Origin of the sequence: Pseudoxanthomonas helianthi (genome assembly GCF_017939625.1) — a bacterium.
GTDB classification, from domain to species: domain Bacteria; phylum Pseudomonadota; class Gammaproteobacteria; order Xanthomonadales; family Xanthomonadaceae; genus Pseudoxanthomonas_A; species Pseudoxanthomonas_A helianthi.
The window spans coordinates 1,164,778-1,219,375 of record NZ_JAGKTC010000001.1 but is presented as its reverse complement, the minus strand read 5'-3'; the positions used below and the strand labels follow the sequence as shown (position 1 = coordinate 1,219,375).

The 54,598-nt window shown below is 66.2% G+C and carries 58 protein-coding genes and 1 tRNA gene (1 of these 59 cut by a window edge); 26 read left to right on the top strand and 33 right to left on the bottom strand.

From position 1 onward, the window contains the following. The 8 genes from cpaB to J5837_RS05535 all read left to right on the top strand — a co-directional run. Window positions 1–760 carry the 3' portion of a Flp pilus assembly protein CpaB gene (gene cpaB / locus J5837_RS05570; protein WP_210535706.1) on the top strand. The gene continues 47 nt to the left of window position 1, outside the view, so the window shows 760 of its 807 coding nt (coding positions 48–807); the start codon falls outside the window, past its left edge; it ends in the stop codon at window positions 758–760. A gap of 64 nt (window positions 761–824) precedes the next feature. After that, window positions 825–2,330: a pilus assembly protein N-terminal domain-containing protein gene (locus J5837_RS05565; protein ID WP_342345507.1), complete on the top strand. Its 1,506-nt coding sequence runs from the start codon at window positions 825–827 to the stop codon at window positions 2,328–2,330. 59 nt (window positions 2,331–2,389) lie between these two features. Next, window positions 2,390–4,069 (top strand): TadA family conjugal transfer-associated ATPase, encoded by a 1,680-nt coding sequence (locus J5837_RS05560; RefSeq protein WP_244755635.1) that lies wholly within the window; start codon window positions 2,390–2,392, stop codon window positions 4,067–4,069. Further along, a complete protein-coding gene (locus J5837_RS05555) occupies window positions 4,069–4,917 on the top strand; it encodes a type II secretion system F family protein (protein ID WP_210535704.1) in 849 nt (282 codons plus the stop codon). Before J5837_RS05560 ends, J5837_RS05555 begins: the two co-directional genes overlap by 1 nt. Beyond that, window positions 4,914–5,804 carry a type II secretion system F family protein gene (locus tag J5837_RS05550; RefSeq protein WP_210535703.1) on the top strand — a complete coding sequence of 297 codons (891 nt, stop codon included), beginning with the start codon at window positions 4,914–4,916 and terminating at the stop codon, window positions 5,802–5,804. The genes J5837_RS05555 and J5837_RS05550 overlap by 4 nt, the downstream gene beginning before the upstream one ends. After that, a complete protein-coding gene (locus tag J5837_RS05545) occupies window positions 5,801–6,154 on the top strand; it encodes a DUF192 domain-containing protein (protein ID WP_210535702.1) in 354 nt (117 codons plus the stop codon). The genes J5837_RS05550 and J5837_RS05545 overlap by 4 nt, the downstream gene beginning before the upstream one ends. 26 nt (window positions 6,155–6,180) lie before the next feature. After that, window positions 6,181–6,849 (top strand): TadE/TadG family type IV pilus assembly protein, encoded by a 669-nt coding sequence (locus J5837_RS05540; RefSeq protein WP_210535701.1) that lies wholly within the window; start codon window positions 6,181–6,183, stop codon window positions 6,847–6,849. A gap of 98 nt (window positions 6,850–6,947) precedes the next feature. Continuing rightward, a complete protein-coding gene (locus tag J5837_RS05535; RefSeq protein ID WP_244755633.1) occupies window positions 6,948–7,463 on the top strand; it encodes a hypothetical protein in 516 nt (171 codons plus the stop codon). Between the two features lie 27 nt (window positions 7,464–7,490). Here J5837_RS05535 and J5837_RS05530 read toward each other — a convergent pair whose 3' ends face one another. After that, complete coding sequence (locus J5837_RS05530) at window positions 7,491–8,291, bottom strand: ferredoxin--NADP reductase (protein ID WP_425504829.1); 801 nt, start codon at window positions 8,289–8,291, stop codon at window positions 7,491–7,493. Between the two features lie 57 nt (window positions 8,292–8,348). On the opposite strand from J5837_RS05530, the gene J5837_RS05525 reads away from it, so the two are divergent. The 3 genes from J5837_RS05525 to J5837_RS05515 all read left to right on the top strand — a co-directional run bounded on the left by J5837_RS05525 (window position 8,349) and on the right by J5837_RS05515 (window position 10,616). Then, entirely contained in the window at window positions 8,349–9,299 is a 951-nt protein-coding gene (locus J5837_RS05525) for an ABC transporter ATP-binding protein (protein ID WP_210535700.1), read from the top strand. Further along, window positions 9,296–10,105, top strand: coding sequence for an ABC transporter permease (locus J5837_RS05520; protein WP_210535699.1), 810 nt, complete (start codon window positions 9,296–9,298; stop codon window positions 10,103–10,105). Before J5837_RS05525 ends, J5837_RS05520 begins: the two co-directional genes overlap by 4 nt. A 109-nt stretch (window positions 10,106–10,214) precedes the next feature. Next, window positions 10,215–10,616: a hypothetical protein gene (locus tag J5837_RS05515; protein WP_210535698.1), complete on the top strand. Its 402-nt coding sequence runs from the start codon at window positions 10,215–10,217 to the stop codon at window positions 10,614–10,616. A gap of 42 nt (window positions 10,617–10,658) precedes the next feature. On the opposite strand, the gene phhA is transcribed toward J5837_RS05515, so the two are convergent. Then, the gene (gene phhA / locus J5837_RS05510; protein ID WP_210535697.1) at window positions 10,659–11,546 is read right to left on the bottom strand and encodes a phenylalanine 4-monooxygenase; all 888 of its coding nucleotides are present in this window, start codon (window positions 11,544–11,546) and stop codon (window positions 10,659–10,661) included. Between the two features lie 121 nt (window positions 11,547–11,667). On the opposite strand from phhA, the gene J5837_RS05505 reads away from it, so the two are divergent. Continuing rightward, window positions 11,668–12,150, top strand: coding sequence for an Lrp/AsnC family transcriptional regulator (locus tag J5837_RS05505; protein WP_210535696.1), 483 nt, complete (start codon window positions 11,668–11,670; stop codon window positions 12,148–12,150). 62 nt (window positions 12,151–12,212) lie between these two features. Continuing rightward, the gene (locus tag J5837_RS05500) at window positions 12,213–12,575 is read left to right on the top strand and encodes a hypothetical protein (protein ID WP_210535695.1); all 363 of its coding nucleotides are present in this window, start codon (window positions 12,213–12,215) and stop codon (window positions 12,573–12,575) included. Window positions 12,576–12,633: 58 nt separating this feature from the next. Here the strand turns inward: J5837_RS05500 and J5837_RS05495 are convergent, their stop codons facing one another. Further along, window positions 12,634–13,653: a TIGR00266 family protein gene (locus J5837_RS05495; RefSeq protein WP_210535694.1), complete on the bottom strand. Its 1,020-nt coding sequence runs from the start codon at window positions 13,651–13,653 to the stop codon at window positions 12,634–12,636. Window positions 13,654–13,857: 204 nt separating this feature from the next. Here J5837_RS05495 and J5837_RS05490 point away from each other — a divergent pair, with 204 nt between their 5' ends. Next, window positions 13,858–16,185, top strand: a complete 2,328-nt coding sequence (locus J5837_RS05490; RefSeq protein WP_210535693.1) for a TonB-dependent receptor — start codon at window positions 13,858–13,860, stop codon at window positions 16,183–16,185. A gap of 8 nt (window positions 16,186–16,193) precedes the next feature. Then, window positions 16,194–16,844, top strand: a complete 651-nt coding sequence (locus J5837_RS05485; protein ID WP_210535692.1) for a DUF2238 domain-containing protein — start codon at window positions 16,194–16,196, stop codon at window positions 16,842–16,844. A gap of 12 nt (window positions 16,845–16,856) precedes the next feature. On the opposite strand, the gene J5837_RS05480 is transcribed toward J5837_RS05485, so the two are convergent. The 3 genes from J5837_RS05480 to J5837_RS05470 all read right to left on the bottom strand — a co-directional run bounded on the left by J5837_RS05480 (window position 16,857) and on the right by J5837_RS05470 (window position 19,978). Further along, the gene (locus J5837_RS05480) at window positions 16,857–17,978 is read right to left on the bottom strand and encodes a glycoside hydrolase family 18 protein (protein ID WP_210535691.1); all 1,122 of its coding nucleotides are present in this window, start codon (window positions 17,976–17,978) and stop codon (window positions 16,857–16,859) included. A 192-nt stretch (window positions 17,979–18,170) separates the two neighbouring features. Continuing rightward, window positions 18,171–18,968 (bottom strand): rhomboid family intramembrane serine protease, encoded by a 798-nt coding sequence (locus J5837_RS05475; protein ID WP_210535690.1) that lies wholly within the window; start codon window positions 18,966–18,968, stop codon window positions 18,171–18,173. A 53-nt stretch (window positions 18,969–19,021) separates the two neighbouring features. Continuing rightward, window positions 19,022–19,978: a TerC family protein gene (locus J5837_RS05470; protein WP_210535689.1), complete on the bottom strand. Its 957-nt coding sequence runs from the start codon at window positions 19,976–19,978 to the stop codon at window positions 19,022–19,024. A 263-nt stretch (window positions 19,979–20,241) separates the two neighbouring features. Between J5837_RS05470 and J5837_RS05465 the strand changes: the two genes are divergently transcribed. Beyond that, window positions 20,242–21,423 carry a class I SAM-dependent rRNA methyltransferase gene (locus J5837_RS05465; RefSeq protein WP_210535688.1) on the top strand — a complete coding sequence of 394 codons (1,182 nt, stop codon included), beginning with the start codon at window positions 20,242–20,244 and terminating at the stop codon, window positions 21,421–21,423. A gap of 29 nt (window positions 21,424–21,452) precedes the next feature. On the opposite strand, the gene J5837_RS05460 is transcribed toward J5837_RS05465, so the two are convergent. The 4 genes from J5837_RS05460 to J5837_RS05445 all read right to left on the bottom strand — a co-directional run bounded on the left by J5837_RS05460 (window position 21,453) and on the right by J5837_RS05445 (window position 25,325). Next, a complete protein-coding gene (locus tag J5837_RS05460; RefSeq protein ID WP_210535687.1) occupies window positions 21,453–22,868 on the bottom strand; it encodes an amino acid permease in 1,416 nt (471 codons plus the stop codon). A gap of 238 nt (window positions 22,869–23,106) precedes the next feature. Then, on the bottom strand, window positions 23,107–23,496 hold the full coding sequence (locus J5837_RS05455; protein ID WP_210535686.1) for a YciI family protein: 390 nt from the start codon (window positions 23,494–23,496) through the stop codon (window positions 23,107–23,109). A 205-nt stretch (window positions 23,497–23,701) separates the two neighbouring features. Beyond that, on the bottom strand, window positions 23,702–24,910 hold the full coding sequence (locus J5837_RS05450; protein ID WP_210535685.1) for a vanadium-dependent haloperoxidase: 1,209 nt from the start codon (window positions 24,908–24,910) through the stop codon (window positions 23,702–23,704). An 85-nt stretch (window positions 24,911–24,995) separates the two neighbouring features. Further along, window positions 24,996–25,325 (bottom strand): hypothetical protein, encoded by a 330-nt coding sequence (locus J5837_RS05445; RefSeq protein WP_210535684.1) that lies wholly within the window; start codon window positions 25,323–25,325, stop codon window positions 24,996–24,998. A gap of 87 nt (window positions 25,326–25,412) precedes the next feature. Here J5837_RS05445 and J5837_RS05440 point away from each other — a divergent pair, with 87 nt between their 5' ends. Then, window positions 25,413–26,786, top strand: coding sequence for a DNA recombination protein RmuC (locus J5837_RS05440; protein WP_210535683.1), 1,374 nt, complete (start codon window positions 25,413–25,415; stop codon window positions 26,784–26,786). A 43-nt stretch (window positions 26,787–26,829) separates the two neighbouring features. Here the strand turns inward: J5837_RS05440 and J5837_RS05435 are convergent, their stop codons facing one another. From J5837_RS05435 to J5837_RS05405, 7 genes are all read right to left on the bottom strand, one after another. Further along, window positions 26,830–27,885, bottom strand: coding sequence for an MlaA family lipoprotein (locus J5837_RS05435; protein WP_210535682.1), 1,056 nt, complete (start codon window positions 27,883–27,885; stop codon window positions 26,830–26,832). Between the two features lie 101 nt (window positions 27,886–27,986). Beyond that, on the bottom strand, window positions 27,987–28,271 hold the full coding sequence (locus J5837_RS05430; RefSeq protein WP_210535681.1) for an STAS domain-containing protein: 285 nt from the start codon (window positions 28,269–28,271) through the stop codon (window positions 27,987–27,989). A gap of 8 nt (window positions 28,272–28,279) precedes the next feature. Then, window positions 28,280–28,939 carry an MlaC/ttg2D family ABC transporter substrate-binding protein gene (locus J5837_RS05425; RefSeq protein WP_210535680.1) on the bottom strand — a complete coding sequence of 220 codons (660 nt, stop codon included), beginning with the start codon at window positions 28,937–28,939 and terminating at the stop codon, window positions 28,280–28,282. Next, on the bottom strand, window positions 28,936–29,463 hold the full coding sequence (gene mlaD / locus J5837_RS05420) for an outer membrane lipid asymmetry maintenance protein MlaD (RefSeq protein ID WP_210535679.1): 528 nt from the start codon (window positions 29,461–29,463) through the stop codon (window positions 28,936–28,938). The genes J5837_RS05425 and mlaD overlap by 4 nt, the downstream gene beginning before the upstream one ends. Window positions 29,464–29,466: 3 nt before the next feature. Further along, window positions 29,467–30,219, bottom strand: coding sequence for an MlaE family lipid ABC transporter permease subunit (locus J5837_RS05415; RefSeq protein ID WP_210535678.1), 753 nt, complete (start codon window positions 30,217–30,219; stop codon window positions 29,467–29,469). Then, window positions 30,219–31,025: an ABC transporter ATP-binding protein gene (locus J5837_RS05410; protein WP_210535677.1), complete on the bottom strand. Its 807-nt coding sequence runs from the start codon at window positions 31,023–31,025 to the stop codon at window positions 30,219–30,221. Before J5837_RS05410 ends, J5837_RS05415 begins: the two co-directional genes overlap by 1 nt. Window positions 31,026–31,250: 225 nt before the next feature. After that, a tRNA-Arg gene (locus J5837_RS05405) sits at window positions 31,251–31,327 on the bottom strand. A gap of 93 nt (window positions 31,328–31,420) precedes the next feature. On the opposite strand from J5837_RS05405, the gene ubiA reads away from it, so the two are divergent. Continuing rightward, on the top strand, window positions 31,421–32,320 hold the full coding sequence (gene ubiA / locus J5837_RS05400; RefSeq protein WP_210535676.1) for a 4-hydroxybenzoate octaprenyltransferase: 900 nt from the start codon (window positions 31,421–31,423) through the stop codon (window positions 32,318–32,320). 175 nt (window positions 32,321–32,495) lie between these two features. Continuing rightward, window positions 32,496–32,873 carry a hypothetical protein gene (locus tag J5837_RS05395; RefSeq protein WP_210535675.1) on the top strand — a complete coding sequence of 126 codons (378 nt, stop codon included), beginning with the start codon at window positions 32,496–32,498 and terminating at the stop codon, window positions 32,871–32,873. Between the two features lie 97 nt (window positions 32,874–32,970). Here the strand turns inward: J5837_RS05395 and mutM are convergent, their stop codons facing one another. Together mutM and J5837_RS05385 are read right to left on the bottom strand one after the other, a co-directional pair. Then, on the bottom strand, window positions 32,971–33,783 hold the full coding sequence (mutM, locus tag J5837_RS05390; protein WP_210535674.1) for a bifunctional DNA-formamidopyrimidine glycosylase/DNA-(apurinic or apyrimidinic site) lyase: 813 nt from the start codon (window positions 33,781–33,783) through the stop codon (window positions 32,971–32,973). A 133-nt stretch (window positions 33,784–33,916) separates the two neighbouring features. Then, complete coding sequence (locus J5837_RS05385) at window positions 33,917–34,741, bottom strand: ABC transporter ATP-binding protein (protein ID WP_210535673.1); 825 nt, start codon at window positions 34,739–34,741, stop codon at window positions 33,917–33,919. A 127-nt stretch (window positions 34,742–34,868) separates the two neighbouring features. On the opposite strand from J5837_RS05385, the gene J5837_RS05380 reads away from it, so the two are divergent. Together J5837_RS05380 and J5837_RS05375 are read left to right on the top strand one after the other, a co-directional pair. Beyond that, window positions 34,869–36,068: a DesA family fatty acid desaturase gene (locus tag J5837_RS05380; RefSeq protein ID WP_210535672.1), complete on the top strand. Its 1,200-nt coding sequence runs from the start codon at window positions 34,869–34,871 to the stop codon at window positions 36,066–36,068. A 121-nt stretch (window positions 36,069–36,189) separates the two neighbouring features. Further along, window positions 36,190–36,519: an EF-hand domain-containing protein gene (locus J5837_RS05375; protein WP_210536149.1), complete on the top strand. Its 330-nt coding sequence runs from the start codon at window positions 36,190–36,192 to the stop codon at window positions 36,517–36,519. 15 nt (window positions 36,520–36,534) lie between these two features. Here the strand turns inward: J5837_RS05375 and J5837_RS05370 are convergent, their stop codons facing one another. From J5837_RS05370 to J5837_RS05320, 11 genes are all read right to left on the bottom strand, one after another. Continuing rightward, complete coding sequence (locus J5837_RS05370; protein ID WP_210535671.1) at window positions 36,535–36,963, bottom strand: VOC family protein; 429 nt, start codon at window positions 36,961–36,963, stop codon at window positions 36,535–36,537. Between the two features lie 65 nt (window positions 36,964–37,028). After that, window positions 37,029–37,427, bottom strand: coding sequence for a nuclear transport factor 2 family protein (locus J5837_RS05365; RefSeq protein WP_244755811.1), 399 nt, complete (start codon window positions 37,425–37,427; stop codon window positions 37,029–37,031). Between the two features lie 49 nt (window positions 37,428–37,476). After that, on the bottom strand, window positions 37,477–37,827 hold the full coding sequence (locus tag J5837_RS05360) for a DUF2200 domain-containing protein (protein WP_210535669.1): 351 nt from the start codon (window positions 37,825–37,827) through the stop codon (window positions 37,477–37,479). Between the two features lie 39 nt (window positions 37,828–37,866). Then, window positions 37,867–38,262 (bottom strand): hypothetical protein, encoded by a 396-nt coding sequence (locus J5837_RS05355; RefSeq protein WP_210535668.1) that lies wholly within the window; start codon window positions 38,260–38,262, stop codon window positions 37,867–37,869. Further along, window positions 38,250–38,618, bottom strand: a complete 369-nt coding sequence (locus tag J5837_RS05350; protein WP_210535667.1) for a hypothetical protein — start codon at window positions 38,616–38,618, stop codon at window positions 38,250–38,252. Before J5837_RS05350 ends, J5837_RS05355 begins: the two co-directional genes overlap by 13 nt. Before the next feature lie 180 nt (window positions 38,619–38,798). Next, complete coding sequence (locus J5837_RS05345; RefSeq protein ID WP_210535666.1) at window positions 38,799–39,239, bottom strand: VOC family protein; 441 nt, start codon at window positions 39,237–39,239, stop codon at window positions 38,799–38,801. 127 nt (window positions 39,240–39,366) lie between these two features. After that, window positions 39,367–40,035: a hypothetical protein gene (locus J5837_RS05340; protein ID WP_210535665.1), complete on the bottom strand. Its 669-nt coding sequence runs from the start codon at window positions 40,033–40,035 to the stop codon at window positions 39,367–39,369. A gap of 67 nt (window positions 40,036–40,102) precedes the next feature. Then, window positions 40,103–40,438 carry an antibiotic biosynthesis monooxygenase family protein gene (locus J5837_RS05335; RefSeq protein WP_210535664.1) on the bottom strand — a complete coding sequence of 112 codons (336 nt, stop codon included), beginning with the start codon at window positions 40,436–40,438 and terminating at the stop codon, window positions 40,103–40,105. 257 nt (window positions 40,439–40,695) lie between these two features. Beyond that, on the bottom strand, window positions 40,696–42,786 hold the full coding sequence (locus tag J5837_RS05330; protein WP_210535663.1) for a M13 family metallopeptidase: 2,091 nt from the start codon (window positions 42,784–42,786) through the stop codon (window positions 40,696–40,698). Between the two features lie 160 nt (window positions 42,787–42,946). Beyond that, window positions 42,947–44,608 (bottom strand): MFS transporter, encoded by a 1,662-nt coding sequence (locus J5837_RS05325; RefSeq protein ID WP_210535662.1) that lies wholly within the window; start codon window positions 44,606–44,608, stop codon window positions 42,947–42,949. Between the two features lie 10 nt (window positions 44,609–44,618). Then, window positions 44,619–46,034, bottom strand: coding sequence for a DcaP family trimeric outer membrane transporter (locus J5837_RS05320; RefSeq protein WP_210535661.1), 1,416 nt, complete (start codon window positions 46,032–46,034; stop codon window positions 44,619–44,621). 285 nt (window positions 46,035–46,319) lie between these two features. Here J5837_RS05320 and acs point away from each other — a divergent pair, with 285 nt between their 5' ends. Next, entirely contained in the window at window positions 46,320–48,263 is a 1,944-nt protein-coding gene (acs, locus tag J5837_RS05315; RefSeq protein WP_210535660.1) for an acetate--CoA ligase, read from the top strand. A gap of 125 nt (window positions 48,264–48,388) precedes the next feature. Here the strand turns inward: acs and J5837_RS05310 are convergent, their stop codons facing one another. Further along, complete coding sequence (locus J5837_RS05310) at window positions 48,389–48,748, bottom strand: endonuclease domain-containing protein (protein WP_210535659.1); 360 nt, start codon at window positions 48,746–48,748, stop codon at window positions 48,389–48,391. Between the two features lie 137 nt (window positions 48,749–48,885). On the opposite strand from J5837_RS05310, the gene J5837_RS05305 reads away from it, so the two are divergent. Continuing rightward, window positions 48,886–49,548 carry a response regulator transcription factor gene (locus tag J5837_RS05305; RefSeq protein ID WP_210535658.1) on the top strand — a complete coding sequence of 221 codons (663 nt, stop codon included), beginning with the start codon at window positions 48,886–48,888 and terminating at the stop codon, window positions 49,546–49,548. A gap of 92 nt (window positions 49,549–49,640) precedes the next feature. Here J5837_RS05305 and J5837_RS05300 read toward each other — a convergent pair whose 3' ends face one another. Next, entirely contained in the window at window positions 49,641–51,311 is a 1,671-nt protein-coding gene (locus J5837_RS05300; protein ID WP_210535657.1) for a phosphoethanolamine transferase, read from the bottom strand. Further along, complete coding sequence (locus J5837_RS05295; RefSeq protein ID WP_210535656.1) at window positions 51,308–52,087, bottom strand: phosphatase PAP2 family protein; 780 nt, start codon at window positions 52,085–52,087, stop codon at window positions 51,308–51,310. The genes J5837_RS05300 and J5837_RS05295 overlap by 4 nt, the downstream gene beginning before the upstream one ends. Window positions 52,088–52,263: 176 nt before the next feature. Here J5837_RS05295 and J5837_RS05290 point away from each other — a divergent pair, with 176 nt between their 5' ends. The 3 genes from J5837_RS05290 to J5837_RS05280 all read left to right on the top strand — a co-directional run. Next, the gene (locus J5837_RS05290; RefSeq protein WP_210535655.1) at window positions 52,264–52,959 is read left to right on the top strand and encodes a response regulator transcription factor; all 696 of its coding nucleotides are present in this window, start codon (window positions 52,264–52,266) and stop codon (window positions 52,957–52,959) included. Continuing rightward, entirely contained in the window at window positions 52,949–54,235 is a 1,287-nt protein-coding gene (locus tag J5837_RS05285; protein WP_210535654.1) for a sensor histidine kinase, read from the top strand. The genes J5837_RS05290 and J5837_RS05285 overlap by 11 nt, the downstream gene beginning before the upstream one ends. A 12-nt stretch (window positions 54,236–54,247) precedes the next feature. Next, the coding region (locus J5837_RS05280; protein ID WP_210535653.1) for a GNAT family N-acetyltransferase at window positions 54,248–54,598 on the top strand (351 nt) is incomplete at its 3' end.

The window sequence follows — 54,598 nt, the reverse complement described above, 5'->3', positions numbered from 1 at the left end:
CGTGGTGATGGCGATCCTCGCCGCGCTGATCGCGGTGCGCTACGTACAGAAGCAGGTCGACGAACGCACCCGTGACGACAGGGAAATGGTCCAGGTCGCGGTGCCGGTCGAGGACATGCCGCAGGGCGCGATCATCGCGGCCGGCGATCTGGCTTCGCGCAGCGTGCCCGCCGAGTTGGCTCCGGCCGACGCAGTCACTCCCGAGAACCACACGGAGTACGAGGGGCGCATGCTGCGTGCGCCCGTGCGCGGTGGTGCACCGCTCAGCGCGGCAGCACTGGTGCCGTTGTACGACCAGTTCTCGAAAGTGATCCCGCAAGGCAAGGTTGCGTACACGCTGAGCGTGGACGAAAACAACTCGGTTTCAGGAATGATTGCCCCGGGCGATCTGATCGACATCCTGTTCATGAAGGACGCTGAGCAGGGCACGGCGACTGGCGTCGAGGTGTTGCCGTTGCTGAGCCAGATCAAGGTGCTGGCGACTGGCAGCCGTGTCGGCGAGAAGGTAACGCCGGAAGGAGAGACCGACGACGAAGCGCAAGGCTTCTCCAGCGTGACTCTCGAACTGGACCACCGGCAGGCCAATCAGCTGGCGGTCGCGTCGAAGGCCGGCAACCTGCGCGTGTTGCTACGCGAACTGCACGACACCTCGCCAGGATCGGCCAGCGGCCTGAGCGAGAACGAGCTGCTGCAATCGTTGGGCGCAGGCGGCGCGCGCGGCAGCAGCGGTATTGAATTCATCATTGGCGGAAAGGGCTGAGAACGGCATGACGGAGACGAAAGGACGCGGGCCCGTGCGGCGCCGCAAGGAAGGGTTTGTCGCAGTGTTTTTCGCCTTGTGCGTGATGCAGGCGGCCGCGATGGCGCAAACACCGACGCCTGCGATCGCGCCGAAACAGGTGGCGCAGCCGGCGGTCACCCCGGCCGAACTGACGCCGGCGAGGGACCAGGCAGGCGCGGCACGGGATACACAGCAAATCACCGGAAGCGCGGCTGCGGCGATCCAGGACGTGCTGGGTTCGGGCTCCGGCTCGCAAGCACGGGCCGAGGCCCTGGCCGGCGACGGCCGGCCTTCGAGTGCGCCGTTGTTGCCACGCAAGTTGAGCCTGTACGCCGGCCAGGCGGTGGTGCACCGGGTGCCGGGTACGCTGCGCCGCGTCGCCGTCGGCAACGGCGAGGTGGTCAACGTCTACACGGTCGGCCGCGGTGAAGTCGTGCTGATCGGTACCGCTGCAGGCGATACCAACGTGCACTTGTGGCTGGGCGACGGTTCGCAACGCGACGTGCCGGTGACGGTCACGCCGATCAGGGGCGACGGGCTGGCCGACACCGTGCGCGAATTGCTCGGCGACGTGCCGGGACTGGTGGTCAAGTCGGTCGGGCCGAACGTGATCGTGTCCGGGCGCGACCTGGACGAAGCCACCACGCAGCGCATCGCGCTGCTGCAGAAAGCCTATCCGCAGATCCTGAACTTCGCCGGTCAGGATCCGGTCGGGATGCGGCCGATGGTGATGATGGACGTGCAGATCATGGAGTTCAACAAGAACGCCGTGGACGAGCTGGGCATTCGCTGGGATTCGGTCATCGGCGGTCCCGTCGGCGGTTTGATCCGCGATGTCACCACCAACAACTATTTCCGCGTGTTGCCGAAGGACAACGACACGTTCGAGGACATCAAGGACGACCTGCCCACCAAGCTGCCCGGAACCCAGGCCTATTTCGGCATCGCCACCACCATTGCCTCCAGCATCAATCTGCTGATGAACCGCGGCAAGGCATGGGTGCTGGCCTCGCCCAAGCTCAGCGCCAAGAGCGGCAGCAACGCCACCTTCCTGGTGGGTGGCGAAGTGCCGATCGTGATCCCGTCGATCCTCGGCCAGAGTCAGGTCGAGTACAAGGAATACGGCATCCGTCTGAACATCTCGCCGACGGTCAACGCCGCGAACCAGATCGCCACCTCGATCATGGCCGAAGTCAGCCGCATCGATCCGGCCGTGCAGGTGGAAGGCGTCCCGGGCTTCCTGACCCGCCGCACCGAAACCGAGATCAACGTGCATGCCGGCGAAACCATCGTGATTTCCGGCCTGCTCGACACCTCGGCATCGAAGACCGTGGACAAGTTCCCGATCCTGGGCGACATCCCGATCATCGGTCGGCTGTTCCGCTCCGACGGCTTCCGCGGTAATCGCACCGAGCTGGTCGTGTTCGTCACCCCGCGCATCGTCACCCCGGCCTCGCAGGAGAACATCGACGCGCTGCGCCGCGGCGACGCCATCCGCGAATCGCTGGAAACCGACACCACCAAACTGCAACGCAAGCACATCAACTGACGCCGATGTTCAACGTAGTGATCAACGCCCCTGGCCGTGACCCGCGCTCGGTGCAATGCATGCACCGCGAATGCGGGATCGGCCGCGACGACGCCAACCTGGTCATGCTGCAGGGCTGGTCCATCGCCAGCAAGCACGCTTCGCTGATCAGCGAGGACGACGGCGTCTACATCCTGTCACTGGGCGGCAAGGCGCCGATCACGGTGAACGGCACGCGGGTGACCTCGAAACATGGTCCGATCGGCAAGGCCGACGAGGTGCGCATCGGCGACTACACCCTGCAGGTCACCAACTCCAATGCGGCGAACGACGGCGCCATGTCCCACAGGAAGGCGGCCAACGGCAAAGCCGCGCCGGCGGCCGCAATCCAGCCGGTCGAAGCGGTGAGAACGGCGCCCCCTCCTGCCGAACCCGCCGCCGAGAACACCGAGCTTGCACGCAGCGAAGACGTGCGTCCCGACATCAATGCGTGGCGCAGCAAGGTGCATGCCGCGCTGGTTCGCCAGCTCGACCTGCGCCGCGTCGACGTGCGCAGCATGGGCGATCAGCAGCTGCGCGACACCACCATCAACCTGATCAACGAGATCCTGGAACGCGATTTCCGCGACCTGCCCAAATACATCAACCCGCGCCGGCTGGCCAAGGAAGTGCTGGACGAGGCGATCGGGCTGGGGCCGTTGGAGGACCTGATCGAGGACAACAGCGTCACCGAGATCATGGTCAACGCGCACGACGAGATCTTCATCGAGCGCGCCGGGCGCATCGAGCGTTCGCAGGTGGTGTTCACCAGCGAGCGCGCGGCGCTGGCCGCGATCGAGCGCATCGTCACTCCGCTGGGTCGGCGCATCGACGAAAGCTCGCCATTGGTCGATGCGCGCCTGAAGGATGGCTCGCGCGTCAACGCCGTCATCCCTCCGGTGGCATTGCGTGGACCCAGCATCAGCATCCGCAAGTTCGCCAAGCGCCGCCTGCTGGGCGAAGACCTGCTGAAGTTCGGTTCCCTGGACGAGCGCATGCTCGAATTCCTGACCATGGCCGTGCGCGAGCGCATGAACATCGTGGTATCCGGCGGCACCGGCTCGGGCAAGACCACCCTGTTGAACATCCTGTCGAACTTCATCCCCGACGGCGACCGGGTGGTGACCATCGAGGACGCCGCCGAACTGAAACTGGTCCAGCCCAACCTGGTGGCGCTGGAAGCGCGTCCCGCCAACACCGAGGGCAAGGGCCAGATCACCATCCGCGACCTGGTCAAGAACGCGTTGCGCATGCGTCCCGACCGCATCGTCGTCGGCGAGTGCCGCGGCGGCGAAAGCCTGGACATGCTGCAGGCGATGAACACCGGCCACGAAGGCTCGCTGACCACTGCGCACGCCAACAATCCGCGCGAGACGCTGTCGCGCCTCGAGGTAATGGTGATGATGGCCGGCATGGACCTGCCGATGACCGTGGTGCGCGAGCAGATCGCTTCGGCGGTGAACCTGATCGTGCACCAGCGCCGCTACCCGTGCGGATCGCGCAAGGTCAGCCACATCACCGAAGTCACCGGCATCGAGAGCGGCACGATCCAGTTGCAGGACGTATTCCTGTTCAAGCCGACCACCTACCACGGGCCGGATGGCAAGGTCGCCGGCAATTTCATCGCCACCGGCGCCGTGCCGGAGTTCTACGAAGGCCTAGCCGAACGCGGGGTGCCGGTCGACCTGGGCATCTTCCGCAACACGAATGGGGGCAACTGATGGGTGCCTGGCTGCTCGGCGCGGTGTTGTTCGTCTGCTTCCTGCTCGGCGCGCTGCTAGCGGTGCGCGCCGGTGCGCGTTTTTGGGACCGTTATCGCGAGAACTTCGTCGACCAGGCGCGGCTGAACCTGTCCGATATGTTCCTGTTCATGGACACCACCCAGCTGTTCCTATTCAACGCCGTGCTGCTGGTGGTGGTGCCGTTGCTGGTGTGGTTCGTCACCGGCAGCCTGATCATCGCGCTGCTGCTGGCGGCGCTGCTCGCGTTCCTGCCGCGCAAGGTCTATGCGTGGATGAAGCAGAGGCGCATCGACAAGATCCAGGAGCAGTTGCCCGATGCGTTGCAGATGCTGTCTGGCAGCCTGCGCGCTGGCGTCGGCTTCGCTCCGGCGATGGAAGTGCTGGTGCATGACGGCCAGCCGCCGCTGGCGCAGGAACTGGCGTTGGTGCTTCGCGAACAGCACCTGGGCGTGCGCACGGAAGAGGCGCTGGAGCATTTCAGCGACCGCGTGCCTATCGTCGACGCCAAGCTGTTCGTGTCCGCGGTGAACATTTCCCGCGAAGTCGGCGGCAACCTGGCCGAGACCCTGGCCACGCTGGCCGAAACCCTGCGCCGGCGCTTGATCATGGAGAACAAGGTCAAGGCCCTGACCTCGCAAGGCCGGCTGCAGGGCATCGTGATGGCGATGTTGCCGGTGTTCCTGATCGGCTACCTGACCTTCATGTACTCCAGCACCATGCAGCCGATGTTCCATACCTGGCACGGCTGGCTGGTGATCGCCATCTGCGTGGTGATGGAGTACTTGGGCTACCGCATGTGCCGCAAGATCATGACGATCGACGTATGACCTGGATGCTTGTCATTTTCGCTTTGCTCGCCGCTGGCGCCGTGCTGCTGGTGGTGATGGGCACGCGCGGCGCGCTGCGCGAAGTCGAAGTTGAGGACCGCACCTACTACGACCCACTGCCGCGGATCATGCAGTTGATCTGGCCGTTGGTGACGGTGACGACCCGCTGGATCGCGCCACGGTTGAAGGTGACGCAGATGGAACAGACCCACCGCCAGTTGCAGGCGGCGGGACAGGACTACACGCTGACCCCGGAAGAGTTCTACGGCTTGCGCCTGGTCAGCGCGGGCATCGTCGCCGCGTTCTTCCTGCTGTGCACGCTGATGCTGGGCAAGCTGGGCATTGGCGCCGGCTTCATGTGCCTGGTCTTCGGTGGCGTGCTCGGTTGGTTGTATCCGATGCTCTGGCTCGGAGAGCGGCGCAAGCTGCGCCAGCGCGCGGTGGTGCGCGACCTGCCGGTGTACCTCGACTTCATCACCATGTCGGTGGAAGCCGGCCTCAACGTCACCGGCGGCATCGAACAGGCGGTCGCGAAGGGACCGCCGGGAGCGCTGTCGCAGGAGTTCTCGCGCATGCTGCGCGACCTGCGTGCCGGCCTGCCGCGTTCGGAAGCGCTGAAGCGCATGGCCGAGCGCATGGACATCTCGCAGATCACCAACTTCACCAGTGCGCTGATCCAGGCCGACAAGGTCGGCGCCAACCTCAGCGAAACCTTGCGTGCGCAGGCCGGCCAGCGACGCGAGGAGCGCTTCCTGCGCGCGGAGAAGCTGGCGCTGGAAGCGCCGGTGAAGATGATGTTCCCGCTGGTGATGTTCTTCTTCCCGCTGATCTTCCTGTTCATCGGCTACTTCATCTATCTGAAGATGCTGGAGGAAGGCATCCTGTGAGGACAGGCAGCATCCAGCGCGGAAACAAACCGGCCATCGAGCAGGTCTGGATGGCCGATCGTTGGTGGCAGCGCCTGCGCGGGCTGCTGTTGCGCGCGCCACTGGCCCGCGATGGTTCGCAGGCATTGGTGATCAAGCCGTGCGCCAGCGTGCACACGCTGGGCATGACCTATCCGCTGGATCTGGTGTTCCTGGACGCCAGGCAGCGCGTGTGCGGCGTGCGTCGCCACGTGGCGCCGTGGCGTGCGGCGGCGTGTCGCGGCGCGCAGACGGTGGTCGAGTTGCATGGCGGCGCGCTGGACGCGCTGCAGCCCGAAATCGGCGAAACCTGGACATGGCGGCCGGCGTGAGTGCGCTGGCCGGAGGAGAGAACCGCATGAGCCCTCGTCTTCGTTCGTACAACCCGCGCCGCGATGTCGGCGGACAATCGATGGTCGAGTTCATCATCGCCGCGCCGGTGCTGCTGTTCCTGATCCTGTCCATCGTCCAATTCGTGTTGCTGTACCGGATCAAGGCGACGCTGGACTACGCGGCATTGGAAGCGGCACGTGCGGGCGCAGTTCACGGCGCCGACAAGAGTGAGATGAAGAACGGGCTGGCGCGCGGCATGACCCCGCTGTTCGCGCACAAGACGTCGATGACCGAATTGGAAACCGCCTATCTCAAAGCAAAGGCCGAGATGGCGCTGTTCGGAAAGGTCGAAGTGATCAATCCAACCCGTTCCGCATGGAATGAGCACAAGGAAAAGCAGTACAACGGCCAGTATGCCTTGCCCAACGACAGCCTCGCATTCCGCAGCGACAGCGTTGGCCGCAGCGGCGTCAGCGTGCAGGATGCCAACATCCTGAAGATTCGGGTGACCTACCAGGCCCCGCTGGTGGTGCCGTTCGTCAGCTGGGTGCTCAAGGGCAAGTCGGAATACCTGAAGTCGGGCACCTTCGAAGGTTCGCCGTTGAACCCGATCACCGACCGCTTGCCGATCGAGTCCTACGCCATTGTGCGCATGCAGTCGCCGATCTACGAAACCCGCAACCTGGACCACTGATGCGCCGCCGCTTGGCTCGTCGTGGTCTGGTCCTGGCGGCATGCGTCTGCGCCGCGGTTGCCCATGCGCAATCGTCCACGGAAGGCGTCGCCCAAGTGATGACCAACCAGCTGGGTCCGCTGACCCGAGCCACGCCACGCGGAAAGCTGGAACCGGTAACCGTGTACTTCCGTGAAGATGCGTTGCGCATCGATTTCAGCGACGCCGCCGGCAAGGCCTACCGCCTGCTGTTGCCCGGAGATGGCCAGCCGGGCTGGATCGTCGATGCGAAGGGCGCGGCATTACCGGCCTTGAAAGCGCGCTGGCCGCTGGTATTCGATCCCCAAGCGCCCTGCTCGGGACAAGGCATGTTCGCGAACTGCCAATCGCAGGGCCCGGGACTGGTCGCCGGACAGAACGCCCGCCATTGGCGCTACCGCTTCACCCGCAATACCGGCCCCGGCCTCACCAGCCGTGGCGACATGTGGCTGGATGTGGAAACCGGCCTGGTGTTGTTCTACCGCGGCGAAACCGGCGCCGGCCTGCCGCAGGAATGGCAAGTGCAATCGGTCGACTACCGCACGTTGCCGGAAGGCACGTTCGATCTACCGAAGAGCATTACGCGGGACCGCTGACCTGCAAGGCGGCCACAGCCGTCCCCATCACTTGCTGCTGACGTACTTCTCGCGACGAATCTGCGGAACCGGCAGGCCCGCTTCCTTCAACGACTCGAAACACGCATCGACCATGTTCGGATTGCCGCACAGGTAGGCGATGTCCGTTTCCGGGTTCGGCGCGAACTCGGCCAGGTGCTGCTGCACGTAGCCGTGGCGCACATCGGGGTGCGGGTTCGACGGCATTTCGCGCGACAGGCAAGGCACGTAGCGGAAACTCGAATGAGCGTCGGCGAACGCGCGGAACTCGTCGCCGTACAGCAACTCGACCGGCGTGCGTGCGCCCTGCAGCACCACCACTTCGATTCCGCGTTCGCCGATCAGTTTTTCGATCTGCGGCAACATCGCCCGGTACGGCGTCACGCCGGTGCCGGTGGCGATCAGTAGGTAGCGTCGGTTGCTGTCGCCGGGCATCAGGCAGAAGCGACCGTACGGGCCGCTGGCCTGGATCTCGCCGCCTTCGGGCAGGTTCTCGAACAGCGCGGTCGCCGCGCCGCCGGCCACGAAGCTGACCGCGATCTCGACCTGCTCGCCCGGGCCCAGCGCGTGGTCATGGATCGTCGCCAGCGAATAGCTGCGCTTGGTCGCGGTGCCGTCGGCGTAATGGAAATGCACCTGGATGAACTGGCCCGGGACGAAGTCCAGCGGCTGGCCGTCGGCCCGGGAGAATGCATAGTGGCCGACGCTGGGCGCCAGCATGCGCCGCGAAACCAGGCGCAGCGGGAATTGGACGATAGCCAAGGCGAATGGAACGGTCTGGTGCCGGGTCCGGCCCGGCGGGACGCCTATAATAAGCCCGCGCACCTTCCGACGCTTCTGCGCACGCGCCGCGCCACAAGGCACCACATGGCTTCCCTCGCCGCTGCTTCAGCCCCCGCCCTTTCCATCACCGACCTGCGCAAGACCTACGACAACGGCACCACCGCCCTGAAGGGCGTGTCGCTGCAGGTCGCGCCCGGGGACTTCTTCGCCCTGCTCGGCCCCAATGGCGCCGGCAAGTCCACACTCATCGGCATCGTCAGCTCCCTGGTCAACAAGAGCTCGGGCGAGGTCAAGGTATTCGACGTCGACCTGTCGAGACACCGCGATGCGGCGATGCGCCTGCTCGGCCTGGTGCCGCAGGAGATCAACTTCAACCTGTTCGAGAAGCCGCTCGACATCCTGGTCAACTACGCCGGTTTCTACGGCATCCCCCGCGCCGAGGCGCTGGTGCGTGCCGAAGAGGAACTCAAGCGCGCGCGCCTGTGGGAAAAGGCCGGCGTGATGAGCCGCACCCTGTCCGGCGGCATGAAGCGCCGGCTGATGATCGCGCGGGCGATGATGACCCGCCCGCGGCTGCTGATCCTCGACGAACCCACCGCCGGCGTCGACATCGAGATCCGCCGCGACATGTGGAAGGTGCTGAAGGAGATCAACGCCGCCGGCACCACGATCATCCTGACCACGCACTACCTGGAAGAAGCCGAAAGCCTGTGCCGCAACCTGGCGATCATCGACCGCGGCACCATCGTCGAGCAGGGGCCGATGAAGGCGCTGCTGGCCAAGCTCGACGTCGAAGGCTTCCTGTTCGACATCGACGGCCAATTGCCGGCCCAACTGCCGGCGATCGAAGGCACCACCCTGGTTGCCGCCGATCACCACACGCTGGACGTGGAGATGCCACGGGCGATGGACCTGAACAGCGTGTTCGCCGCGTTGAACGATGCCGGCATCCGCGTGCGTTCGATGCGCACCAAGTCCAACCGGCTGGAGGAATTGTTCGTGCGCCTGACCGGCAACGAGGAGAAGGCAGCGTGAACTCGACCACCGAAACCCTGACCGCCAGCCAGACCACCGGGCAGAAGAACCTGGTCGCGCTGGGTACCATCGTGCGCCGCGAGGTCAACCGCATCCTGCGCATCTGGGGCCAGACCCTGGTGCCGCCGGCGATCACCATGACCCTGTATTTCCTGATTTTCGGCGGCCTGATCGGCAGCCGCATCGGCGACATGGGCGGCTTCAGCTACATGGAGTTCATCGTGCCGGGCCTGGTGATGATGAGCGTGATCCAGAACAGCTACGGCAACATCAGCTCCAGTTTCTTCGGCGCCAAGTTCGGCCGCCACATCGAGGAAATGCTGGTCAGCCCGATGCCGAACTGGGTGATCCTGGGCGGTTACGTCGCCGGCGCGGTGCTGCGCGGGCTGATGGTCGGCGCCATCGTGCTGGTCATCGCGATGTTCTTCACCAAGGTGCGCGTGCCGCATCCGCTGGTCACCCTGAGCACGGTGTTGCTGGGCGCGACGATCTTCTCGCTAGCCGGCTTCGTCAACGCCGCGTTGGCGAAGAAGTTCGACGACATCGCCATCGTGCCGACCTTCATCCTGACTCCGCTGACCTATCTCGGCGGCGTGTTCTATTCGGTCAAGCTGTTGCCCGCCTGGGCCGAAGCGGCGACCCACGCCAACCCGATCTTCTACATGGTCAACGCGTTCCGCTACGGCTTGCTCGGCCAGAGCGACGTGCCGCTTTGGGTGGCGTACGCGTTGATGCTCGGCTTTGTCGTCGCACTGGCGGCGGTGGGCCTGTGGCTGCTGAAGAAGGGCGCCGGCCTGCGCAGCTGAAGCAGGGTGCGGGAAGTGGCCGCAGTGATTCCGTGGCGACGTTGTTCCAGATGACAGGGGGTCGCCCGGGCCGAACGGCCCGGATTCATCCGGAGACAAGGAGCATCCCATGGCATCGGTCCAAGCCGTCAATTTGACCATCACCCCCGTCGCGAACAGCGACAACGTAAGCGTGTACGTCGGCTATACGGTCGCCGCCAGCAGCCACGACCTCGCGACAGGGCAGCACTACCGCGAGGTTTGCGAACTGATCGGCGACGATACGCCCGGCGACGGCACCGACGACGCGCTGCGCACGATCTACGACGCAACGACCACGTTCGACGGCAGCCACAGCGCGTACACGCGCGCCATTCAGCTATTCGTGCCTCGAAGCGCGCTCGATGAAGACAGCGGGCGAGCCATCCTCGATGAGGACGAAATCCGCGCCAAGGTTACGCTGCTCCCCATTCCGACCAGTCGCGAAAGCAACCTGATACGGCTCGGCGGACTGGTATTGAATCCGAACTGAGCGGTCGCTGGTCGAACCGTTGGCGGACGGCGTCGTCGTGATTCAGACGTCGCCGTCCGTCGCCCAGCCTTCGCCGGTGCCGCGCTGGAACACGCGATCGCCGTCGCGCACCTCGCCAGCGGGAATGGAATCCTGGGCGGCCAGTTCCGCGTACAGGCCGGTGAAGTCGGGTTCGGTCGCACGGATCAGCTGTTCGAAGCTGTCGATGACGAAATAGGTTTTCTGGAACGTGTCGATGCGATAGCGCGTGCGCATGATCCGCGACAGGTCGAAGCCGATGCGGTTGGGCGCCGCCGATTCCAGCGAGTGCAGCGACTCGCCCTTCGACGACACGATGCCACTGCCATAGATGCGCAGGCCCTCCGCCGTATCGATCAGGCCGAATTCCACCGTGTACCAGTACAGGCGGGTCAGGTTCTGCAGCGCTTCGGCGCCGATGCCGTGTGCCTTCACACCGCCAGCGCCGTAGGCCTGCATGTAATCGGCGAACAGCGGGTTCATCAGCAGCGGCACGTGGCCGAACAGGTCGTGGAACAGGTCGGGTTCGGCGATGTAGTCGATCTGCTCGGGGCGGCGGATCCACCAGGTCACCGGAAAGCGGCGATGGGCCAGGTGTTCGAAGAAGGTCAGCTCCGGCAGCAGGCCTTCCACGCCGACGAGGGTCCAGCCGGTCGCCGCGCCCAGCACTTCGTTCAGCTGCTCGAAGCGCGGGATCGCGCGCGGGTTCATGCCCATCGCGTCCTGCGCCTGAAGGAACTCGTCGCAGGCGCGGCCGACCAGCACTTCGCGCTGGCGCTGGAACAGCGTGCCCCAGGTCGCGTGGTCCTCGGCGGCGTAACTCTCCCAAGGCTGTTCGACCACCGCCGTGGTGTAGACCGGCACGTAGCCCTTGTCGGTCTGCTGGTGTTCGACGCGGCGCGGTTCGTTCATCGTGGACTCCGGTGGCATGCCGGCATCGTAGCGGGCAAGCCGCGCAACGGGCTTGCAAAGTTGCGTCCAGGGGCCGTTATGTCGCAATCTTGTTGCAGGAATTTGTCTTGTAGAGCAATAAATGGCCGAATCCATTGCCCTGGACCGCACCGACCTGCGCCTGCTGGCCCTGCTGCAGCGCGACGGCCGCGCCACCAATGCCGACATCGCCGCGCAGGTGAACCTGTCGCCGTCGGCCTGCCTGCGCCGCGTGCAGCGGCTGGAAGCGGCCGGAGTCATCGCCGGTTACGCCGCGCAGGTCGAACCGCGCGCGGTGGGCCTGGGCCTGCAGGCCTTCGTCCGGGTGCAACTGGAGCGCCACGGCCAGCCGGCCATCGAACAGTTCATCGACGCCATCGGCGATTGGGAAGAAGTCGTCGCCTGCCACGCGTTGACCGGCGACATGGATTACCAGCTGCACGTGGTGGTGGAAGACCTGGAACACTTCTCCCGGTTCCTGCTCGACCGGCTGCTCAACAACGCCGGCGTCGCCGACGTCAATTCCAGTTTCGTGTTGCGCACGGTCAAGCAGACGCGCGCGCTGCCGCTGGGGCACCTGGGCTGAGTATTGGCCTGTCGCACCTGCGGCGCGCGTTCTCAGCGGACACCACAGCGGGGAGCACAACCATGGCGCAACGTTTCATCTGGATCGCAGTCCTGTACCTGATCGTCGGCGCCAGCCTGGGCCTGTACATGGGCATGACCCAGAACTTCAGCCTGATGCCGGTCCACGCGCACGTGCTGTTGGCCGGGTGGCTGTCGCTGGCGATGGCCGGCGTCGTGTACCGATTGTGGCCGGCGGCGGCGCAGACCCGCTTGGCACAGGCGCATTTCTGGTTGCACAACCTGGGCCTGCCAGCCTTCATGCTGGCGCTGGCCGCGCACCTGACCGGGCACGAGCTTCCCGTGTTGCTGTCGGTGGGCGCTTTGGCGTTCCTGCTGGGCCTGCTGTGCTTCGCCCTGAACGCCTGGCTTCGCGTCAGGGGCTGAAACCTGCATCGTGCGGGAGCGGCCGCTCCAGTCTGGACCGGCCGCTCGTCCGGTTCGCTCAGAAGCCGTTGTCGCCGTCGAGGATGCGGCCTAGCCCGCCAAGTACCGAACCTTCGCCGCGGTTGCTGCCACCCGCCTGCGGCGCGGCCTGCAGCATGCGTCCGGCCAGGCGCGAGAACGGCAACGATTGCAGCCACACCTTGCCCGGGCCGGTCAGGGTGGCAAGGAACACGCCTTCGCCGCCGAAGAACAGGCTCTTGATGCCGCTGACCGGGCGCACGTCCATGTTCACCGTCGAATGGAACGCGACCACGCAGCCGGTGTCGACGTCGATGCGCTCGCCGGCCTGCAGTTCGCGCTCGACCACGGTGCCGCCGGCGTGCACGAACACCCAGCCGTCGCCCTCGATCTTCTGCATGATGAAGCCTTCGCCGCCGAACAGGCCGGTGAGGATCTTGCGCTGGAAGAAGATGCCCAGGCTGACGCCGCGTGCGCCCGCCAGGAAACTGTCCTTCTGGCAGATCAGCCGCCCGCCGTGTTCGTCCAGCTTCATCGCCAGCACCGTGCCCGGGTAGGGCGCGGCGAAGGCGACCTTGGCCTTGCCTTGTCCGGCATGGGTGAACACGGTGGTGAACAGGCTTTCGCCGGTGATCACGCGCTTGCCCGCCGACAGCAGCTTGTCCATGAAGCCGCCGCCGGAACCGGTGTGCGAGCCGTCGCCGAACAGGGTGTCCATCTGCACCGCGGCGTCCTTGTACATCAGCGCACCGGCTTCGGCGATGGCGCTTTCGCCCGGATCCAGCTCCACTTCGACGAACTGCATGTCGTTGCCGACGATGCGGTAATCGATGTCGTCGCTGCGGCGGCTTGCGCCGTTGGGCAACGGCGGCGGCGGAGTGACCGTGGTGTCCGTGGCATCGGCGAACTCGGGCATCGACTTGACCGCCTGCCAACCGGACAGGCCTTCGCGCCAGCACAGATCGCCTGGATGGCTGCGCGCCCAGGTCTGGGCGGCGTCGCCTTCCAGCGGGCCGGTACGCTGGTTGGTCGCGGTGTTGTGGAAGTACCACTGGCTCATCGGGCGGCTCCTGCCTCGGAAGGGGACAAGGCGTCGATTCTAGTGAGCCGGACGTGACGGGAAACGGCACAAAGTCATGCCCGCGGAACATCGGTTTCAGGCGCCGCGGAGACTGTAAAAAAACCGTTGCCCCGCCGACTGCTGTCCTGCAACATTCGCGTGCTGCCCGCTGTGCGCCGCCCATTCCCCTCTCCGGAACCCACCATGACCCCGACCCGCCTCGCCCTTGCCATCGCCGCGCTGCTGCCGATGGCCGCCTTCGCCCAGGAAGCCGCCAAACCGGCGGAAAAGGAAGCCGTCGTCCTCGACACCGTGCAGGTCACCGCGCAACGCAAGGTCGAGAACATCCAGGACGTGCCGGTTTCGATCAGCACGGTCAGCGGCGAAAAGCTCAACGCGCTGGCTTCCGGCGGCACCGATATCCGCTTCCTGTCCGGCCGCGTGCCCAGCCTGAACATCGAATCCTCGTTCGGCCGCGCCTTCCCGCGCTTCTACATCCGCGGTTACGGCAACACCGACTTCCGCCTGAACACCTCGCAGCCGGTGTCGCTGGTGTACGACGACGTGGTGCAGGAAAACCCGATCCTCAAGGGCTTCCCGCTGTTCGACCTGGACCAGGTCGAAGTGCTGCGCGGCCCGCAGGGTTCGCTGTTCGGCCGCAACACCCCGGCTGGCGTGGTCAAGTTCGACTCGGCGCGGCCGACCCAGGAATTCGGCGGCTACGGCAAGGTCGGCTACGGCAGCGACAACCTGTGGAACGTGGAAGGCGCGGTCGGCGGCGGCCTCACCGACAAGTGGTCGGCGCGCGCATCGGTGCTGTTCCAGCGCCGCGACGACTGGGTGAAGAACACCTATCCCGGCCCGAACGATGGTTTCGAAGGCTACGACGAAGGCGCGGCGCGCGTGCAGTTCCTGTACGAGGGCGAAGGTTTCGAAGCGCTGTTCAACGCACACGCGCGCCATCTCAACGGCACCGCGCGCCTGTTCCGCGCCAACATCTTCAAGCCCGGCACCAACGATTTCGTCGATGGCTTCGACGAGGACAAGGTGTCGCTCGACGGCTACAACCATTCCGAACTCGACAGCAAGGGCGGCAGCGCGCGCCTGAACTGGGACTTCGGCGAGCTGAAGCTGTTCTCGATCACCGGCTACGAGTCGGTGGAGACCTACAGCCGGGGCGATATCGACGGTGGCTACGGTGCCGTGTTCCTCCCGAGTTCCGGCCCGGGCGTCATCCCGTTCGCTTCCGAAACCGCGGACGGCATTCCGAAGCATTCGCAATGGACGCAGGAATTCCGCGTCGAATCGGACTACCCGGGCCCGCTGAACTGGCAGGCCGGCGTGTTCTATTTCAAGGAAGACTACGACGTCGAAAGCTTCAGCTACGACTCCTTGAACAACGGCGCACAAGACGGTTACCAGCGCATCAACCAGACCAACGATGCCTGGGCGGTGTTCGGCAGCCTGACCTGGCAAGCCACCGACAAGCTGCAATTGCGCGCTGGTGCGCGCTATACGGTCGACAAGAAGGACCTGGGCGTCGAGGAATACTGGAACACCGGCTTCGTGCCCTGCGTGCTGTCGGCCAAATGCGACCTCGCCGGCCTGCTCGCCGCGCAACAGGCCGCCTATGCCGCGGGCAACGCCGCCGACCCCAACCTGTCTGCGTCGACCGAGGACAAGAAGTTCAATTGGGACCTGTCGGCGACCTACGCCGTCAACGACGACGTCAACCTGTACGGCCGCGTCGCCACCGGCTTCCGTGGCAGTTCGATCCAGAGCGCGGGCGCGTTCAACGAGAAGACGGTCGCCGGGCCGGAAACCGTGCTGTCGTTCGAGGCCGGCGTGAAGGCCGACTTCTGGGACAAGCGCGCGCGCATCGCCTTCGGCCTGTTCCACTATCGCGTGAAGGATCAGCAATTGACTGCGGTGGGCGGCAGCGGCAATGCCAACATCCTGCTCAATGCCGACAAGAGCGTCGGCCAGGGCTTCGAGCTCGACCTGCAGGCTTACCTGACCGACAACCTGCTGGTCACTTTCGGTAGCAGTTACAACGACACCGAAATCCAGGATGCAGGCCTGATGGTGGCGACCTGCGGCAATACCATCAATCCCACCCGGCCGAACTGCACGGTCACCAATCCCTACGAACTCAACCCGCTTACGGGCAGCTTCCGCGCCAACATCGACGGCAACCCGCTGCCGCAATCGCCGAAGTGGACCCACAACCTGACCGCGCGCTGGGGCATGCCGGTCGGCGAGGGCGCCGAGTTCTTTGTGTTCACCGACTGGGCCTATCGCAGCGAGGTCAACTTCTTCCTGTACGAGTCGAAGGAGTTCACCGGCAAGTCGTTGCTGGAAGGCGGCCTGCGCGTCGGTTACGGCTGGGGCAATGGCGATTACGAAGTGGCGCTGTTCGGCCGCAACATCACCAACCAGATCCGTGCGGTCAGCGGCATCGACTTCAACAACCTGACCGGCATGATCAACGAGCCGCGCACCTGGGGCGCCGAGTTCATCGCCCATTTCTGAGCGCGGCGATGAGTGCCGCCGTGCCCGCGATACGGCGTCCGCCCGGCAAGGGCGAACGCCGGGCGCTGGCCGGCGTGGTCGTGTTGGCGCTGGTGGCATCGTTCGCCATCGCCAACGACCGCCTGACCTGGTCGCTGGAGGTGGTGTGGGCCATCGTGGGACTTGGGCTGATTGCGTGGCAGTGGCCCCGGTTCCCGCTGACCCGCCTGCTGTGCTGGCTGCTGGCCCTGCACGCGCTGGTACTCATCCACGGCGGTGCCTATACCTATTCGCTGACACCGGGCGGGTTCTGGCTGCAGGAATTGCTGGCCACGCAACGCAATCCTTGGGACCGGCTCGGCCATTGGATGCAGGGTTTCGTCCCGGCGATCCTGGCGCGCGAACTGCTGCTGCGGCTGACTCCGCTGCGGCGCGGCGGATGGTTGGTCTATCTGGTGCTGGCGGCGTGCCTGAGCTTCAGCGCGTTCTTCGAACTGATCGAATGGTGGGCGGCATTGGCGATCGGCGCGGATGCCGATGCGTTCCTCGCCACCCAGGGCGATCAATGGGACACGCAGTGGGACATGTTCCTGTGCCTGTGCGGCGCGGCGACGTCGTTGCTGGTGTTTTCACGTTGGCACGATCGCCAGCTCGGCGCGGACGCGCTCGCCGGCAAGTAATCCAACGTCCAATCAGCGAGCCGGCGTCGCCAGCAGGGCCTCGCGCACCACGTCGAGCAGCTGCTCTTCCGGATCGGTGCTCTGCTCCCAGTACATCACCCCGCCCAACCCGCGCTCGCGCACGAACGCGGCCTTGGCTTTCAGCGCCTGCGGGTCGTCGTAGCTGATCATCTTGCGTTCGGCCGCGTTCCACAGCCACGCCGATTGCGCGGCTTCGTCCCAATGGCGGACAAAACCGCCCTTGCCCAGGAAATCGCGCTGGATCTGCTGCCAGGTCACGTAGCCGCCATCGCTGGCGAAGGGCTGGTACAGACCGTCGTGTTCCGGCGTCACGTCGCCGAAGCGGCGACCGTAGAACGCCAGGCCCAGATTGATCTTGCGCGGCGGTACGCCACCGGCGAGGAATTCGTCGACGGCACGCGTGGCGTTGCGGCCATCGGCCGGCGACAGTGCGGAAGGGCGCAGCCCGGCGTGGTGGCCGGTGGTCGGGTTGAGGCTGCCGTAGAAGTCGTAGGTCATCAGGTTGATCCAGTCCAGCGCCTTGGCGATGCGCGCCAGTTCGAGTCCCTCCGCCGCCTTGCCGTCGGCGGCGGCGATGGTCAACAGGTAATGGCGTCGCGGCTTGCGGCCCAGCACGTCGAGCCGCGCGCGCAATTCCTCAAGCAACAGGCTGAAGTTCTCGCGGTCGGCCGGCGAATGGCTGATGCCCGGCCCCGGCTGGGTCGGGTATTCCCAGTCGATGTCCAGTCCGTCCAGATCGTGCGCCAGCATCAGCGCGGTCGAAGTGTCGATGAAGGTCTTGCGCGCCGACGCGGTCGCCGCGGCTTCGGAAAAATTGCCCGCGCCCCAGCCGCCGATCGACAACACCACCTTCAGTTGGGGGTTGTCCTTGCGCAGTCCGGTCAGCGTGGCCAGTGAGTTCGGTGCGGTGTCGCCGGGCAGGAAGACTTCGTGCTGCGGATTGACCTTGGCGAAGGCGAAGTTGATCACGTCTAGCTTGCGCGCGCTGACCGGAGGCAACTTCTTTGCGTCGGACACATAGCCGATGACGTGAAACGAAGGTTCGTCGTTGCGCCGACTTGCGAATGCGTCGTGAGCCGCCAGCGCAGCGAAGCAGACCAATCCCGACAACATTCTCGATGCGATGTTCAAGTTCAGGCCGGCGTGGTGAAGGGCCCTGAACTATACGTTGTTGCCGCGCACCGTTATGTGCGCGTCGTTGTAGGAGCGCTCTTCAGAGCGCGACCGGAAAACCCGATCTGCTAAGTTTTCGGCGGATGTTGTTCCATCGGTCGCGCCCTGAAGGGCGCTCCTACGAAAAGCGCTTCACTCCGAGGGCGGATCGCGCGGCGGGCTTTCAACCGCCGAACGGCGGGTCAAGCGCAGCACCACGCCACGCCGTTGCTCCGGACGGTGCCACAACACCGGAACGTCCTGCGGCGCGGGCGGCTCCAGCTCATCGTTCGCCGCCGCGAGCTCTTCCTCGTCTTCCCAGCTGTAGCGCTTGCGCGGCAGTTCGGGATCCAACCTGCGGAACAGGAACGCGGCCAGTACGCCGGCCAGCGCGCCGCCCAGGTGCGATTGCCACGACACGCCCGCTTCGTGCGGCAACACGGTCAGCAGCATGCCGCCATAGAAGAGGAAGCCGATCATGCCGGCGGCGATCGCCGCGCGGTCGCGGCGCAGCACGCCGAGCATGAACACCAGGAAGCCCAGCCCGTGGGTCACGCCGCTGCCGCCGAGGTGGTGCGAACCGGCTTCGCCCAATAGCCATGCGCCCAACCCCGAGCCCAGCCACAGCAGCGGCAGGGCACGCAGGGTCGCGCGCGGATACACGCTGCCGGCCAGCGTGCCGAGGATCAGCACGGCGACCGCGTTGGCGGCGAGGTGTTCGACCGAACCGTGCAGCAGCGGCGCGGTCAGCACGCCGAGCAGGCCGTCCAGGCTCTGTGGCGTCACCGCGTAGCGCGCCACGTCGAAGCTGCCGTGCGCCGAGTACACCAGGACCAGCAGCAGGACGAAGGCCAGGCTCAGGTTCAGCGCGCGCAGGATGCGGCCGCGGTCGAAGCGGCCCTGGGCCTGGGCGTCGTAGCGCGGGTCGTCGGGATGGTGGGCGGGTTCCATGTCTCCTGCATGGCGACGGCCCGGGCCGAAGCCAAGGCCGCCGAGGGCGGGATTCAGCGTCCCGCCGCGGCCGGGGGCCGGCGCAGGCTCAGCCAGATCGTGACCGCCAGGATGGCGAACACCACGCCCAGCGACGCCACCACCGGCACCTTCACTAGGTCGATGGCCAGCATCTTCAGGCCGATGAAGCCCAGCACCACCGCCAGCCCGAACGGCAGCAGGTGGAAGCGGTCGGCCATGCCGGCCAGCAGGAAGAACATCGCGCGCAGGCCCAGCACCGCGAACACGTTCGAGGTCAGCACCACGAACGGATCGGCGGTGATCGCGAAGATCGCCGGGATGCTGTCCACCGCGAAGATCACGTCGGTCACGCCGATCAGCACCAGCACCGCGAACAGCGGAGTGAACCAGCGCCGGCCATCGCGGCGCACGCTCAGCGCCTGGCCGTGGTACTCGCCGGTCAGGCGCAGGTGCCGGCGCATCCAGCGCAGCGCCGGGTTCTGTTCCAGGTCCGGCTCCTTGCCGGCGGCGAACCACATCTTCACCCCGGTCAGCAGCAGGAACGCGCCGAACACGTACAGCAGCCAGTGGAACTTCGCCAGTAGCGCAGCACCGGCGAAGATCATCAGCGCGCGCAGCACGATGGCACCCAGTACGCCGATCACCAACACGCGCTGGCGCTGTTCCTCCGGCACGGCGAAATAGCTCATCACCATCAGGAACACGAAGATGTTGTCGACCGCCAGCGACTTCTCCACCAGGTAACCGGTGAGGAACTCCAGGCCGACGCGCTGGGCGAGGACCGGGCCGGCGGTTTCGGCCAGGTACCACCACAAGCCGGCGTTGAACAACAGGGCCAGGCCGACCCAGCCCGCGCTCCACCACAGCGCTTCCTTGAACGTGACCTTGTGCGCGCCGCCGTGGCGCATCAGCACCAGGTCGGCCAGCAGGGCCAGCGTCACCACGACGGCGAAGCCGCCCCACAGCCAGGGATTGCCTATCGATTGCATGCAGAACTCCGGTTCGAAAACGAGAACGCCTCGGACCGCAAGGCCGAGGCGTGCATCGGAAACCGGCTTTTCGGGGTTCCAGCGCAAACCTTCGCCATCGCGGCGAAGGTCTCGCTCGCAACCACGGAATACCCGTGGTTGCCGCCGGACCGGAGCCTGGTTCAGGCTCGAAATGACGGCCACGACGTCGGGAGCTACTCCCCTTCGAGGCGGATTGTCCCGGTCGCGGCGGATCGGGTCAACCGCCCCGGTAGAATACGTTCATGAACGCACCGAATCCCGCCGAATTGCCCGTGGTCCGCCTGAAGAACGCGTGGCGTTCCAGCCATCCGTGGATCTTCCAGAAACTGGTCGAAAAACCCGCGCAGCGGCCCAAGCCCGGCAGCATCGTCGACGTGGTCGGGGTCGATGGCGTCTTCGTGGGCCGCGGTTTCTACAACGGCCATTCGCGTATCGCCGTGCGCATCCTCGAGACCCATCCCGACATCGCCGTCGACCAGGGCTGGTTCGCGCGCAAGATCGCGGAGGCGGTGTCGCTGCGGCGCGATGTGCTGAAGCTGGACGAGATCTCCAACGCCTGGCGCGTGGTGCACAGCGAAGGCGATGGCCTGTCCGGCCTGGTCGTGGACCGTTACGACGACCTGCTGGTGGTCGAGTTCTTCAGCGCCGGCATGTTCCGCCATCGCGAATGGGTCTACGACGCGTTGCGCATGCAATTCCCCGGTTGCCGTTTCCACAGCTTCGCCGACGAGCACGTGCAGAAACAGGAGTCGTTCGACTTCCACAACACCAGCGGCACCGCGCCGGCGGTGATCGAGGAATACGGGATCAGGTTCCGCGCCGATCCGGCCGGCGCGCACAAGACCGGCTTCTTCGCCGACCAGCGCGAGAACCGCGAATGGCTGAGCCGCCAGTGCGCGGGCAAGCGCGTGCTCGACCTGTGCTGCAACACGGGCGGTTTCGCCGTGTATGCGGCGGTGCGCGGCGCCGAGGAAGTACTCGGCGTAGACATCGATGCCGACGTGATCGAGATCGCCAAGGGCAACGCCAAGCTCAACCAGGTGCGGCCGAAGTTCGTGCAGGCCGACATCTTCCCCTACCTGCGCGACGCGGCCACGCGCGGCGACCAGTACGACGTGGTGATCCTCGACCCGGCCAAGATGACCCGCGACCGCGACCAGGTCATCAATGCGCTGAAGAAATACCTCGACATGAACAAGCTCGCGCTGGGCGTGGTCAAGCCGGGCGGACTGTTCGCGACGTTCTCCTGCACCGGGCTGGTGAGCGAGGAGCAGTTCCTCGACATGCTGCGCCGCGCCGCGTTCTATGCCGGACGCACGATCCAGGTGCTGAAGGTCGCAGGCGCCGGCGCCGACCACCCGTTCATGGCCCACGTGCAGGAATCGCGTTATCTCAAGGCGGTGTTCTGCCGCGTAGTGGATTGATGTGCAGGTGGGCCCAGGCCCACCCTACATCAGGCGTCCTGCCCCTTCGCCAGCAGGCTGGTGCGACGGCTGTAGAGCAGGTAGACCAGCAGGCCGAAGGCGTTCCATAGCAGGCACCACAGCTGGGTCCGGGTCGGCAGGCTGCTGAACAGGTAGATGCAACCGAGGATCGCGACCGGGCCGACCAGCCACGCCAGCGGCGCGCGGAACACGCGCGGCCGATCCGGTTCGCGCTTGCGCAGCACCAGCAGGCACGCGCCGACGGCGATGAAGGCGATCAGCGTGCCGGCGTTGGCCAGCGCGGCGATCTCGTCGAGGCGGGCGATGCCGGCCAGCGCCGAAGTGACGATCGCGGTGAATACGGTGATCGCCACCGGCGTGCCACGTTTGCTGACCTTGGACAGGCTACGTGGCAGCAAGCCATCGCGCGCCATCACGAAGAAGATGCGGCTCTGTCCGTAGAAGAACGCCAGCAGCACCGTCGGCAACGCGATCACCGCCGCCGCCGCGACGATCTTCGCCGCGCTGCCATGGCCCAGCTCGCGCATGATCAGCGCCAGCGGCTCGGCGCTCTTGCCGAACACGGCGAAGCTCATCGCGCCGACCGCGGCCAGTGCGACGACCAGGTAGATCAGCGTGCAGCCGACCATCGAACCGATGATGCCGATAGACAGGTCGCGGCCGGGATTCTTGGTTTCCTCGGCGGCGGTGGAAATCGCGTCGAAGCCGTAGAAGGCGAAGAAGATGATCGCCGCCGCAGCCATCACGCCGTGCTTCACGCCGTCCGCGCCGCTCGATTCGGCAAAGCCGTAGGGCATGAATGGATGCAGGTTGGCCGCGTCGAAGTTCGGCAAGGCGATCGCGACGAATACCGCCAGCGCGATGATCTTCGCCACCACCAGGAACGCGTTGAGCGTGGCGCTTTCGCGGGTGCCGGCGATCAGCAGGCCGGCGACGACGAATGTGATCAGCACCGCCGGCAGGTTGATCAGGCCGCCTGCATGCGGTCCGGCGGTCAACGCCAGCGGCAAGTCGACGCCCAGGCCGCGCAGGAAACCGACCGCATAGCCCGACCAGCCCACCGCGACCGTGCTGACCACCAGCGAGTATTCGAGGATCAGGCTCCAGCCGACCACCCAGGCGATGGTTTCGCCCAGCACCGCGTAGCTGTAGGTGTAGGCGCTGCCGGCGGCCGGCATCATCGTCGACAGCTCAGCATAGGCCAGCGCCGCGCAGGCACAGACCACGCCGGCGATGACGAAGGAGATCAGCACGGCTGGCCCGGCGAGGTTGGCGCCGACGCCGATCAACGTGTAGATGCCGGTGCCGACGATGGCGCCGATGCCCAGCGCGATCAGGTGCGGCCAGCCCAGCGTGGGCACCAGCCGGCGGCCTTCCTCGTGCTGGGTGATGGTGTCGAGCGACTTGCGGCGGAACCAGGTCATGCGCGGCCTGCGGACGAAGGAGTTGCGCGCAAGTGTCGCGCAACGCGCGGGCGAATGCGACGTTTGGCGCATCGAAACCCGTGGGAGCGGCCTTGGCCGCGAATGCCTTACATCGTAGAGCGGGGCTTGCCCCGCTGCTTCTGCCTTGCCGTATTGGATCGGAAACAGCGGAGCAAGCCCCGCTCCACAAAAGCCGAAGCAAAAGCACTCGCGGCCCTGGCCGCTTCCACGAGAGTTTCTACTGGTTAGGCGTCTCGCTGCTGACGACGTGCGCGCTTGCCCGCTCCGGATCCAGCGGTCGGACTTCGTAGAAGATGCCCTGCTGCACCGTCGGGCTGTCCGACAGCAACTGCGCGGCCGCTTCCAGCGACGGCGCCAGAACGAACCAGAAGCCGCCGATCATTTCCTTGATCTCGGCGAACGGTCCGTCGGTGACCGTGCGTTTCCGCGTCACCAGCGCGACCTCGCGGGTCAGCCGCGAACCCCTGCGCATGTGCCCCGCGGCGACGTGCGCGTCCAGCCAATCGTAGAACTGGTCGATCGCCGCCTGGATCGTTTCCGGGGAAGCGTCCGCGTCCCATTGGCCGCGGGAAATGACCAGGTATTCGTTGAGCTTGGATTCGTTCATTGGGCTGGAGCCATCCGTGCTGTGCTGTCGGGGAAGCGAGAATAACAGCGCACCGGCGCAACGATTGAGACGCGCCCCGCGACACCCAACCGGACGCGATCATCCTTCCCGGTGGGAGCGACGTAAGTCGCGAAAGCTCTTCCTCAATAGAGGACAGGGATTCGCGACTTACGTCGTTCCCACGGGAACCGAGCAGGGGTCCCGACTAGGGTTTCGCCTGCAAATACCGTTGCGCCGCTAGCTCGCCGACCTGCCGGCCCATGGCCTTGCCCACCTCAGTGGAGTTGCGGAAATGCACGCCATCCCAGATGCGCGCGTTCGACACTTCGTCGACGAAGGCATCGATGCTGGTCCAGCTGCGCGCCACATCGCCGGCCGTATAGCTGGTCGTGGTCAGCCTGGGCGCCGGCGTACCGCCCAGCTCCGCCTTCAACACCGTACCGACCGTGCTGGCGACGATGCAGTGGGCGCACGGATATTCGGGATGCATCGGCGTATCGATGAACGGTACCCACGACGCGTCGCGCTCGGTGGCGTTGTTGCCGTCGTTGTCGCCGTTGCGGATCGCGGTGATCGGCCGCCAGAAACCGTAGTGGTACTTGGCGTCGAACACGGCGATCAGCGCATCGTCCACCGCCTGTGCCACCGTCGCGTACAGGCGGGCGTTGCGGGTCACGTCGCGGCCGGGCATGTCCGCGACCGAACGCACCACGCCGTAGTAGATCGGCGGCAGGGTCGCTTCCCAGAACCTGGCGACGGCGGTCTGCTCGGCGCTGCGCGCCGTGCTGTTTTTCGCGCCCATCGCCTTGATCTCGTTGTAGTCGCGCGCCCAGGTTTCGCCGGCCAAGGTCGGTGGCGGATCGGGGCGGAACTGCGCCGCGCTGGCCATCAGCCAGGGCTTTCGCCCCGGCCATTGCGATACCGCGGGCAGCGCAGTCGGCACGTAAACGCCGGCGGCGGTTTGCGGCCGATAGGCTTCGGCGCCCGCGATGCCGTCGTTCTCGCGCGCGGTCAGCACCGCCTGTGCGGCGCGTTCGCCGATACCGAGCCCAGCCGACTTCGCCGGATTGTCGGCGATCTTCGCGAGCGTGGCCTGGTAGGACGCGTCGATCGCGGCTTGCTGCGCCGGCAGCAACTTCGACAGGGCGGCATGGCTGGCCGCGGCCACTGCGGCGTCGATCGACGCATCGGGCGTGGCGCCCAGCATGAGACCGTCGTCCGGATAGCGGTGGGTAATGGCATTGACCGCTTCGTAGGTCGCGGTGTGGACGATCGCCAACACGCGATTGGCTGGTGGCGGCTTCATGTCCGCGGCCATGATGATCTTGCCGGCTTCGATGTTGCAGTCGGTGATCGCATCGGCCCGCACGGACAACCCCGTGGCGAGCAGGGCGATGGCGAGCGGTGCGCGCATGGCGGCCGCGATTCTTTCGATCCTGCGCATGGTTGGGTCCTCCATTCCCGCAGAAACGGGGGCCGTCGGCCGGGAAGGACAGGTTTCAGGCAGGATGGTGACGAATGTAAGCCGCGATACCGACGATCGCCGCCAATGCCAGCATCACCCACCAGCCATGGCGCTGGTAGAACGGAATCGGCTCGCCACCGAGCAGCGCCCGTGCGCTGTCCGGGTTCAGCAACCACCCGTGGCTGCACACCGGGCACACCAGTTGGTACTGCTGGTGCCGTACCCAGCCGAACAGATGGTAGAAATGCCCGTAGCCGTACTTCAGGCGCACACCGAAGTCGCGCGGCTCCGCGCAGCATTCGCAGAATTCGCGCTCGTGCAGGTCGAACTCGATCGTGCGCTCGGCCCAGCCCCACAGGATCATCTTTTTCCCCTCGCTCCCGACGCGCAGGATAAACCGAAGCGCCCAGGGCGGATCATCCGTTGAGACGCGGACGGCTACACTGTCCGCATGGATAACCAGACTCTCCTGATCGCCCTGCTCGGTCTTGCCGTGACCATCGTCGTTCTGCTGGTCGTGTTGCTGCTGCGCAAGCCCGAACGCGTGCTGGAACGCGCGCTGCGCGAAGAGCAGCGCGACGGCCGCGGCGAGTTGCGCCAGCAACTGGACAGCCTGTCGGCGGCGCAGGAGCAACGCATCGGCGGCTTCGGCCGCAGCCTGGCCGACCTGACCGAGCGCACCGACCAGCGCCTGGACGTGCTGCGCGCGGCCTTGACCGAAGACGCGCACAAGTCGCGCACGGAATTGACGCTGCGCCAGCAGCAGTTCGCCGACACCCTGTCCGCACAATTGCGCGAACTGACCCAACGCAATGAGCTGCGCATCGGCGAGATGCGCGCCACGCTGGAACAGCAGCTGCGTGCGCTGCAGGAAGACAATGCCCGGAAACTGGAGAAGATGCGGGAAACGGTCGACGAGAAGCTGCAAAGCACGCTCAACACGCGACTGGATTCGAGCTTCAAACTGGTGTCCGAGCGATTGGAGCAGGTGCAGCGCGGACTGGGCGAGATGCAGCAGCTCGCCACCGGCGTGGGCGACCTCAAGCGCGTGCTGACCAACGTCAAGAACCGCGGCAGTTGGGGCGAAGTGCAGCTGGAGAACATCCTCGAACAAACGCTCACCGCCGAACAGTACGCGCGCGGCGTCAACGTTCGGATGGAAAGCAACGAGAAGGTGGATTTCGCCGTGCGTCTGCCCGGACGCGGCGCGCACGACGCACCGGTTTGGCTACCGCTGGATTCCAAGTTTCCGCACGAGGATTACGAAAAGCTGCTCAACGCGCAGGAACAGGGCGACGTCGAAGCGGTGCGTGCGACGGGCGCGCAACTCGAACGGGCCATTCGCGTCCAGGCCAAGTCGATCAGCGACAAATACATCGCGCCTCCGCAGACCACCGATTTCGCGGTGATGTTCCTGCCGACCGAAGGCTTGTATGCCGAAGTCATCCGCCGACCCGGCCTGGTCGACCTGCTGCAGCGCGAACACCGCGTGGTGATCGCCGGCCCGACCACGGTGACGGCATTGCTCAACAGCCTGCAGATGGGTTTCCGGACTCTCGCTATCGAACAGCGCTCCAGCGAGGTTTGGAGCCTGCTGGGCGCGGTGAAGAGCGAGTTCGGCAAGTTCGCCGGCATCCTCGAGAAAGCGGAAAAGCAGATCAACACGGTCGGCAAGAGCCTGGGCGACGCCAGTCGTAAGACCCGCACCATCGAGCGCAAGCTGCGTGGCGTGGAGTCGTTGGGGCAGGAGCAGACGCAGGCGTTGCTGGGCGAGCTGGACCAGGAAGAACCGGAGCCCGAGGCCCGGGCAGACGAGGACGAATGAGCGGTGGCTTTTTAACCCTTCTCCCGCTGGGAGAAGGAAAAACTCAACCCCCGCCCTGCATCGGCACCACCGCCGGCATCGCGTCCATCGGCACGGTCGGGTTCTCTTCCTCGTCCTTCAGGTAATCCGGCAGTTCCTCGTCGGCCTTGTGCTTGCGGTCGCTTTCGATCTGGTAGCTGCGCCGTTGCAACCATGCGTCGCGGACCAGCGCGTAGTCGTCCGGCACGCCTTCGCGCTGCGCGTCCAGCGGCAGCAGGTCGGCGCGCACGTTGACCAGGTTCAGGCCCTGCAAGCCCAGGCGCACGCGGTCCTCTTCGATCTGCCGGACCGGCGACAGCGGCGCGTCGCCGACCAGACCGAACACGTCGCGCACCGTGCGCGGGCCGAACAACGGCAGCTCGACGTAGCGCGAACGCTTCCAGCCCCAGGTGCCGAGGGTCTGGCCGAAGTCCTCGCTCTTGCGCGGCAGGCCGGCATCGCTGGCGGGATCGAACAGGCCGCCGATGCCCAGGGTCGAGTTCAGCAGGAACCGGCCCAACGCCTGCCCCGCGCGCCCGGGCTTGCCCTGCAGCAGGCTGTTGATGATGGTCAACGGCTGGCCGAGATTGTCGAAGAAATTGCCGATGCCCAGCCGGATCGGCCGCGGCACCACCTTCACGTAACCGCGAGCCAACGGTTTGGCGACAGCGCGGTCGACCGCATTGTTGAAGCGGTGCATCTTGCGGTTGAACTTCTCCCAGGGGTCGTAGCTGGTCGGCAGCTGCGCCTCGGGAGGCAGGTTCGGGTCGGCGACCGGGTTGTAGGCGTCCTGGCCGTAGATCGCGGCGAAGTCGTCCTCGGCGGCGTTGGCCGTGCCGGCGCTTGCGCTACCCGCCGTATCGGCAGGCACGGCGTGAGTGGCGGCATCGGCAGGAGGAACGACCTGAGCGTCGTCGGCGAGCGGCGGCGTTTGCGCGGCCGGTTCCGCAGCGGCGACGGAGGTGCTGCCATCGACGAGTGCGGGTTCGACGGGAGCGGACGCAGCGGGTTTCGGTGCCGAGGCGCAGGCCGAAGCGAGCGCGGCGAACAGTACGACGAAGGCGATGCGGTACGGCTTCATCCGGTTTCCTTGTGCCCGGTTCCGTGGGCGCAGACGCGTGGGGGAGCGTCTTTCTGGGACAGCGTGCCGGCGTGCTGCCGGCTGGTCGCCAGCCTCGGCGTTCAGGCCAGCGAGGGCTCCAAACGATAGGCGGCGCGCAGCTCGGCCAGTCCGGCGGGCTCGCCGACCAGTTGCGGCGCTTGCCCGGCCTGGCGCAGGCGCGCGGCGAGTTCGGCCAACAATGCCAGCCCGGCACTGTCGACGGTAGTGACATTGGTCAGGACGATGCGTTGCGCGCCCGACAGCGCGCGGCTGGCCTGCGGCCACAGCGCGACCGCGGCGGCGCGGTCGAGCGCGCCGCCGAAGACCAGGGCATCGCCCTCGCGCTTGAACGTCGAATCCGCCAAGGCCGGGCTCAGTTGCCGCCGGCCTGCAGCGTGCCCTTGCGCAGGTCGGCCGCGACCTGGGCGATGGACTTGGTGCGCAGCGGGGCGTCGAACTGGTTCTTGAAGGTCTGCACGTAGGAGATGCCTTCGATCATCACGTCGAACACCTTCCACTGCCCGCCGCTGTTGCGCATCAGGTAATCGATCGGCACCGGTTCGCCGTCGCTGCGCAGCAATTCGCTGGCCACCTTCACGCCGCGCCCGCCGGGCAGCGGGGTTTCCGACTTCACCCGCACGCGCAGCTTGCTGTTGAAGTCGAGCAGCGACGAACCGTAGCGCGACATCAGGTTGTCGGCCATCGCGTCGGCGAACAGCTTGATGTCGCTGTCGGGCGCGCCGCGGCCGTGCACGCCCAGCACCAGGCGGGCGGCGTAGTCGCGGTCGAACACGCGGTTGAATTCGGTATCCACGTACTGGCGCAACGCCGTCGGGTTCTTGCGGAACTCGGCGCGGCGGCTTTCCAGCGTGCCGATGATGCGGCTGCTGCTGTCCAGCACCAGCTTGCTGGCCGAACCCTGCGCGGCGGGCGCGGCGGTACGCGCCGGCTGGGCCGCTTGGGCCTGGGCCAGCACGGGCGCGCCGGCCAGCAGGGCCGAGGCGAGGGCGAGCGAGGTCAGTCGGAGCTTCATGGGGTGGGTTCTTCCGTCTTTTCGGGGGAGGCCGGCGCTTCGTCGGTCTTGCCGGCGGCATTATTCCCGCCGCCGCTGAACAGGTACTTGCCGGCCATTTGCAGCAGGTCCACCGCCGGCTGGGTGAAGGCGATCTCGTCGCCGGGCTTCAGCACTTCCGGGTCTCCGCCGGGCGAGAGACCGATGTAGTTCTCGCCGAGCAGGCCGCTGGTGAAGATGCCGGCCGAGGTGTCGGCGGGCAGATCCTTGTAGCGATTGTCGATGTTCAGGGTCACCACGGAATCGAACTTGACCGGGTCCAGCGTGATGTCGCCGACCTGGCCGACCACGACGCCGCCGATCTTCACCGGCGCCGACTTGCGCAGCTGGCCGAGGTTGGTGAAACGGGCCTTGATCGGATAGCTGTCGCCGCCGAAGCCGAACTTCTGGTTGGTGCTGGCGATGGCCAGGACCAGCAGCGAGGCCAGGGCCAGCAGCAGGAAGGCGCCGACGGCGAATTCGAGGCGGGGTCCGCGGATGGACATGACTCAACTCCTGAACAAGAAAGCGGACAACACGAAATTGAACATCAGCACCAGCAGCGAGGCGTTGACCACTGCGCGGGTGGTGGCGACCGACGTGCCTTCGATGGTCGGTTCGGCGTGGTAGCCGACATAGGCGGCGACCAGCGCCGAGGTGCCGCCGAATACGGCGGCCTTCAGGAACGCCGGCAGGAAGTCCTTCTGGATATCGACCGCGTCCTTCATGATCTGCCAGAAGGTGCCGTTGTCGATGCCGAGGATCCGCACCGCCTCGAACCAGCCGGTAGCGATGGCAAAGGTGCAGAAGAAGCCGGTCAGCAGCGGCACGGTCAGCACGGCGGCCCAGAAGCGCGGCGCCACGGCCTTGGCCACCGGGTCGATGGCCATCAGTTCCAGCGCCTTGATCTGGTCGGTGGCCCGCATCAGGCCCAGTTCGGCGGCGATCGAGCTGCCGGCGCGGCCGACGAACAGCAGCGCGGTCAGCACGGGCGCCAGTTCCCGGTACAGGCCCAGCCCGATCAGCACGCTGACCTGGTCGCTGGCGCCATAGGTCTGGAGCGCCCGGAAACCCAGCAGGGTCAGCGAAAGTCCGACGAACGCGCCGCCAGCGGCAATGATCGGCAGCGAACGTGCGCCGATCTTGTAGATTTCCTTGATGAACTCGGCGAACAGGTCGCCGGTCGGCTTGGAGGCGCGGAACACCGACAGCGAGAACAGCCCGGCGGCGCCCAGGGCGCGGATCGGAGCGGCGAAGGGCATTAGGCGGCCTCCGCGCGGAAAGTCCCGCTGTTGAACGTGGTGTTGTCGAAGGCGATCGGCCCGTCCGGCTCGCCGCGCAGGAACTGGCGCACCAGCGGATCGGTGGTCGCCTCCAGTTCGCTCGGGGTGCCGGTGAAGACCAGTCCGCCGTTGGCGATGACCACGGCTTGGTCGGTGACCGGCAGGGTTTCGTGCACGTGGTGGGTCACGATGATGCTGGTCAGGCCCAGGGTGTCGTTGAGGCGCTGGATCAGGCTCATGATCACCCCGCTGGCGATCGGGTCCAGTCCGGTCAGCGGTTCGTCGTAGATCATCAGCGGCGGATCCAGGGCCAGCGCGCGGGCCAGGGCGACGCGGCGGGCCATGCCGCCGGACAACTCGCGCGGATAGGCGTTGGCGGCGGCGCGCAGACCGACCGCGTTCAACTTGAAATCGACGATGCGGCGGACCAGCGGGTCGGCCAGCCGGGTGTGCGTGCGCAATGGCAGGGCGACGTTCTCGGCCACGGTCAGGTCGGTCAGCAGGCCGTTGCCCTGCAGCAGCACGCCGATGCTCTTGCGCAGCTCCAGCAGTTCGCGACTGCGCCGCGGCACCCGCTGGCCGAACACCTCGACCGAGCCCGCGGCCGGCGGCAGTTCGCCGGTCAGCGCCGCCAGCAGGGTCGACTTGCCGCTGCCCGATGGGCCGAGCACGGCGGTGATGCTGCCGCGCGGTACTTCCAGCGATACGTCATGCAGGATGGTCCGCCCGCCGCGGTCGAGGCGCAGGCCGGACAAGCGAACGGCGGGGGTGGCGTCGGCGGACATCGAGATTTCGGGCGGCGGTCCGGAAACTGAACGCGATAGCTTCAAGGGTAGGGGCTGAACGGCACCTAGCCATACGGGGTGCCGAGCACGATTCCGTGCAGTGGATTCGATGGCGCCTGGTGGGGCGAGGCGATGCGTTTGCGAACGGCAGGTTTGCCCATCGCCGAACGCCTGAGCGCTGCGCGCGAGGCCGGGAAATCCCGACGAGGACCCGAGAGAACGGAATGGCGCGCCTGGAGGGATTCGAACCCCCGACCAATGGCTTCGGAAGCCACTACTCTATCCGGCTGAGCTACAGGCGCGTGATGCGGAAGCGGCAGGAGGACTGCTCGCGGCGCGCATTGTAAACGCAAACGCCGCCGCGCCGGGCTTGGCGCGCTTGCTAATCTTTGCGCATGGGTTACGAACGATTCGAACCGCCTTATGTGCCGCCGTGGAAGCGCCGGCTGGGCGCTTACTGGCGATTGATGCGCGGCGACCGCCCGATCGGCGTGCTGCTGTTGCTGTGGCCGACCTGGTGGGCGCTGTGGATCGCGGCGAAGGGCATCCCGCCGCTGTGGACGCTGTTCGTGTTCACCGCCGGGGTATGGCTGACCCGTTCGGCCGGCTGCGTGGTCAACGACTACGCCGACCGCTGGCTCGACCCGCAGGTGGAGCGGACTAAGTCGCGGCCGCTGGCGACCGGCGAGGTGTCGGGGCGCGAGGCGCTGCTGGTGTTCGCGGTACTGATGGTCGTCGCCTTCGCGCTGGTGCTGACCTTGAACCGGTTGACGATGTGGTTGAGCTTCGTCGGCCTGTTCCTCGCCGCGAGCTATCCGTACCTGAAGCGCTACACCTACCTGCCGCAGGTGTACCTGGGCATGGCATTCGGCTGGGGCATCCCGATGGCGTTCGCGGCGGTGCAAGGCAAGCTGCCGGCGCTGGCGTGGGTGCTGTACGCGGCGAACATCCTGTGGTCGACGGCCTACGACACCTGGTACGCGATGGTCGATCGCGACGACGACATCCGCGCGGGTTCGAAATCGACGGCAATTTTGTTTGGCGACCTGGACCTGGTGATCCAGGGCATCCTGTACGCGCTGTTCTTCGTCGCGCTGGCGCTGGTTGGCCGGCAGGCGGGTTTGGGGGCGTATTACTGGGCGGGGATCGGCGTTGCCGCGTTGCTGGTGGTGTACGAATTCGTCATCGCTCGCAAGCGCGAACGCGCGGCGTGCTTCAAGGCGTTCCTGCACAACAACTGGGTGGGGGCGGCGGTGTTCGCGGGAATTGCGGTGGAACTGGCGATACGAGCATGACGTAGGGTGGGCACGCTTTTGTGCCCACCATCGCGACACGGACCGGTGGGCACAAGAGCGTCCCCACCGTACGCCCTGATTTCACGATCCACGCAACGGTTTGATCGCGATGTAACGCCGCATGGCGTATCCCACAACCTCCACGAAGGCGAGGTTGTCGCGCATGTTGAGGTTCGTGTCCGCCCGCGTCGAGCGCGAATGGAACGACCGTCGGCTCTCGCCCAAGGTCAAGGCCATCGTCAACGAAGCCGCCGGCTACGCGGCGGAACGCTGGGGCTGGAATTTCACCCTTACCTCGATCCATCGCACCCCGGCCGAGGACGCAGCCCTGCACGCCAGCGGCATCCACGTCGACTGGCGCGCCGTCGACGTGCGCACGCGCGGACGCTCGCGCGAAGCGATCGACGACGTCACCCGTTACATCAACCGCCGCTGGATCTACGATCCCGCGCGACCCAACCTGAAAGTCTGTTTCGCCGAACCCCACGGCACCGGCCCGCACGCGCATTACCAGGTGCATGCCCGTACCCGCCGCCGCGAGCGAGGCAGTTAGCGTCGGTCGACAAGGCCCGTAGGGCGGGCTCAAGCCCGCCAGCAGACGGCACGGCGATATACCTGCAAAGGTGGGCCGGGCCCACCCTACGAATCGATTACCGTTGGCAATGCCCGCACCACACGCTGGTGCGCTGGCCGATGCTCGCTTCCTTCAGCTTGCGCCCGCAGGTCGGGCAGGCTTCCCCGCCACGCCCGTACACTGCCAGTTCCTGCTCGAAGTAACCCGGCAAGCCATCCGGCGAGATGAAATCGCGCAAGGTCGTGCCGCCGCGAGTGATCGCGTAGGCCAGGATGTCCTTTACCGCGTCGGCCAACAAGGCATAACGCTCGCGCGACACTTTGCCCGCCTCGCGCAACGGCGAGATGCCGGCGCGGAACAGGCTTTCGGCGGCGTAGATGTTGCCCACGCCAACCACGATGCGCTGGTCCATCAGGAAGGTCTTCACCGGCGCCTTGCGGCCACGCGACGTCTCGAACAGGTAGTCGCCGTCGAACGCGTCGTCCAGCGGCTCCGGCCCCAGGTCGCGCAACAGTTCGTGCGTCTCGCCCGGCGCCTGCCACAACAGACAGCCGAAACGGCGCGGATCATTGAAGCGCAGCACCCGGCCGGAGCTGAGGAAGAAGTCCACATGGTCGTGCGCGGCGACCTCGGTGCTGGCCGGCAGCACACGCAGGCTGCCGGTCATGCCCAGGTGCAACAGCGCGCTGCCGGCGGCGGTGTCCAGCAACAGGTACTTGGCGCGGCGGCGCACCGCGTTGATGCGCTGGCCCGGCAGTTTCTCCACCACGTCGTAGGGGATCGGCCAGCGCAGGTCCGGCCGGCGCAGCAGCACTTCGCGCACGCGCTTGCCTTCGACATGCGGCGCCAGGCCGCGGCGGGTGGTTTCGACTTCGGGCAGTTCAGGCATGGCGGATCGGGAGTCGGGAAACGCGATGGACGCCTCCCATTGTAGGAGCGCCCTTCAGGGCGCGACCGGGAGAATCGGATGGCGAGGAGGTTTGTCGAATCGCAAGTATCGGGTCGCGCCCTGAAGGGCGCTCTTACAGAAGCGCCACCTGGAAGCGTTCGCCACTGCGTTCTACGCGCAACGCTCCGCCGTAGGCTTGCGAGAGGTTTGCGGAAGTCAGCACTTCATCGCGCGCACCGTCAGCGAGCACCCGGCCTTCGCGCAGCAGGATCACGCGACCGATCTCCGGCACGATTTCCTCGATGTGATGGGTCACCAGCACCAGGGTCACGCCCTGCCGCGCCAGTTCGCGCAGCAGATCCAGGAAACGCTGCTGCGCGACCAGGTCCAGGCCGGTGGTCGGCTCGTCCAGTAGCAGCGCCTGCGGGCGGTTGACCAGCGCGCGCGCGATCAGCACACGCCGCATCTCGCCCGTCGACAGCTCGGCACACTGGCGCCGCGCCAACGCGGTCGCGCCGACGCGGGCCAGCGCTTCGCCCGCGCGCTGGCGGTGTTCGGCGGTGATCTCCACGTCCGGGTGCAGCACCAGGGTGGCGAAGCAACCGGTCAGCACCGCGTCTTCTACGCTGAGCCGGTACATCTCCTGCAGGTCGCGGGTCAGGTCGTTGGTCACCACGCCGAGGCGGTTGCGCAGTTCCTGAACGTTCCAGCGCTGCTGGCCGAACACCTTGACCGGCGCCTCGCCCTCGCGCGCCAGCGGGTACAGCTCGCGGTCGATCAGCTTGATGAAGGTCGACTTGCCGCAACCGTTGGCGCCGAGGATCGCGGTGTGCTGGCCCAGCGCGACTCGCAGCGATAGTTCATGCAGCACAGTCGATTCTCCGCGCACGACGCTGGCGCGGTCCAGTTCGATCAGGGGCAGTTCGGTTTCGTCCGAAACTTCGGCGACGGTCGACATGGGGATGTGATGGGGGCGGGAAATGTGAATGCCATACGCCGGCGACGGGTGAAAAACGATCCGGCAAGCCCCATTATGGCGATCTCGGCACCACTTCCGTGGCGCCCCTTTGCCCCGGAGCCCTCGCATGTCCCAGTCACTCGCCGACTTCCTGACCGGAGGCCTGCTGCAATTCGGCTGGTGGGGCCTGCTCGGCGCGCTGCTGGTGTTCACCCAGCTGACCATCTTCTCGGTGACCCTGTACCTGCACCGCAGCCAGGCCCACCGCGGCGTCGACTTCCATCCGGTGCTGAACCACTTCTTCCGTTTCTGGACGTGGCTGACCACGTCGATGATCACCAAGGAATGGGTGGCGATCCACCGCAAGCACCACGCCAAGGTCGAGACCGAGGAAGATCCGCACAGCCCGGTGACCAAGGGCATCGGCAACGTGTTCTGGCGCGGCGTGGAGCTGTACCGCGAAGCGCGCTGGCAGCGCGAGGACATCGAGCAGTACGGCAAGGGCGCGCCGGACGACTGGATCGAGCGCCGCCTGTACACCCCGTTCGCGACCTTCGGGCCGACCCTGCTGCTGTTCGTGCACTTCGCCCTGTTCGGCCTGCCCGGCGTGGCGCTGTGGGCCATCCAGATGGCGTGGATCCCGTTCTGGGCCGCTGGCGTAGTCAACGGCCTCGGCCACTGGTGGGGCTACCGCAACTTCGAATCGGCCGACACCTCGACCAACCTGACCCCGTGGGGCTTCTGGATCGGCGGCGAGGAACTGCACAACAACCACCACGCCTTCCCCAGCTCGTCGCGCTTCTCGATGCGCAAGTGGGAATTCGACATCGGCTGGGCCGCGATCAAGCTGCTGGAATCGCTGAAGCTGGCCAAGGTGCTGCGCGTGGCGCCGAAGTTGGACATCCGCCCGAACATCGCCGTGCCCGACGCCGACACGCTGAAGGCGCTGCTGTCGCACCGCTTCCAGGCGATGACCGACTACCAGCGCAACGTGTTCGTGCCGGCACTGAAGGAAGAAGCCGCGCATGCCGGCGCCAAGCTGCGCCAGTTGTTGCCGCGCAAGCTGCAGCGCGGCCTGGTCGACGACGGCCGCTGGCTCAAGCCCGATGCGCGCGAGCAATTGAACGGCTGGGTCGCCCAGCGTCCGCGCATCCAGCTGCTGGTCGAACACCGCAAGCGCCTGGCCGCTCTGCTGGAAGCGCGCAGCCACGACGCCGCCGAGCGCCTGCGCCAGCTGCAAGCCTGGTGCATCGAGGCGGAGCGCAGCGGCGTACGCGCGTTGCAGGAATATTCGGCGCGCCTGAAGGGCTACGCGTTGACGCATTGAGCCACACCACCGTGTAGGAGCGCCCCTCGGGGCGCGATCGTAGATTCTCCGGCTCACGGCAATGTCCGCGCAGCGCCATTTGTTCTGGTCGCGCCCCGAGGGGCGCTCCTACAATGTCGCGATGCGCGCGGTGGTTTCCCTTCTGTTGTTGATCCTGGGCTTGCCTGCCCCGGCCCAAGTCCACACCACCGACGACTACCTTTCGCGCATCGACGCCGATGCCGACGGCCGCGTGTCGCTGGCCGAATACCAGGACTGGATGAGCTACGCCTTCGACGGCATGGACCGGAACGCCGACGGCGTGCTTTCCGCGCTCGAACAACCCGGCGGACGCGGCGAGCCGGTCACCCGCACCCAACACCGCGAGCGCCTCGCCGCACGGTTCCGCAAACAGGATGCGAACGCCGACGGCTACCTCAGCGCGAAGGAATTGGCTGCGCCGCCGCGTTGAAACCCGCGATGATCGTCAGGCGTCGTCCTGCGGCAGCAAGTCCGGGTTCCAAACCACTTCCCAAAGATGCCCGTCGGGGTCCTGGAAGTACCCCGCGTAACCGCCCCAGAAGGTTTCGTGCGCCGGTTTGACGATCGTCGCCCCGGCCGCTTCCGCCTGCTTCATCACCGCGTCGACTTCGTCGCGGGAGGCGACGTTGTGGCCGAGGGTCAGGTCGGTGGCGCTCGGGCGGTCCACTGGCAAGCCGGAATCGTGGGAAATGCTCGTGCGCGGCCAGATCGCCAGCTTCAGTCCGGATTGCAGGTCGAAGAACGCGACCGCGCCATGTTCGAACTCCCTGCCGATGATGCCCTTCGTGGCCAGGCCCAAGCCATCGCGGTAGAACGAAAGCGCGCGATCCAGGTCGTCGACGCCGAGGGTGATGACGGTGATGCGGGCTTTCATGGATGTCTCGTCGGTTCCAACGGAGTATGCCTCGACAGCAAGGCAGCGTTGACCCGATTGAACCGTCAGGCACTGCCCGGCGGCAGACCGCCGACAGGCGTGAGATGCGTCAGCATGCAGCGCCAGGTGCCGTCCACTTTCCGGTAGATGTCGGTGATGTATTCGTCGGCGGCCATGGGCTTTCCGTCGAACGTGCCGGTGTTCTGGCCGCGGCCGGTGACCCAGGCGATGTCCCCGGCCACGCACGCATGGGTTGCCACCTTGGTCATCGTGGCGTGGCTCAGCAGGCCGGAGCCGATGACATCGAGGATGCGCGAACGGGGAACGGGGCCGGCCTCCGGCGTGACCAGTATCCAGTCGTCGGTGATGCAGCGCGAGATCCGCGCAACGTCGTTGGAGATCATGGCTTCGTTGAACGCGTCTTCGAGTTCGATCAGGAATGCGGGGATCCCGGCTTGCGTCATCGTATTCACGTCTTGTCTCCTGGCTACGTGTGGCGGCGGTTCGGATGGGCTATTCGCGCAGGATCTTGTCCATGGCCTTTCCCTTGGCGAGTTCGTCGACCAGCTTGTCGAGATAGCGGATCTTCCGCATCAGCGGATCCTCGATTTCCTCCACCCGCACGCCGCACACCACGCCCTTGATCGACGACGCGTTCGGATTGAATGCAGGCGCCTGGGCGAAGAAGGCTTGGAGGTCGTTGTCGGACCCGATCTGCTGTTGCAGTCCCTTCGGGCTGTAGCCCGTCAGCCAGCGGATGACCTGGTCGAGCTCTTCCTTCGAGCGGCCCTTGGATTCCACCTTCCTGACGTACAGCGGATAGAGGCTGGCGAACTTGATGGCGAAGACTTTGTCCAGGCGCATGGCATCACCTCGGATGGATTGGGCCCCGCTGTGTCCCAGTCACCACTTGGCGCTCGGGGACGTGGCCATGAGTTCGTACAGGCCGAAGACGTCGTTGTCGTCGACGCCAGGATCGCCGATCGCATAGAGCGTGCCGAACACGGCTTCGTACGTGGTGCTGCGGATGATCAGGCAAATATCCTCCGCGGAGACGCCGGCCGCAAGCGCGCGTTCGATCGCCGGCCCCACTTCCGCGAACGGGTCATCCGGGCGGCGCTTGCAGTTGGCGATGATGTTGTCGAGCCGGGAAGTCTGATCCAGCGGATTGATCATTTCCTTCCAAAGGTGCTCTACGAATTCTTCTCTGGTGGGCATACGGGTTCCCGGCGATTCGACGCCTGAATTGAGCCAGGCCGCGAGGCGGCGCAGGCCGGAAGGGATCGTCAGGCGGCGCACCACAGCACCAGGCCGCCGGACAGGAAGAGCACGAGCCATGACAGGTGCCGGCCACGGGTGAGGGCGAGCGGGAGAATTCCCGACAGGACCAGGGTATAGCCCAGGACGGTCAGTACGGATGTTCGAGTCGGGTTGCCGGACGCGGCCGTCCAAAGCAGCACCGCGATTCCCCACCACGCGACCGTCGTGATGTGCCATGCGAAGCGAAGAGTGCGAGCCGTGAACTCGGTCCCCCCGAACAACTTGGGCAGGTTGTCGCGGCGGAACAGGCGGACAAGGATGAAACGTTCTCCCAAGACCGAGTGCGCCAGGCCCAGGAGGAAGATCAGTAATGCCGCAGCATGCAGAGCCGTCATGGCCGTCTGGCGCCTGAATTGAGTCAAGCCGGGAAACGGCTTCGGCTTGAACGATTTGTGGGGTCCCACCCGGGACTTTTACAACCAACGCCGAACCCGGCAAGTGTACTGCTGCAAGCCATGAGTTCGAGCCTGACAAGGCTCCCGCCACGGAGCGACGCCAAGTGGCGGGCGCCCACTCTACTGCGGCAGTTCTTGGGCAAGGCCTATGAGGATCCCTTCTGGACCACGGATGTAGCAGATCCGGTAGACCTTCTCGTAATCGACGATCTCATCGACCACCGAGGCACCGAGCTTCTTGAGTCGTACGAGGGTGTCGTCGATGTCCTCGACGGCGAACATGACGCGCAGATATCCCAATGAGTTCACCGGGGCGGTGCGGTGATCGGACGCGATGGCAGGGGTGTCGAAGCGCGAGAGCTCCAGGCGGCCGTGGCCATCGGGGGTGCGCATCATGGCGATCTCGACGCGCTGGCCGCGCAGGCCGGTGATGCGGCCGGCCCATTCGCCCTCGATGGGCATGCGACCTTCGAGGATAAGGCCGAGTTCCGTGAAGAACCCGATGGCGGCATCGAGGTCTTCTACCACGATGCCGACGTTGTCCATGCGCTTGACTGCCATGAGGTCTCCTTTCGCTTGCGACTGAATCAATTCTGTTCGAGAAGCGGCGCTGGCTGCTTCCATAATGATGTCGTCGCCGTATGCAGAAGGCCATGACTGCCGAAGTGGGCTCATGGTCGGGCCGCTGTCAGGGGATATGGCTCATGCTCGGACGAAAGCGGAAGACCTCGCTGGTCATGGATTCGACAATCCCGCGCTCGAACTTCACTTCCTTGATGGTGGCGGCATCGGAGAAATGGTCTCCGGCCCGGAACAGCAGGTAACGCGAACCATCTCCGCCGGTTTTCAACCGGTAGACGGTGAAATTGGGTTCCTGCAGGTTGCCGACCGACTGCTCGAACCTGGCTTCTTCGCCAGCGGTCACCTGATAGGAATTCAAGAACAGGAAGGCGGATGCGTCGGGCAGGACCGGTCCCTTGCCCAAATGGTCGAGGCGCTCATAGATTCCGTGGCTGGTGAAGTCCGCGTAGGGCGCTACATTCGCGTTGTTGTCCGCGACGTCTTCCGCAGGCTTGATGGCGTTGTCGAAATCCTGTGCCGGGTGCCCGAAGGTACCGTCCATGAAGTAACCCAGGCGCGGGCCCAGGACCACGGTCCAGCCGTACCACGCCCACGGATCCTTGTTGTTCTTGTGCCACTGGATATGCCTTTCGTACCCGGCGGTGAACTCGGCGTCCTTCCCCGGGTGCGGGCTGATCGTCACGATCCTCGCGTAGGCGCCGGGCTTTTCCTGCGCGATGCAATCGATCGAGACGGAAAACAATGCGAGCGCCAGGATCCAGGTTTTCATCGTCATCTCCATGCATTGGGTTGGCCCCTCATCACAATCCCGGCCGCCCAGCGGCTTCGTTGCGAAGGAACGGTCAGGCATCGTGGCGGGGCAGCGGCGCCAGGTAATCCGATATCGGTTCAAGGATCAGCTCGGGCAAGCTTTCCGCGATGGCGTTCCGCATCTGTTGCCAGGCTTCCGGATCCACGGATGGTTGGGCGAGGCCTTCGGCTTTCGCTTCGGCGGAAGGCCACTGCGTGTAGCTGTACCAGATGTTGTCCGGACCGCGATGCAAGCGGGAGCCCAGCGATCCCCGCTCTGCCCGCAGTAGCTGGGTCACGCGCGACCACGCCTGCACAAAGGAATCTTCGGAACCAGGGTGCAGGCGCCAGCGATAGATGGCGCAAAAGGCGGGCTGCGAATGAGGCATGTGTGCGAGATCTGGTTCGGCCCCAACCGCGATCGGGCCCGACGTGGCAGTGACATGGATTCTGGTGGCGCGCGCGATGGGGTGTCAATCGGGTTTCTACACGCGGACTTCCGCGCAAGATCTGGCAATCGTTTCCGCAATTTCCGCAAGGACGGCGTACAACGCCAGCGTACCTTCGGCTAGTCGAATCGTTGAACCTTTTCCGACATGAGAACGCCGGCTTTCGCCGGCGTTCTCTTTATCCAAATGGCGTAGGCTTACCAGATCTTCACGCGCTCCTCGGGCTTCAGGTACAGCTTCTCGCCTTCCTTGACCTTGAAGGTGTCGTACCAGACGTCGATGTTGCGCACGGTCAACGCGCGGTAGCGTGCCGGGGCGTGGCCGTCGCCGATCACCTGCGCGCGCAACGCGGCGTCGCGCTGCTTGGCGCGCCAGGCCTGGGCGAAGGCGAGGAAGAAGCGCTCGTCGCCGGTCAGGCCGTCGATCACCGGCGCTTCCTTGCCACCGAGCGATTTGTGGTACGCGATGTACGCCGCCTGCAGGCCGGCGACGTCCGCGATGTTCTCGCCCAGCGTCTGCTTGCCGTTGAGGTGCAGGCCGGGCAGGGCCTCGTAGGCGTCGTACTGCGCGACCAGCTTGTCGGTCGCCGCCTTGAAGTGCGCCGCGTCTTCCTTGGTCCACCAGTTGCGCAGGCGGCCTTCGGCATCGAATTCCGAGCCGAGGTTGTCGAAGCCGTGGCTGACCTCGTGGCCGATCACCGCGCCGATGGAGCCGTAGTTGGCGGCGGCGTCGGCGTTCGGGTCGAAGAACGGCGCTTCGAGGATCGCCGCCGGGAAGTTCATCGCGTTCTGCAGCGGCAGCTGCACCGCGTTGACCGTCTGCGGCGTCATCCACCATTCCTTCTTGTCAGGCGCCTTGCCGAGCTTGGCGGTCTGGTGGCGGTATTCGGCCTCCTCGGCGCGCAGCGCGTTGCCCAGCGGGTCGTCGCGCTTCACTTCCAGCGACGAGTAATCGCGCCAGCTGTCCGGATAGCCGACGCCGATCAGCATCGTTTCGGCCTTGGCCTTCGCGGTCTTCTTGGTTTCCGGCGTCATCCATTCCAGCTTGTCCACGCCTTCGCGGAACGTGGCCAGGATGTTCTTGACCATGTCCTCGACCTTGGCCTTGGACGAGGCCGGAAAGTACTGCTTCACGTACAGCTGGCCAATGGCGTCGCCGAGCGCGCCATTGGTCGCGCCGATCGCACGCTTCCAGCGGTCGCGCTGTTTCGTCGTACCGTTCAACTGGGTGCCGTAGAAGCCGAAGCTGAGGTCGGCGTAGGCCTTCGGCAGCAGCCCGGCGCTGTGGTTGATCGCGTGGAAGCGCAGGTAGTCCTTCCAGGTCTGCAACGGCTCGCTGGCGACCAGCGCGGAGAGCTTCTTGATCGCGTCCGGCTGCCAGGCGAAGACCGTCTGCTGGCCTGACAGCTTGGCCGCGTCGAAGAACGCGGTCCAGTCGATGCCCGGCGCGTTCTTCGCGTAATCGGCCATCGGCCACGGGTTGTTGGCCTTGTGGATGTCCTGGCTGTCGACCACGCTGGCGTGGGCCTTGGCGATCTTCATTTCCAGGTCGAAGATGGCCTTCGCCTTTTTCTCCGCATCGGCGTCGCCGGCCAGCTTCAGAATCTCGGCGATGTATTTCTGGTAGGCGGCGCGGTTGGCGGCCATGTCCTTGTCGCCGGCGAGGTAGTACTCGCGGTCGGGCATGCCCAGGCCGCCCTGCATCAGGTAGCCGACGTTCTTCGACGGATCTTCCAGGCCCTGGGCGACGAACAGGCCGAACAGGTTCTCGGTATAGAAGTTGGTCGCGTTGAGCGGGTCGGTGTCGGCGCGCATCGCAGCGCCGAAGTAGCGCGACAGGCCCGCGGCGTCGGCGATCGCGTTCACGCTGTCCAGCTTCGGCTGCAGGGGCGCCAGGCCGCGCGATTCGATGCCGGCCTCGTCCATGAACGCGGCGTAGTAGTCGGCGATCTTGCGTTCGTTGCTGCCGGCGGCGGGATTGGATTTCTCCAGGCCCTGGATCAGTTCGGCGTTGCGCTTCTCGGCCTTTTCGAACACGTAGAAACCGGTGCTCACCCCGGCCCGGTCGGCCGGGATCTCGGTCGCCTTCTTCCAAGCGCCGTTGGCGTATTCGTCGAAGTCGTCGCCCGGCTTCACCGACTTGTCGATGCCGGCCAGGTCGATGCCCGAAACCGGGGCGGCGGGAGCGGTTTGCGCGGCCGGCGCGGCGGCCTCGGGCGTCGCCGCCGGCTTGCAGGCGGCCAGCGCGCAGGCGAGCGCGGCGAACAACAGGGTGCGTGAATGGCGCATGGGTCGGGTCCTCCCGGACGGGCACGAAAGAGCGCCGACGATAGCGCCATCGCCGTCAATGCGGCATGGGCAGGAGGTCATTGCCGCAATGCGGAAAAGAAACGCCGGCCCACGAGGGGCCGGCGCGAGGGGTCGGGACGCGCCCGGCGTGGGGAGGGGGTCAGGCGGTGATGTCGCGGTCCTTGGTTTCCGGCAGGAACAACAGGCCTACGACCACGGTGATCGCCGCGACGATGACCGGATACCACAGGCCGCTGTAGATGTTGCCGGTGGCGGCCACGATGGCGAACGCGGTGAACGGCAGGAAGCCGCCGAACCAGCCGTTTCCGATGTGGTACGGCAGCGACATCGAGGTGTAGCGGATCTTGGTCGGGAACAGTTCGACCAGCCACGCCGCGATGGGCCCGTACACCATGGTCACCAGCAGCACCAGGTAGGTCAGCAGCAAGATCACCATCGGCGTGTTGATCCGGGCCGGGTCGGCCTTCTCGGGATAGCCGGCGGTCTTCAGCGCGGCGGCGAGCTGCTTGCCGAACGCGTCGGATTGGGCCTTGAAGTCGTCCTTCGACAAGGCTTCGCCTTCGAAGCTGTTCAGCGTGGTGCCGCCCACGCTGACCGTGGCCACGCTGCCCGCGGTGGCCGGCGCGTTGTTGTACGGGATGCCCTTCTTGGCCAGCGCCGACTTGATGATGTCGCAGGACTGCTTGAAGGTCTTCTTGCCGACCGGATCGAACTGGAACGCACAGCGCGCGGGGTCGGCGGTCACGGTGACCGGCGAACTGGCCACGGCCTCTTCCAGCGCCGGATTGACGTTGTGGGTCAGCGCCTTGAACACCGGGAAGTAGGTCAGCACCGCCAGCAGGCAGCCGGCCAGCACGATCTTCTTGCGGCCGATCTTGTCGGACAGCCAGCCGAAGAAGATGAAACCGCCGGTGGCCAGGGCCAGGGCGATGGCGATCAGGATGTCGGCGGTGTTGGGGTCCACGCTCAGGGTCTTGCTGAGGAAGAACGAGGCGTAGAACTGCCCGCCGTACCAGACCACCGCCTGGCCCATCGTCGCGCCGAACAGCGCCAGCAAGACGATGCGGCCGTTCTTCGAGAAGAAGCTTTCGGTGATCGGCGCCTTCGAGGTCTTGCCTTCGGCCTTCATCTGCTGGAACAGCGGCGATTCGGCCAGCTGCATGCGGATCCACACCGACACGCCGAGCAGGACGATCGACACCCAGAACGGCACGCGCCAGCCCCATTCCTCGAACGTTTCCTTGCCGAAGTAGTTGCGGCAGCACCAGATCACGATCAGCGACAAGAACAGGCCGATCGTCGCGGTGGTCTGGATGAAGCTGGTGTACAGGCCGCGCTTGCCGTTGGGCGCGTGCTCGGCCACGTAGGTCGCGGCGCCGCCGTACTCGCCGCCCAGGGCCAGGCCCTGCAGCAGGCGCAGGGTGATCAGGATGACCGGCGCCGCGATGCCCCAGCTGGCGTAGCTGGGAAGGATGCCGACCAGGAAGGTCGACAGGCCCATGATGACGATGGTGACCAGGAAGGTGTACTTGCGCCCGATCATGTCGCCCAGCCGGCCGAACACCAACGCGCCGAACGGCCGCACCGCGAAGCCGGCGGCGAAAGCGAGCAGGGCGAAGATGAACTGGCTGGTGTCGTTGAGGCCACCGAAGAACTGCTTGCCGATGATCACCGCCAGCGAGCCGTACAGGTAGAAGTCGTACCACTCGAAGACGGTGCCCAGGCTGGACGCGAAAATGACCTTCTTGTGGCCTTGGGTGAGCTCGCCCGCGGGCGAATGCTTCAAGGTTGTCGTATTCATTGGGTTTCCCTCAGAAGCTGTACTTGACGGTGGTCTGGATGCGCTTCAGATCGCCTTCGCGGTCGTCTTCGACCTCGCGCTTGCCGTAGCCGATCTCCGCGCCGACGTCGAGCTTCGGGAACGGCGAATAGATCAGGTTGGCGTGGATCGATTGCGCGCGTTCGGTCACGCCCCAGCTGCCTGCGCCCCATCCGGGCAGGCTGCGGTCGTTGTCGAACACCGCCGCCGAGTACATCAGGTTGCCGCGCAATTTGGAACTGAAGGCATGGCGCCATGCAACGAAGCCGCCATAGCCATCCAGCGCATGCAGCCGCCCGTTCGCGTCGAGCACCGTGTCGCTGCCCAGGCCGAAGGCCATGTAGCGGCCGATGCCGCTGCCCGCGTTGGCCATGTAGCGGATATCGTCGTTCTTGCCAAGGTTGAACTTGCCGGACACGCTGATCGCGGCGCCGGTGTCGGTTTCGTCCAGGTACTTGAACTGGCGCAGCAGCGCGGCGACGGTGAAGTGGCCCCAGTCGCCCTTGGTCAGCCAGCGGCCGGTCAGGTCGGGCAGCACGTTGTCGCCGGAATTGGACAAGCGTGCGCCGGTGGCGACGTTGCCGATGGTGGTCTGCGGGTTTTCCGCCGAGAACGACCACTTGCCCTTGGTGTAGCGCACCTGGGCCTGGCGCACGAAGGTGGTGCCGTCGGTGACGCCGACGAAGTCCACCGCGTCGGGCAACGCGGCCACATCCTGGAAGTTGCTCCAGCTCTGGCCGGCCAGCCAGTTGTTCCATTGCACGTAGGCCTGGCGCAGGCTGACTGCGTAAGTGTTGGTCGAGGTTTCGTTACCGACCAGCGCATTGCTGCCGCCGCCGAAGAAATCCATCTCGACGTAGCCCTTCAGCTTGTCGCCGCCGTCGGTGACGGTGTCGGCGCTGAGCCAGAAGCGCGAGAACTGCGCGTGCACGTCGGTGTAGGGGTCGCCGCCATCGACGCCGGCGCCGGCCACCGGGATCGTGCTGGGCACGTAGAACAGGCGACCTGAACTGCCGTCGGCGATACGCCCGTCGCTGGTGTCGGTGACCATCGCGTCCAGCTTGACGAAACCGCCGTAGGAGAACGTCGTGCCGGGATTGCCGGCGGTGTTGATCGCGGTGCGCTGGATCGGCTGCTTGCCGGCCGGCAACGGCGCCGGTTGCGCCGCCTTGACCTGGTCGAGTTGGGTCTTGGTATCGGCGAGCTGGGTCTGTTGCTGCTGCTGCGAATTGAGCAGCGCCTGGACCTGCGCTTCCAGTTGCGCGATGCGCGCCTCCAGCTCCTTCTCCTTGGCGGTTCCCGCGAACGCCAGTCCCGGCGCCAGCAAAGCGATGAACAACGCGCCGGCCAACGGCCGCCTGGCCGGTGCGCGCGACGCGGTGGTGTTGGTGATGAAGCGCGTAGTCATGGGGCCCTCTCCCGTTGCACGCCGATGTCGCCGTCGATGCGGCCGGCCAAGGCTGCGCGTGGCGCCACGCATGCGCCTATTCCCCATTGGTCGAATCCGGGGCGGATGGCCACGCGCTTACGACCAAGGTCTAAGCGGGTTGCTGCATCGCGGAAATGACGGATGCGGCAAACTTGGGCAATACGGCGCGATCTGGCGGGCGCCGCCCGTTTTTCGGTTCGCGTCCCTGCTGGCCATGCTTCAGAATCGCCGCTTCACCCGCTCCAACGTCCCGGGAGGACCCCCATGACTGACTTGTATCCGGTCAAGCCGGAATTCGCCGCCAAGGCGCGCATCGACCGCGCCGCCTACCAGCGCGACTATGCCGCTTCGGTCGCCGATCCCGACGCGTTCTGGGGCAAGGCGGCCGAGCGCCTCGACTGGTACCGCAAGCCGACGAAGATCAGGAACGTCAGCTACGCCCTCGACGATTTCCGCATCAAGTGGTTCGAGGACGGCGAGCTCAACGTCAGCGTCAACTGTCTGGACCGCCAGCTGGACAAGCGCGGCGACAAGACCGCGTTGCTGTTCGAAGCGGACAGCCCCGACGCGCCGTCGCAACGGGTCAGCTACCGCGAACTACACGAGCGCGTGTGCAAGCTGGGCAACGCCCTGCGCGCGCTGGGCGTGCAGAAGGGCGACCGCGTCACCATCTACCTGCCGATGATCGTCGACGCCGCGGTGGCGATGCTGGCCTGCGCGCGCATCGGCGCGATCCACTCGGTGGTGTTCGGCGGCTTCGCCCCGCAATCCATCGCCGACCGGGTCGCCGATTGCGGCAGCAAGCTGATCATCACCGCCGATGAAGGCCTGCGCGGCGGCAAGAAGGTGCCGCTGAAGGCCAACGTCGACGCCGCGCTGAAGATGCCGGGCACCAACACCGTCGAAACCGTGCTGGTCGTCCGCCACACCGGTGGCGCGATCGACATGCAGATGCCGCGCGACCGCTGGTTCGACGAAGTGGTCGGTCCGCAGCCGGCGCAATGCGAACCCGAGCGGATGAACGCCGAGGATCCGCTGTTCATCCTCTACACCTCCGGCAGCACCGGCAAACCGAAGGGCGTGCTGCATACCACCGCGGGTTACCTGCTGTTCGCCTCGTACACCCACGAGGCGGTGTTCGACCTGCGCGAGGACGACATCTACTGGTGCACCGCCGACGTCGGCTGGGTCACCGGCCACAGCTATATCGTCTATGGCCCGCTGGCCAACGGCGCGACTTCGCTGATGTTCGAGGGCGTGCCCAACTACCCGAGCGTGTCGCGTTTCTGGGAAGTGATCGACAAGCACAACGTCAGCATCTTCTATACCGCGCCGACCGCGATCCGCGCGTTGATGCGCGAGGGCGAAGCGCCGGTGAAGAAGACCTCGCGCAAGTCGCTGCGCCTGCTCGGCAGCGTCGGCGAGCCGATCAACCCGGAGGCCTGGCGCTGGTACTACGAAACGGTCGGCGACTCGCGCTGCCCGATCGTCGATACCTGGTGGCAGACCGAAACCGGCGGCATCCTGATCACGCCGCTGCCCGGCGCCACCGACCTGAAGCCCGGTTCGGCGACGCTGCCGTTCTTCGGCGTGCAGCCGGCGCTGGTCGATGCGGATGGCAAGCGGCTGGACGGGGCGACCGAAGGCAACCTGGTGCTGCTGGATTCGTGGCCAGGCCAGATGCGCACCGTATACGGCGACCACCAGCGCTTTATCGACACATATTTCCGCACCTACCCGGGCAGTTACTTCACCGGCGACGGCTGCCGCCGCGACGAGGATGGCTATTACTGGATCACCGGCCGCGTCGACGACGTGATCAACGTCAGCGGCCACCGCATCGGCACCGCCGAGGTCGAAAGCGCGCTGGTCTCGCACCCGAAGGTCGCCGAGGCCGCGGTGGTCGGTTTCCCGCACGACATCAAGGGTCAGGGCATCTACGCCTACGTGACCCTGAAGGCCGGCGAGCCGCCCAGCGACGAACTGATGAAGGAACTGATCGTGCACGTGCGCACGGTGATCGGCCCCACCGCCACGCCCGACCACCTGCAATGGGCGCCGGGCCTGCCGAAGACCCGCAGCGGCAAGATCATGCGCCGTATCCTGCGCAAGATCGCCGAGAACGCGCCGGACCAGCTCGGCGACACTTCGACGCTGGCCGATCCGAGCGTGGTGGCGTCGCTGGTCGAGGAGCGGAAGGTGAGGTGAGATTGGAAAAGCGGAAATCCCCCTCAGTCCCCCTTTTGCAAAGGGGGAGGTGCTGTCCCCTCTCTTCGCAAAAGAGGGGGGTTGGTTTCCCCCCTTTGGAAAAGGGGGGCAGGGGGGATTTGCTTCTAGCGCCGCACGTTCATTGCCTGCCAGATCGCCTCCAGCACCAAATCCGTTTCCAGCAGCACTTGCCTGTCGTCGAAGCGCAGTACGTGCAGGCCCACGCTCCGCAACCAGGCATCACGCCGTTGGTCGCGCCTGATTCCTGCCGGCTCGAAGTGTTGCCCGCCGTCGATCTCGACGACCAGCCGTGCGTCAGGAGCGTAGAAGTCCACGATGTAATGCCCGAGTGGTTTCTGCCGATAGAACTGCACGTCGTGCAATTGCTTCCGTCGCAAGCGCGACCACAGCCGTTGCTCGGCGTCGGTCATGCCGCTGCGCAGCTTGCGGGCGAAGTGCTTGAGGTGCGGGGCATAAGTGAGCATGTGAAGAGCAAATCCCCCCTGCCCCCCTTTTGCAAAGGGGGGAAGCTCCCAACCTCCTGTAGGAAAACCTCGCTTTCCATCTTCCCCCTTTGCGAAAGGGGGACTGAGGGGGATTTGCTTTTCGCAAGGATCGCCGCATGACCACCCTGTTGATCGCCGACGACCATCCCCTGTTCCGCGAGGCCCTGCGCGGCGCAGTGCAGCGGCTCTTGCCCGACGCACAGCTGCATGAAGCCGACAGCGTCGACGCGCTGTACGCCATGGTCGAGGCCAATCCCGACGCCGACCTGCTGCTGATGGACCTCAACATGCCCGGTGCGCACGGCTTCAACGCGCTGGTGCACCTGCGCGCCGCGCATCCGCAGTTGCCGGTGGTGGTGGTGTCGGCACGCGAGGAAGCGGCGGTGATGCGTCGCGCGCTGGACCATGGCGCGCTCGGCTTCATTCCCAAGTCGGCCGATTCGGCGACGATCGCCACGGCCATCGGCCAGGTGCTGGACGGCGAGCGCTGGGCGCCGGAAGAGGCGCTTGCTGCGCCGGGCATCGGCCACGACGAGCGCGAAACCGCGCAGCGTTTGCGCGAACTGACCCCGCAGCAGTTCCGCGTGTTGCAGATGCTCGGCTCCGGGCGGCTCAACAAGCAGATCGGTTACGACCTCGGCGTGTCCGAAGCGACGATCAAGGCCCATGTCACCGCGATCCTGCGCAAGCTCGGCGCGACCAACCGCACCCAGGCGGTGCTGATGGCGGGGCGGTTGTCGCTGGATCCGGACAGCCTGGTGCTGCCGGAAGACGAATGACCGCACGGATGTAGGGTGGGCACGCCTTTGTGCCCACCTTCGGGATGCTCGCGCGAGCGGTGGGCACAAAAGGCGTGCCCACCCTACGCCGTCTAGGAACGTGGCGCTGCGCGGCAACGCGCGAACAGGTCGCGGCTCGCGTCGTAGACCTTCGTCCGTACGTCCATCAACCCCAACACCGACGGGAACAGGTTGTCGTGGCTGGCCGGCATGGCCGCTTCGCGGCGCAGGCAGGCGGTGTCCAGGCCGGTATCGCTGGCGAAGCCGGGCGAGAACCACATCACCATCGGCACCTTGACCTGTTCGCGCGGCGCGATCGCGTACGGCACGCCGTGCAGGTACAGGCCCTTTTCGCCCAGCGATTCGCCGTGGTCGGACACATAGATCAGCGCGGTGTCGTAATCGCTGCGGCCTTGCAGGCCGGCGATGGTCCGGGCGAGGAAATGATCCTGGTACAGCAGCGCGTTGTCGTAGGCGTTGACGATGCCCTGGCGATCGCAGCGGCCGAGGTCGTCGGATTTGCAGGTCGGCGTGAATCGCTCGAATTGCGGCGGATAGCGCTGGTAGTAGCTCGGCCCGTGGTTGCCCAGCGGATGCAGCACGACCACGCGGTCGCCAGTGCCGGGCGCGATCGCCTTGTCCAATCCATCCAGCAACACTTCATCGAAGCATCGTTCGCCACTGCACCACTGCGGTACGGTCGCGTTCTCCAGCGACTCGAAGGCCAGGCCGTCGCACACGCCCTTGCAGCCGGTCTGGTTGTCGCGCCACCCGGTTTTGATGCCGGCGCGCTCCAGCACGTGCAGCAGCGACTGGTGCTCGCGGATCCGGCCCTGGTCGTAGTCGTGGCGGCCGTAGGGCGAGAACATGCATGGCAGCGAGACTTCGGTGGCGCTGCCGCACGAGGTGACGTCGGGGAAATTGACCACGTCCAGCTTGCGCAGCTCCGGCGTGGTATCGCGGGCGTAGCCGTTCAAGCCCCAGTTCATCGCCCGCGCGGTTTCGCCGACCACGATCACCAGCAGCCGCGGCTTCGCGCCCGGCGCGCGCGCGGCCTGTTTCGCGTCTTCGCCGACCGGCAGCTTCGGCTTCTTCGAACCCGGCGGCGTTGCGGTCAGCGCCTGCGTGGTCGATACCACCAGGTTGTACGGCGTGATCAGGTAGCGGATTTCGCGATGGTTGCGCAGCAGCGACGACAGGTCCTGGTAGGACAGGAACGCGGCCAGCGCCAGCGCCGCCAGCGCGCCGGCCAGCAGGCCCAGCCGCGACAGCAGCGCGCGGCGCCACGGCCGCTGCTTCAGCTGCACGCGCCACAACAGCGCGATCGGCACCAATGCCAGCAGCAGCGCGACCAGCAGCGACCAGGTGAACAGTTCGTGCGATTCCTTGAAGTCGGTGCGGATCACGTTGCCGATCATGTCCGGGTCGAGGTACACGCCGGTGGCGGACATGAAATGCGCGGCCGCCGCCACGGCGAGGATCAGCACGGTCAGCAGCGGCTTCGCGAACCAGCGATGGGTGAACACTCCCAACAGCAAGGTGTGCAACGCGGTGACCACCACGAACAACGCCAGCGCCAGCTTCCATTGCAGGGACGGCGCGACGATGGCGTTGCGCCAGAACGCCCCGTTGCAGAACACGGTGAAATACAGGCTGGTCAGCAGGACCAGTACATCGGTGCTCAGCACCGGCCGGCGGCGCAACCATGCCATCGCGCCGGTCGGCGTGCGCCACGTGGCCGCGTCCGCGGCTTGCGTGCTCATGCGGGCGCGCCTTGGCGGCTGGCCAGCGGTCGCGCGCCGGTTTCCCCGGGTGCGCGGCGTACGGCGGGATACAGCATGTAGTAGCTCCCCAAAGCCACGCCCCAGCAGAGGATCATCGCGAATATGTCGTGGGAGAGAAAGTGCGCCCCACGCAGTTGCTGCGAGATCCCGAACACTGCGCCGGTTGCCAGGCCGATGGCCAGGCCGCGCCAACGCCACGCCGGCCGCGTCGCCAGGAAGAAGAAGTACAACGCCACCCACGCGTAGCCCGCGCTGGCATGCCCGGCAGGGAAACACATGCCGCGCGGCAGGCCGTGCGGACGCGGCGTGAACAGGTTGAAGTAAGGACGCAGGCCGCCGTAACGGTCGATGTCCCAGGGGCAGTCCATGTCGGTGAAGTGCTTCAGCGCCGATACCAGCCCGGTCCCCAGTGCCACCGCGACCAGCAGGTACAGCAGCGGCCGGCGCCATTCGCGCAGTCGCGGCAATCGCCACGTGGCGGCATACAACGCGGCCACGGCCAGCCATGCCAGCAGGCTGAGGCGCTTGCCGCCGACGTGGATCAGTTCCTGGGTGGCGAAGACATGGCGCAAGGCCCAGGCATGGCCTTCCCACGCGTACAGGCGGTCGGCGACCCACAAGTCGCCGTGCAGCAGCACCAGCCAGCACACGGCCAGCGCAAACAGCGCCAGTGGTACGCCCAGGTGCGGACCCAGCGGGACGGGGGTGGGCGAAAAGGAAAAGCGGGCGGTTTCCTTGCGGGAAGAAAGCGGCATCGAGTGGCATCCGCGGGCGGCGTACGTCCCCGCAACGGTTGCGATGCTGCGAGCCGCGCTGTCGGAGAACGGTCGGAGCGGAGTTACCCGCGCGTTAACGCATGCACTGCGTTCATGCGCCGGGCGTGGGAGAATTCGGCGACGCCGCGCGTGTCGCGCGGTCGGCCGGACCCCCCATGCGTCTGCTGGTGATCGAAGACAACCGCACCCTCGTCGCCAACCTGTTCGATTATTTCGAGGCGGGCGGCCACCACGTCGATGCCGCGCCCGATGGCGTGACCGGCCTGCATCTGGCCACCACCGGCAATTACGACGCACTGCTGCTGGACTGGAACCTGCCGCGCATGGATGGACGCGAAGTGCTGCGCCGCCTGCGCGAGGAATACGCCAGCGACCTGCCGGTGATCATGTTGACCGCGCGCGACGAACTGCCGGACAAGATCGCCGGTTTCCGCGCCGGCGCCGACGACTACCTGACCAAGCCCTTCGACCTGCCCGAGCTGGAAGTGCGGTTGGAAGCGCTGCTGGCGCGCGCCGGCGGCCGTAGCCGCAGCCGCGTGCTGGAAGTGGCTGACCTGCGCCTGGACCTGGCCACGCTGGAGGCCAGCCGCGCCGGCCAGCCGCTGCGCCTGTATCCGGCCTGCCGCAAGCTGCTGGAAGTGCTGATGCAAGCCAGCCCCGCTGCGGTCACCCGCGAACGCCTCGAATACGCGCTGTGGGGCGACGAACCGCCCGACGGCGACATGCTGCGCTCCCACATGTACGAACTGCGGCGCAGCGTCGACGGACCGTTCGCGACCAAGTTGCTGCACACCCTGCCGCGGATCGGCTATCGCCTCGCCGTGGTCGGAGAGCCTGCGTATGGCGACTGAGCCGCGCCCGCGTCCGCGCCTGCAGCGCCGCCTGCTCGGCTGGCTGCTGGCCTATGTCGCGCTGTTGTCGGTGGCCCTGGCGATCGCCGGGCTGGCGCTCCACGAGCAGGCCGAACGCACCGTGTGGCGCTCGCTGCTGCACGCGGAAATGAACCGTTACCTGCAGCGCAGCGAAGAGGAACCGGGCTACCGCTGGCGCGACGGCAACGACCTGCGGTTGTACCGCTGGCAGGGCGGACCGTCGCCGCCGCGCGAACTGGCGCAGATGGGGCCCGGCCTGCACGACGACGTCTGGGTCGAAGGCAAGCTGTGCGTGGTGCAGGTGCAGGATTCGCCGCAGGGCCGCTTGGCGCTGGCGCTGGATGTCACCGAGTTCGAAGGCATGGAAACCTCGGTCGGCCTGCGCGTGCTCGCCGCGACGCTGGTGGTGGTAGTGGTGCTGGGCGTGTTGCTGGCGCTGGGCGTGCGCCGCATCGTGCGCCCGCTGGCCACGATGGCCGACGCCATCGCGCGCCTGCGCCCCGAGCGCGGTCGCCAGCGCATCGAAACCGGCCCCAACGACAGCCAGGAACTGCAGGTCATCGCCGACGCCTTCAACGCCTACCTGCAGCGCAACGAGCGCTTCGTCGAACGCGAGCGCGCCTTCATCGATACCGCCAGCCACGAACTGCGCACGCCCATCGCGGCCATCGCCGGCGCGGCGCAACTGGCCGCACAGCAGGACGGTCTCGGCCCGGCCGCGCGCGAGCAGTTGCAGCGCGTGTTGCGCGGCACCCAGCAGGTCGAGCAACTGGTGGCGCTGCTGCTGGTGCTGGCGAAGGACCCGAAGCGGCTGGCCGCCGCCGCCGATCGCGTCGCCTTGCACGAGCTGGTGCCCGACATCGTCGACGACCACCGTCCCCTGACCCGCGACAAGCAGCTGGAGCTGCGCATCGAAGCGCTGGCCGAATGCGAGATCGCGGCGCCGCTGGGCATCGTGCAGGCGGCGATCGGCAACCTGTTGCGCAACGCCATCGAACACAGCGACCGCGGCACGATCCGGCTCCGCCTCGACGCGGACGCCAGCGTGACCATCGCCGACCCCGGCCACGGCATGAGCCCGGAGGAAGTCGCCCGGATCTATGCGAGGCTGGCCCGCGGGGAAAGCCGCGACGGCGGCGGCATCGGCCTCGACCTGATCGCACGCCTGTGCGAACACCTCGGCTGGCGGCTCGACCTCGACGCCGACCCGGATGGCGGCACTGTGGCGCGGTTGCGCTTCAAGCCGGCGGCTTGATCCATTCGCGGCATGGACGGCATCGCGATCCGCCGGCTGGATTCACGGGACGTGGCGCCGATGCGCGGCGTGCTGGACATGTTCGGTCGCGAATTCGGCGACGTACCGACGTATTCGCATGCGCAACCGGACGCGGACTATCTCGGCCGCCTGCTGGACGATCCGCGCTTCATCGCGCTGGGGGCATTCGACGGGGAGACGGCGGTCGGCGGGCTCGCCGCTTACGTCCTACCCAAGTTCGAGCAGGCCCGGAGCGAAATCTATCTCTACGACCTGGCGGTGGCCGGCACCCATCGCCGCCGCGGCATCGCCACCGGGCTGATCGGATTGCTGAAGCGCGTGGCGAGGGAAATCGGCGCCTAC

Coding starts and splice junctions, on each gene's coding strand:
- J5837_RS05560 (WP_244755635.1), top strand. CDS start 2,390: ATGCACCGCGAATGCGGGATCGGCCGCGACGACGCCAACCTGGTCATG.
- J5837_RS05555 (WP_210535704.1), top strand. CDS start 4,069: ATGGGTGCCTGGCTGCTCGGCGCGGTGTTGTTCGTCTGCTTCCTGCTC.
- J5837_RS05550 (WP_210535703.1), top strand. CDS start 4,914: ATGACCTGGATGCTTGTCATTTTCGCTTTGCTCGCCGCTGGCGCCGTG.
- J5837_RS05540 (WP_210535701.1), top strand. CDS start 6,181: ATGAGCCCTCGTCTTCGTTCGTACAACCCGCGCCGCGATGTCGGCGGA.
- J5837_RS05535 (WP_244755633.1), top strand. CDS start 6,948: ATGACCAACCAGCTGGGTCCGCTGACCCGAGCCACGCCACGCGGAAAG.
- J5837_RS05525 (WP_210535700.1), top strand. CDS start 8,349: ATGGCTTCCCTCGCCGCTGCTTCAGCCCCCGCCCTTTCCATCACCGAC.
- J5837_RS05515 (WP_210535698.1), top strand. CDS start 10,215: ATGGCATCGGTCCAAGCCGTCAATTTGACCATCACCCCCGTCGCGAAC.
- phhA (WP_210535697.1), bottom strand. CDS start 11,546: ATGAACGAACCGCGCCGCGTCGAACACCAGCAGACCGACAAGGGCTAC.
- J5837_RS05505 (WP_210535696.1), top strand. CDS start 11,668: ATGGCCGAATCCATTGCCCTGGACCGCACCGACCTGCGCCTGCTGGCC.
- J5837_RS05500 (WP_210535695.1), top strand. CDS start 12,213: ATGGCGCAACGTTTCATCTGGATCGCAGTCCTGTACCTGATCGTCGGC.
- J5837_RS05495 (WP_210535694.1), bottom strand. CDS start 13,653: ATGAGCCAGTGGTACTTCCACAACACCGCGACCAACCAGCGTACCGGC.
- J5837_RS05490 (WP_210535693.1), top strand. CDS start 13,858: ATGACCCCGACCCGCCTCGCCCTTGCCATCGCCGCGCTGCTGCCGATG.
- J5837_RS05485 (WP_210535692.1), top strand. CDS start 16,194: ATGAGTGCCGCCGTGCCCGCGATACGGCGTCCGCCCGGCAAGGGCGAA.
- J5837_RS05480 (WP_210535691.1), bottom strand. CDS start 17,978: ATGTTGTCGGGATTGGTCTGCTTCGCTGCGCTGGCGGCTCACGACGCA.
- J5837_RS05475 (WP_210535690.1), bottom strand. CDS start 18,968: ATGGAACCCGCCCACCATCCCGACGACCCGCGCTACGACGCCCAGGCC.
- J5837_RS05470 (WP_210535689.1), bottom strand. CDS start 19,978: ATGCAATCGATAGGCAATCCCTGGCTGTGGGGCGGCTTCGCCGTCGTG.
- J5837_RS05465 (WP_210535688.1), top strand. CDS start 20,242: ATGAACGCACCGAATCCCGCCGAATTGCCCGTGGTCCGCCTGAAGAAC.
- J5837_RS05460 (WP_210535687.1), bottom strand. CDS start 22,868: ATGACCTGGTTCCGCCGCAAGTCGCTCGACACCATCACCCAGCACGAG.
- J5837_RS05455 (WP_210535686.1), bottom strand. CDS start 23,496: ATGAACGAATCCAAGCTCAACGAATACCTGGTCATTTCCCGCGGCCAA.
- J5837_RS05450 (WP_210535685.1), bottom strand. CDS start 24,910: ATGCGCGCACCGCTCGCCATCGCCCTGCTCGCCACGGGGTTGTCCGTG.
- J5837_RS05445 (WP_210535684.1), bottom strand. CDS start 25,325: ATGATCCTGTGGGGCTGGGCCGAGCGCACGATCGAGTTCGACCTGCAC.
- J5837_RS05440 (WP_210535683.1), top strand. CDS start 25,413: ATGGATAACCAGACTCTCCTGATCGCCCTGCTCGGTCTTGCCGTGACC.
- J5837_RS05435 (WP_210535682.1), bottom strand. CDS start 27,885: ATGAAGCCGTACCGCATCGCCTTCGTCGTACTGTTCGCCGCGCTCGCT.
- J5837_RS05425 (WP_210535680.1), bottom strand. CDS start 28,939: ATGAAGCTCCGACTGACCTCGCTCGCCCTCGCCTCGGCCCTGCTGGCC.
- mlaD (WP_210535679.1), bottom strand. CDS start 29,463: ATGTCCATCCGCGGACCCCGCCTCGAATTCGCCGTCGGCGCCTTCCTG.
- J5837_RS05415 (WP_210535678.1), bottom strand. CDS start 30,219: ATGCCCTTCGCCGCTCCGATCCGCGCCCTGGGCGCCGCCGGGCTGTTC.
- J5837_RS05410 (WP_210535677.1), bottom strand. CDS start 31,025: ATGTCCGCCGACGCCACCCCCGCCGTTCGCTTGTCCGGCCTGCGCCTC.
- ubiA (WP_210535676.1), top strand. CDS start 31,421: ATGGGTTACGAACGATTCGAACCGCCTTATGTGCCGCCGTGGAAGCGC.
- mutM (WP_210535674.1), bottom strand. CDS start 33,783: ATGCCTGAACTGCCCGAAGTCGAAACCACCCGCCGCGGCCTGGCGCCG.
- J5837_RS05385 (WP_210535673.1), bottom strand. CDS start 34,741: ATGTCGACCGTCGCCGAAGTTTCGGACGAAACCGAACTGCCCCTGATC.
- J5837_RS05380 (WP_210535672.1), top strand. CDS start 34,869: ATGTCCCAGTCACTCGCCGACTTCCTGACCGGAGGCCTGCTGCAATTC.
- J5837_RS05375 (WP_210536149.1), top strand. CDS start 36,190: ATGCGCGCGGTGGTTTCCCTTCTGTTGTTGATCCTGGGCTTGCCTGCC.
- J5837_RS05370 (WP_210535671.1), bottom strand. CDS start 36,963: ATGAAAGCCCGCATCACCGTCATCACCCTCGGCGTCGACGACCTGGAT.
- J5837_RS05365 (WP_244755811.1), bottom strand. CDS start 37,427: ATGACGCAAGCCGGGATCCCCGCATTCCTGATCGAACTCGAAGACGCG.
- J5837_RS05360 (WP_210535669.1), bottom strand. CDS start 37,827: ATGCGCCTGGACAAAGTCTTCGCCATCAAGTTCGCCAGCCTCTATCCG.
- J5837_RS05350 (WP_210535667.1), bottom strand. CDS start 38,618: ATGACGGCTCTGCATGCTGCGGCATTACTGATCTTCCTCCTGGGCCTG.
- J5837_RS05345 (WP_210535666.1), bottom strand. CDS start 39,239: ATGGCAGTCAAGCGCATGGACAACGTCGGCATCGTGGTAGAAGACCTC.
- J5837_RS05340 (WP_210535665.1), bottom strand. CDS start 40,035: ATGACGATGAAAACCTGGATCCTGGCGCTCGCATTGTTTTCCGTCTCG.
- J5837_RS05335 (WP_210535664.1), bottom strand. CDS start 40,438: ATGCCTCATTCGCAGCCCGCCTTTTGCGCCATCTATCGCTGGCGCCTG.
- J5837_RS05330 (WP_210535663.1), bottom strand. CDS start 42,786: ATGCGCCATTCACGCACCCTGTTGTTCGCCGCGCTCGCCTGCGCGCTG.
- J5837_RS05325 (WP_210535662.1), bottom strand. CDS start 44,608: ATGAATACGACAACCTTGAAGCATTCGCCCGCGGGCGAGCTCACCCAA.
- J5837_RS05320 (WP_210535661.1), bottom strand. CDS start 46,034: ATGACTACGCGCTTCATCACCAACACCACCGCGTCGCGCGCACCGGCC.
- acs (WP_210535660.1), top strand. CDS start 46,320: ATGACTGACTTGTATCCGGTCAAGCCGGAATTCGCCGCCAAGGCGCGC.
- J5837_RS05310 (WP_210535659.1), bottom strand. CDS start 48,748: ATGCTCACTTATGCCCCGCACCTCAAGCACTTCGCCCGCAAGCTGCGC.
- J5837_RS05305 (WP_210535658.1), top strand. CDS start 48,886: ATGACCACCCTGTTGATCGCCGACGACCATCCCCTGTTCCGCGAGGCC.
- J5837_RS05300 (WP_210535657.1), bottom strand. CDS start 51,311: ATGAGCACGCAAGCCGCGGACGCGGCCACGTGGCGCACGCCGACCGGC.
- J5837_RS05295 (WP_210535656.1), bottom strand. CDS start 52,087: ATGCCGCTTTCTTCCCGCAAGGAAACCGCCCGCTTTTCCTTTTCGCCC.
- J5837_RS05290 (WP_210535655.1), top strand. CDS start 52,264: ATGCGTCTGCTGGTGATCGAAGACAACCGCACCCTCGTCGCCAACCTG.
- J5837_RS05285 (WP_210535654.1), top strand. CDS start 52,949: ATGGCGACTGAGCCGCGCCCGCGTCCGCGCCTGCAGCGCCGCCTGCTC.